The following is a 57,671-nucleotide window of genomic DNA, read 5'->3' as shown; positions in this document are numbered from 1 at the left end:
CCAGGGAGCCCACCACCACCCAGGTCAGCAACGGCGCGTAGCTGTACATCACGGCGATGAACAGCCCGCAGAAGGCCAGGTCCAGTACCAGGGTCAGGGCCGAGCCGGTGAGGAACTGGCGGATCTGCTGCATCTCGCCGACCCGGGCGATGATCTCGCCGGTCTGGCGCCCCTGGAAATACCCCAGGGGCAGCTGGATCAGGTGCTGGTACAGGCGGGCCGACAACTCGGCGTTGATCTTGCTCGCCACGTTGCTGAACAACCAGGAACGCACCAGGCCGAACAGCGGTTCGAACAGGGCCAGGGCCAGCATGGCCATGCCCAGCACCTGCAGGCTCGACAGGCCGCGGCTGACCAGCACCCGGTCGATGATGTTCTCGAACAGCAACGGGGTCACCAGGGCCACCCCTTGCAGCATCAGCGACACCAGCAGCACGCTGCGAAACTGCCGCCCGTGCTTGAGGATCGACGGCAGGAACCAGCCCACCCCGAAGCCCCGGGCCTTGGGCTGCACATGCTGCTCGGCCAGCAACAGCACCTGGCCCCGGGCCGGCCAGCACAAGGCCAGTTCCGCGCGGGTCAGGGTCTGGCATTGGCCCTGCAGCGGCCAGTAGATGCGCAACTGGTCGCCGTCCACCGCGTCCAGCACCACCCAGCCCTGGGTGGTCTCCAGCAGGGCCGGCAACGGCAGGTGCTGCAGGCGCTGCACCTGGCTGCGCACGGCCCGGGCGCGCAGGCCGATCCAGCCGGCGCAGCGGCGCAGGTCCAGGCTGTCGGCCAGGCCCTCGACCCGCCCCAGGCGGTGCGCCAGCTGCGCCACGCTGATGCTCAGGTCAAAGCGCCGGGCGGCCCAGGCCAGGGCGTGCAGGCCGCTGTCGAGCAGGGTTGGCGAGGGTTCGCCGGTCAGGTGGCAGGCTGTGGTCATGCTCAACGCTCCCGCAACGCTTCGGACTGATACTCACGGATCGGGCTCAGCAGGTAATTGATCACCCGCCGCTCGCCGGTGCGGATCTCGCCGGTCACGCTCATGCCGGCCTGCAAGGGCATCCAGCCCTGCCCCGCGGCGATCGCCGCCCGTTCCAGGCGGATGCGGGTGGGGAACACCAGCCCCAACTGCTCATCCTTGATGGCATCCCCGGAGACATGGGCCACCGTGCCGCGCAAGGTGCCGTAGCGGGTATAGGGAAAGGCATCCACCTTGATCTCCACGGGCTGGCCGGCGCGAACGAAGCCCACGTCCTTGTTCAGCACCATGACCTCGGCATCCAGCTCGGCGCCCTCGGGGACGATCACCAGCAACTGCTGCGCCGCCTGCACCGCGCCGCCCAGGGTGTGCACCGCCAGTTGCTGGACCACCCCGTCCACCGGAGCCAGCAGGGTCTGCAGGCGCTGGCGATCGCGGCCGCGAATCAGTTGCTGCTCCAGCACGGCGATGTCCTGCTGGCTGCGGTTGAGCACTTCATGCTGTTCACGCTGGGTGCGGGCCAGAAAGCTGTCGCGCTGCTCGCGGCGGTTGTTGGCCTGGGCCTTGAGCACTTGCAGCTCGGCCTGTTGCTGGGCCAGTGAACGCTCCACCTCCAGTTGCTCCTTTTCCTGCTCAAGCAATTCGACCAGGGGCATCAATTGCTCGGCGGCCATCGCCCGGCGCGCATGCAGCCGTTTGCGCACGTTGCTGGCCAGCTTGCCCAGGGCACTGATCTCGCTGCCCCGGGCACGCTGGCTGGCCTGATTGATGGCGATTTCGGCGTTGAGGCTGTCGAGGTTGGCGCTGATTTCCTTCCAGGTGCTGCGCAGCTGTTCCAGGGCCGCCTCGGCCTGCTCGGCGTCCAGGCCCGGCGGCGCCTGGTAGCTGAGCAGCGGCTGCGGGGTCAGCAGCGCCCGGGCCCGGGCCAGTTCCAGGCGCTTGAAGGCCAACTGCGCCCGCAGCTCGCTCAACTCGGCCTCGATGCCGATCGGGTTCAGCGCCACCAGCACCTCGCCGGCCTTGACCCGCTGGCCGTCGCGCACATGGATCGCCCGCACTTCGCCCGCCTCGTGAGCCTGGATCACCTTGGTGTAGCTGGAGACCATCAGGCGCCCGGCGGCGCTGGCATGGATGTCGAGAAAACCGAGGGTGGCCCAGCCCAGGGCCAGCAGGATGCTGAAGATCAGCAGCAGCGCGGTGGCCCGGGCCCAGGGCGCCGGTGGACGCTCGACAATCTCCAGGTAGCCGGGCTGGAACTCGTATTCGTCGCGATTGCGCTTGAGCCGTGCCGGGGCTTCGCCCAGGCGCTGACGGGCACGACGCAAGGCGGACAGCAATGAACCGAACATCATGCGTCCTCCTTGCGCAGCGCCTGTTGCAAGGCCCACAGCCGCGCGTAGCAACCGCCGTTGGCCAACAGTTGCTGATGGCTGCCCGATTCGCTGATGCGCCCCTGCTCCAGGGCGATGATCCGCTGGCAATGGCACACCGCCGACAGGCGATGGGCAATGATGATCACCGTGCGGCCCAGGGCGATGCGCGCCATGTTGTCCTGGATCAGCGCCTGGGATTCGTCATCCAGGGCGCTGGTGGCTTCGTCGAAGATCAGCAGGCGCGGGTCGCCCATCAGCGCCCGGGCGATGGCGATGCGTTGCCGCTGGCCACCGGACAGCGAGCTGCCGGCTTCGGCCAGTACCGTGTCGTAGCCCAGGGGCAGGCGCAGGATGAAGTCGTGGGCCCCGGCCAGGCGCGCCGCGTCGATCACGCTTTCCAGGGACGCCGTGGGATGGCGCAAGGCGATGTTGTGCCGCACGCTGCGGTTGAACAGGTAGTTTTCCTGCAGCACCACGCCGATCTGGCTGCGCAACCAGGCCGGCGGCAACTGCGCCAGGGGCACGCCGTCGATCAGGATGCGCCCGGCATCCGGGGTGTAGAGCTTCTGCAACAGGCGGGTCAGGGTGCTCTTGCCCGAACCGGACGGCCCGACGATGCCCAGGGTCTGCCCGGCGGCGATGTGCAGGTCCAGGCCGCGCAGCACCAGCGCCAGCTCCGGGCGGTAGCGGAAGGCCAACCGCTCGATGCGCACCTCGCCGCGCAACGGCTGCTGCGGGCGCTGATCGTCCTCGGCCTGTTCCACCGGCAGGTTGAGCATGTCCCCCAGCTTGTCCACCGATACCCGCACCCGCACGAACTGCTGCCAGACCTCGATCAGCTTGGCGATGGGCTGGCTGACGTGGGACAGCATCATGTTGAAGGCGATCAATTGGCCGATGGTCATCTGCAGCTCGATGACACGGCTCGCGCCCCAGCAGATCACCGCCACCGCGGTGACTTTCTGCAGCAGCGTCACGCTCTGGCTGATGGCGCTGCCCAGGGTCTGGCTGGCAAACCCGGCCTCGACCATTTCCGCGGTCTGGGATTCCCAGCGCCGCTGCATGCGTGGCTCCACCGCCAGGCTCTTGATGGTTTCGCTGCTGCTCACGCTTTCATTGAGAAAGGCGGTGTTGCGCGCCGCGCTCTGGAACTGGCGCTCGATGCGCTGCTCCAGCGGCCCGCTGCTGCACCAGGCCAGCAGCCCGTAGAGCGGCAGGGTCAGCAGCACCAGCAGGGTCAGGGGCCAGGAGATCCAGGCCATGACCGCGAAGAACACCAGGGTGAAGGCCACGTCCACGCACAGGGTCAGCAGGGAACCGGTGAGGAACTCGCGGATGCTGTCCAGCTCCTGGACCCTGGTGATGATCGCCCCCACCTGCCGCTGCTTGAAGTACAGCAGCGGCAGGCCCAGCAGATGGCGGAACAGCTTGACCCCCAGGCCAATGTCGATGCGGTTGGCGGTGTGCGCCGAGAGGTATTCGCGCAGGCCCTTGAGCAGGACCTCGAACAGCCCCACCAGCACCAGGGTCATCACCAGCACATCCAGAGTCGACAGCGCCCGGTGGACCATGACCTTGTCCATCACCGCCTGGAAGAACAGCGGTGTCGCCAGGGCCAGCACCTGCAGCAACAGCGAGCACAGCAGCACCTCGCCGAGGATCCGTCGGTGGCGCAGCAGCTCCGGAATGAACCAGGACAGGTCGAAGCGCAGGCCGCCCTGGCGCAGGCGGATCACCTCCCCGCTCCACTGTTCGGCCAACTGCCGGCGATCGAGCATGTCCGGGGTCGGCATTGAGGGGCGCTGCACCAGCGCCTGGGTGTCCGAGAGCCGCGCCAGCAGCCTGAAATCGCCGCACTGGCTGCGCCAGACCAGGGGCAGCATCTTCGGGGTCAGTCGGGCCAAGGCCAGGCGCTCCAGACGCAGATCAACGCCGGCGTTGCGCCCATAGTCCCTGAGGGCCTGGCGCAGGTCCTGCGAGGGGGACGGGTCCCGGGATGGCGGCTGGGCCGTTGGCGCAACGCGCTCCCCGGTCAGTTGCAGCAGCAGATGGCAACAGGCCAAGGCCGAGTGAACGGCCGTACCGGCCGCGGATGAGGTGGCAGACAGCGTCGTCATAGCGGCGCGTCCGCTGAAGACAGGCTGCGGGAGGGTGCAATATTGACTGGCATAAACCGCTCGTTGCTGGCTCCGGGGAGCGTGGAGGCACGAACGCAGTCTGAGTCAGCCAATTGCGAATGATAATCAGCAGTTTGATTAAAGCGTTTTAACTAAAACTTAAGGCTGTCCCGCAAATGCCCCGCAGGCCCGGGCCGCGCGTGCAGCGGGAACGGGGCCCGGGCAGGACAAGCCGGGGGGCGATGGATGGGGCGCTGCCCACAGCTGTGCAACCCGAGTGTCAGCGCCTGCCCGTCGCGGCCCTCACCGCTGGCGTCGGCCCTGAACCGTGATGGCGATCAGCGGTCAAAATAATCCGGCAAATCCGTCCATCTCTGCACATAACCCTCTAATCTTGGCGGCACGTTTTGCAGGTCGTTGCGGGTCGGTCTTTGCAGGTGTCGAATACGCAGCGTTAATCCGAGAGCATGAAATGCCACTGTTTGTTGAGTTACTGCCATGACTCAAGTGAGTCAATCGTTGCGCCAGTGGGGGGCGCTGATCCTGACGACGCTGCTCGCGGCGGTGGTCTGGATGCCCTCGGTGTCTGGCGCAGAGCCCCGTAGCGTCGACCTGTACTTTGCCGAAGCGCCGCCTTTATCGATGCTGGACCAGTCCGGCCTGCATGGCATCGTCGGCGACGTGACACTGAAAGCGGCGACCCGGGCCGGATATGCGCTGAACTTTGTGCAAGTGCCTTGGGCACGCGCCCAGCAAAGCGTGCGCAAGGGCGTCGACAAGCTGATCATTCCCCTGACCCGCACGCCGGAAAGAGAGGCCGATTACACCTGGATCGCGCCCATCATGACCATGGACCGAGCCTTCTTCAGCCTCCACAAGCGCGTGGAAACCCTGCAGCAGGCGCGGGAAACCTATGCCCGGATCGCCGTTGGCCGAGGCAGCGCCCAAGAGCAGAAGCTCCGGGCCGAAGGCTTTAGCGACAACCAGATCTATCCGTTTGAAATTGGCGAGAACCCGGCGCAATTGCTGCTGATGGGACGGGTCGACGCCTGGTTCAACGGCATTCCCGAAACCCAAAGCATCTGGCGCAAGGTGTCAACTCAACCGCTGCAGGTCAGTCCGGCCTTCATGAGCAGCGATCTGTACCTGGCCTGCTCCCGAGACTGCGATGCGGCCTTGGTACGCAAGCTGAGCGCGGCGGTCGAGGCGCTGCGCAAGGACGGCTCGCTGGAGAGAATACGAAAATCCTACTTCGACGCGCCCTGACCCACGGCCGCCCTCTTCTCTCTTGAACCTGGCGCATGCCCGCAGAGCCGATTTCCCGGTCCTGCCCGCTTCTGGCAACCGCCGCAGCGGGCGGTACGCCGGGGGGCAGCAGCGAATGGGCCGGGCCGACCCGGGTCGCCATCGAGGGGGCACTTACGGCGCCCAGGTGGCGCTGAGCGTCAATAGCCGGGCCCTGCGCTTCGGCGCCATCGGCACGCCGGCGGTGGCCTGCGTGCCGCTCAGCGTCCTCTGCTTCATTGCTTGCCGCGCATGCTGTTGCGCCATATGCGGTAGGTCCTGATCCCCGAACGCACCGAACCGAACAGCAACTGGCTGTCCATTTCCCGGGTCATCCCCGAGCGTTCCAGCATCGCCAGGAAAGTGCCGCGAGCACGGGCGATCGCGAAGTAGATGCCTTGGGCGGCCAGGGTCTCGCGGATTTCCCGCAGCACCGCGATGCCGCTGACATCGATATCGGTCACCGCCTCGGCATCGAACAGCACCACCTCGGCTTCGCTCTCGCGCTGCACGGTGTCGAGCAGGCGCATCTTGAAGTAGTCGGCGTTGAAGAACAGGATCGCGTCGTCGAAGCGATACACCACCAGGCCGGGCACCGTGCGCGCTTGCGGGTATTGCCTGATATCCACCTGGCCTTCGATGCCCGGCATCCAGCCCAGCACCGCGTCGGTGGGTTGGTAGATGCTGTACAGCAGGCGCAGGATGGCCAGGGTCACGGCGAACATGATGCCCGGCAGCACGCCCAGCCCCAGCACGCTGACGGTGGTCAGCAGGCACAGCCAGAACTCGAAGCGGCTGAGCCGGTAGATTTGCTTCAGGGACTTGACGTCGAGCAAGCCCCAGCCCGCCATCAATAGCACCGCGCCCAGGGCCGGCTGCGGAATCCACGCCATGGGCGCGGTGAAAAACAGCAGAATCAGCGCGATCGCCAGGGCGGCGATGATGCCCACCAACTGGCTCTTGCCTCCGGCCATGTCGTTGACCGCGGTACGCGAATCCGCGCCGCTGATGGCAAAGCCCTGGGAGGCGCCGGCCGCCAGGTTGCTCAGGCCCAGGGCGATGAACTCATGGTTGGCGTTGATCGCGTAGCCATGGCGCGCGGCGAAGCTGCGGGCAGTGAGCATGGCGCTGCAAAAGCTCACGGTGGCGATGCCCAGCGCGTCGCGCAGCAGGCTCTTGCTTTCCTCCAGGCTGGTCTTGGGCCAGGACAACTCGGGAATCCCGGCCGGCACATGCCCGAGGATCGCCACTCCGAGGCGGTCGAAGCCCAATAGCCCGGCCAGCAAGGTGAACAGCGCCACCGTCAGCAGCGCCGCCGGCAGCCGCGGGTAGCGTCGCGGCAGCCAGATCAGAAGGCCCAGGCTGGCCAGGCCAACGGCCAGGGTCAGGCCGTGGATTTCCCCCAGACGCTGGAGAAAGTCCGCCAGCCCGAGAATGAAGCCGTCGCCTTCGATCTTGAAGCCCACCACCTTGCCCATTTGCCCGGCGATCAGGCTCAGACCGATGCCGTTGAGGTAGCCGATGAGGATCGGCCGCGAGAAAAAGCTGGCGATAAAGCCCGCCCGGGCGATCCCGGCGGCGATCAGCATCAGGCCCACCAGCACGGTGACGATCATCGACAATTCGACGGTTCGCTGCAGATCGCCCATGGCCAAAGGCGCCACGGCCCCGCCGAGCATGGCGCAGGTGGCGGCATCGGGACCGACCATCAGTTGCCGCGAGCTGCCGATCAAGGCATAGACGACCATCGGCAGCACACAGGCGTACAGCCCGTACTGCGGCGGCAGGCCGACAATCTGTGCATAGGCGATGGCGATCGGGATCTGGATTGCCGCCACGGACAACCCGGCCCGCAGGTCGGCGCGGAACCATTCGCGGCGGTAGTGCAACAAGTTGGACAGGCCAGATAGACAGCGCGATAACGACATGCCGAGTCCTTTCGAAGTAGTGCGTTGTATGTTTGGGCTGCGCTCTGGCGCCCCTCTATTGTTTGGCCAGGCGACGCGAGGGCGCGTATTCAAGCGAATCGAGCCGCTGATCGCCATGAGCTGGAGCAGCTTTTGCGTCGATCGAAGGGGTTATGTACTTTCGCCAGTCATTTCACCCCCCCTAGGTAGGCTCCGCTTTTTATTGCCGACCACTGATACCGGGGTGCCAGCCCACGCCTCTGCTGCGCAGGCGCGGGCATGGGGTGCACGAATACCTCGGACGCTCGCCGTTGCGCTGCGACCTGGCGATCAGTGAGGCCAATGGCGAACAGTTCAGCCTCGGCGCGCTGCTGGACAGTGACGCGGCGGCCGCGGCCAATGCGGGTGAGCCTTGGCAGATCCTTGTTCATAACCCTGGCCCAGCGCCCCGCTGGCAGCTCGCGGGCTCTCCAGCCCGTGAAAGCACCGGGTGAGACGCTAGCGCTGGCCAGGGATCCAGGCCGGTGACTCAAAGGCCTCACGCCGCGGAGGGGAGTGGCGCCGGCCCTGCTCTGCCGAGCCTCAACGCGAGAGCATGAAGGTCTCGTACTCCAGGTCATCCAGCGCCGTCGACAACCGCGCCAGTCCCAGCAGCACGCAGACCAGCAGCGACAAGGTGAAGCCATAGCCGAAGTAGCTCGGTCCCAGGTGCAGGCTGAGCAGGGTCAACCCGGCGTTGAGGGCGACGAAGAACAGGCACAGCTCCAGCACGATCGCCCGTTTGTCGAGGTAGAAGAACACGTTGAGGATCGCCATGAACACCACCTGGATGCTCACTCCGATCAGGTCGATGTAGAACAGCGGCAGGTAGTAGCTGGACATCCCCAGCCACTCCAGCAGGCGCGGCCCGAACAGAAACAGCAGGACCACGGTCAGGCCCTGGACCTTGCAGATTTCCAGCAGGCCCTGGCGGATCGAGAAGGTCATCTCGGCTTTCAGCGAACCGATGTGCTGCAGGGTTTCGCCGTCGCGCACGGCGCGAAACAGCCGGTCGTACCACTCGGCGAAGTCGGTTTCGATCCGCACCAGGAACACCGCCATGCCGGGAATGATCGCCAGGTAGGCGAGGAAGATCGGCAGGTCATACAGAATCGACGCCCGCAGCGGCCCGATCACCTGGCTGGAGGTGTCCGGGTTGAACCAGAAGATGAACTTGTCGATCCAGATCCCCAGGTTGTAGCAAAGCCCGGTCAGCAGCAGGCTGACAAACACCTGGCGGCGGTCGAGGAAGTCGAAGGCCACCAGCTTTTCCGCGCGGTACTCGCGCAGGATGTCGTACAGGAACAGGAACAGCAGCGAGCTGTGCCCCAGCAACAACGCCAGCAGCAGCCCTTCCATGCCCATGTGCCGCAGGAAGAACGCGCTGCCCACCATCAGTGCGTAGCCCGCCAGCATCACCAGCAGGATGCGGTTATAGGCCTTCATCCCCGAGAGGAAGATGATCACCAGCCACAGATTGCACAGCACCACGAAGTTGGCCAGGGTCATCAGGCGGTAGATCAGCGGCTGGTCGAACAGGGTGACCAGCAGCAGGATGCCCAGCACGCCGGAGCCCAGGGTCACCAGCAACAGCACACCGATCAGGTTCGGCAGGATCTGCTCGTACTTGCGCTCGAACAGGCGGTCGGAGACGAAACGGGTGAAAAACAGCTGCAAGCCGCCGGTGAGGATCAGCGAGGTGGCCATCAGGTAGGTCACGGTGATCAGAAACTGGCGGATCAGCACCTCCGGCACCACCAGCCCGAGGCTGATCACCCCCACCAGCATCACGCTGAGAATCGACAGCACCCAGGGCCCGGAACTGATCAGGCCGGCGTAGACATAGGCATGCAGGGTCGCGGTGTAGGAGTCGCGGGAGAGAATCTTGCGCAGTTCGAAACCGATGCCGGCCATTTACCCAGCCTCCTTGTGTGTGGCGCCCATGGCGTTGTCATACAGCGTGCGATAGCGCTCGATCATCAGGGTTTCGCTGTAGTAGCGGTGCACCCGTGCCAGGCCGGCGGCCTGGGCCGACTGCCAGCGTTCGGGGCTGCGCAGCAGATCGATGATCGCCTGGGACGTGGCCTGGGGATCGGCGATCGCCACCACCTCCCCGGCCAGTCCCAGATCGCGGTCGGCCGCTGCGCCGCCCTCGATCAGCTCCCGGCAGGAGCCGACGTCGCTGCTGACCACCGGCGTGCCGGCGGCCCAGGCTTCGAGAATCACCAGCGGCTGGGCCTCGCTGATGGAGGTCAGGACCATCAGGCCCAGTTGCGGCAGGATGTCCTGGATTTTCTGGAAGCCGAGGAACAGCACCTTCTGTTCCAGGCCGAGACTGGCCACCAGGCTGCGACACTCGGCGACGTACTCCGGGTCCTCCTCTTCCGGGCCGACGATCCAGCCCTCCACCTGGGGCATGACGCTGACCACGCCGCGCATGGCCCGCAGGAAGGTCTTCACGTCCTTGATCGGCACCACCCGGCCGATCAGCCCGACCACCGGCGCGATGCCGGCGGCACGGGACTCAAGGGCCTGGGTCCAGAGCTGCAGGTTGATGCCGTTGGGAATCACCTGGGTGCGCTCCGGCGGCGCGCCGTCCTTGATCTGCCGTTGGCGATTGCCGTCGTACAGGGCAATGATCTGGTCGGCGCTCTCGTAGACCAGATGACCGATGCGCTCGAAAAAGCGCACCCAGAGCATGCGGATATAGCCCGAACCGCTGTCCATGCTGTCGTTGAGCGCCTGGTTGCTGCTTTCGGCGATCCAGCTGGCCTGGGCCAGGTCGATCTTGCGTTCCTTGGTGTAGATGCCGTGCTCGCTGAGCAGGAACTGGCAGCCCCACAGCTGCTTGAGCAGGCAGCCCACCAGCCCGGCGTAGCCGGTGGAAATCGAGTGCAGGACCCGGGCCCGCGGCATGCGCCGGGCCGCGGCGGCCAGCATCAGCAGCGGCGACTGCATGGTGCGCAGGGTCCAGAAGTAATTGACGAAGGACGGATCGGCGCAATGCTGCTCGTAGCCTTCGGTCAGCGCCTCCCAGCTGGGGCGGCTGTAGAGCACGTCGTCCAGGGTGATCCGCGCCTGGGCCAGGGAATCGAGCACGCGGATACCCAGCTCGGCGGGCGGTTTCTCCGGGTTGTGCAGGTACCGGTAAAGGTTGCTCAGCTCTTCCAGCGAGGCGCTGTGGGCCACGCGCTTGTGCCTGGGGTTGCGCCACGCCTCCTCCAGGTAGACCTCCTCGATGTGCACCACGTTGGCCGGAATCTCATAGCGGCGCTGGCCATAGGCTTCACGCTGGCCCCCGATGAACAGCACGGAAAAGGTCAACTGCGGCAGGCCGAGGATCATCTGGTGGATCCAGCTGGAGACGCCACCGCGCACATAGGGCCAGGTGCCTTCGAGGAGCAGGCAGACATCGGCAATGGGGGTCGGGTCGACGGCGCTTTTCATGTCCAGGTCCTTACCAGCCCGGCAAAGGGCGGACGTTGCTGCATTTGCGGCGGCAGGCTCTTCAACAGCCCGGGAATCTCGGCATAGTTGCCACTTTCAAAGGCGATCTCGGCCTGGAACGGCAAGACCTTGCCCGGGTCCATGCCCGCCTCCTGGGCCTGGTGCATGTGCAGCCGGGCCTTGCCGATATCGCCGCGTTCAAGGGCGATGCGTCCGGCCAGCAACAGCAGTTCGCCGCCCTCGCCCGCCTGCAGCGCCAGTTCGGCATGTTCACCGGCCTGGCCCAGCACGTGCTGCTGCACGCTGCCCTGGGCCAGCCCCAGGTAAGCCAGCTCCCAGTACCAGCGCGCCAGGGTCGCGTGCAAGGCGCCGGCCTTCTTCGGCGCCGCACCGGGCAACTGCGCAAGCGACGCCTGGATCCGCTGGTTGATGTCGGTTTCCTGTTTGTCGAGCATCGAATACGCCAGCAGGCGCACATCGTCGCTGGGGTCGCCCAGGGCCAGCTTGAGAATCGGCACCGCTTCCTTGCCCGGCATCCTGCGGGTGGCGAGCAACGCCGCCAGGCGCTGGTCGGGGTCCGGGGCGTGGCGCAGCACATCCTGCAAGCCGCTGTCGCCGAAGGTCGGCGAATGCAATTGGGTCTGGGCGCGAAACGGCAGGTCGGGAATGCCCACCGCCTGCCACATCTGCACCTCGCGCTTGCGCGGCAGGTACAACGCCGGAAAGATCGCCGCGATCACCCCGACCGAACCCAGCAGCGGAACAAAGAACGCCAGGCTGAAAATGAACAGCGGGCTCCAGGGCAACGGCCGCCGATAACGCGCCGGCAGCAGCAGCCAGACCGCCGCGGTGAGCAGCGCGCAGGCGATGGCGTGACTCATTGCATACAGCAGCGCGACCTGCAGGTCGGGCAACTGCGCCGTCAGGCTGGCCCAGCTCCCGACCTCGAAAAACAGCGCTCCGCTAAACAGCCACTTGCTGATCATTCAGGCCACACTCGTTGTACAGAAAGTTACGCAGTCCATCCCGTTGCCGGGCCGACTCCAGGTCATAAGGCAACACCTTGACCCCCAGGCTCGCCAGTTCCACGCTCATGCCGAAGTGCTCGTGCACCAGCTTGCCCAGGCGCGCCAGATAACCCTGGGCGCCCTCGCTGCTGGTCAGGGGCAGGAGCACCAGCAGCAGCCCGTGCCCGCGGTCGTTGACCAGGCTCAGGTGCAGGTCCAGTCCGCGCTGACTGCGTTCGAACAGCCGCGTCAGTTCGTCGTTGGGCTGGGTCAGCTCGAAGGCATAGAGGCAGCCGGACAGGCCGTGGCGCTCGACATCCACCAGCGAACGCTTGAGCTGGCGCGTGAACTGCTGACTGTCGGCGTCCTGCAGTTGCAACACCTGGGAATCGGCGTGCAGCAAGTCGGCGATGTGCCCGGCCAGCAGGGCCAGCAGGCTGAGGGTGCGTTCCTGGAAGGCGAAGAACGGCATCTGCCGCACCGCGAGTACCGCCAGCACCTGCCCCTGGGTGTCCACCAGCGGGATGCAGGCTTGCAACGATGACACCGAGGCTTGTCCGCCGCTGTCGAGCAGCTCTTCGCGCACGCTCACCAGCTCCTCGCGCTCCAGGCACAGGCGCACCAGCAGGTCCTTGTCGTCCAGGGCGGGCATGGTGCCGATGGAGGCCAGCAGGCTCAGCTGGGGAGCCGCGCTGGCGCCCTGTTGCACCCGGTACAGCCCGGCGACCCGCAACGAACCGTACTGGCCCAGCAGGGTCAGCACCGGCTCGGCCAGCAGGGTCAGGGCATCGTCGCCATTGGGCGCCGCCCGCAGCCGCTCACGCAGCCCCAGCAACGAGCTGCGCAGGCTCTGGTCGCTGCCGGCCAGGCGCTGCTCCAGGCGATCGTGGGACACCCGCAGAATCTGATGGGCCCGGGTGAAGTCGTCGAGCCGGTACTGGCGATACTCGTTGGCCATCTGCAAGCGCAGCAGCCGCCGCTCCCACAGGTCGCGCACCTCGCCCACCAGCATGCCGCAGACCAGCACGCCAACGATGTAGGACGGCGCGATCTGGGCGTAGCCCGGCAGTCCGTTCTGACGCAGGACGAAAAATGCCGCTACCAGCAGGCTGGCGCTGATCAGACCGCGGACAAAGCCGTAGCGCACTCCCAGCAACAGCGGCGCCAGCACCGACCAGGGAAACTCGCCCTGCACCTGCAGCGGGTCCTGGGGCGCCAGCCACAGGCCGACGCCGATGACCAGGGCGGTCACCAGGAAGGTTTCCAGCCATGACGCCGGACCGCTGGCCCGGGGCGCCAGCGCGTAGTCCATGTGTGGAGAGTTCATGGCCGTCACTCGATCCGCAGGCCGCCGACCAGTTTGTCGAGGACCTTCTGCGCCGCACCGGCCAGGCTCTCGCGCGACCAGCCGGCACGGGCGCCGCTGTTGCTCCACAGCACCTTGCCCGTGCCCGCCTCGACGACCCGCAGGCTGATGCCCACTGCCGGTTCGCCGTCCAGGCCGTTCTTGTACTGCCACTCTTCGACACTGCCGGACACCACATAGTCGAGCTTCTGCTCGCGGGCCCAGTCCATGGCCCCGGCCAGACGTTCGCTATCGTCCAGCAGGGCCGGCTCGCCCTGCCCCGGCGCGCCGCTGTAGACCTGGGGTTGCAGGCCACGACTGCTGAGCACGCTGAGCAGGATCTGCTCACTGCGCTCGCCGGCCTGGGGCGTCTGCGAATAGTTGACCAGCGGCAACACGCCCCAGCGGGCATTTTTCGACAGTTCCGGGCTGCTTTGACCGGTAAAGCTGGTGCACCCGGCCATCAGCAAGGCGGCCATCGCCAGACTCACGCAACGAAGGGATTGCATAAGGTTCACTCCTCTTTGAATTCCATGATCAGCGTCCAAAACGCACGCTATAGCTGACACCTGCAGTGCCGCCGGATTTGCCGGTTCCGCCTTGCGGCGCCGACTGGTAACCGAAGGTCACTGCCAATTCGTCATCCCCTATCACCTCGGTGCCGATACCGGTACTGATGGCGTAGTTGATGGTGTTGTCGGTCCACTGCCAGCCGGAGCTGACGTCCACCAGCCAGGTGTACTGCCCGCGCGTGCGGTTCAGCGCACCCGGGAAGCCGCGGCGCCAGGCGCTGCCGAAGAACAGCTGGCCATAGCGTTTTTGCAGCAGGGTCTGGCTGTTGATCTGGTTCGGGTCGTCGAGCTGGATGCCGGCCAGATCGATGCCTCCGCCCAGGGTATTGGCCAGGTTGGGCAGCGCCCGGTTGTTCAGGCTGTTCTGCTGGTAGTCGATGCCGCTGCGCAGTTCCCAGTTCGGACCTTCGAACTGCAGGGTGTGGTCGAACTCGATCTTCAGTGCCTGACCGCTGCCCAGGTCATCGCCGCCGCGGGTCGAGAACCAGCGCTGGGCCAGGTTCCAGGACAGCTGGTCGCGGGCCGAGTAGCGATGCCGGCCACCGACCCAGAGATCGTCCTGCTGGCCGAAGGCACGCATCAGGCCGCTGTCTTCGTTCTTGCGGTGCCAGTCGGCGCCCAGGTCCAGCTCGTTGCCGCTGTCCACCTGCCAGCTGCGACTGATGCCCAGGCCGTTGCGGTCATCGTCCTTGCGCAGGCTGCTGTCGAAGATCAGCTTGTAGTTGCCGTTCTCCACCTGACGCTGCAGGGTCAGCTCGGTATTGGTCTCGTTGCCCAGGCGCGCGGTATCGAGGGTGTCGCCGCTGTAGCGGCCCTGCTCCAGCACCAGCTTGGCGTACCAGTTGTCGTTGAGGTAACGCGCGGCGGTCAGCCGCGGGCCGTTGAACACCAGTCCGCCGTAGTCCTGGCGCTCCCAGGCCAGTTGCACGCCCTGGGGCGTGCGCTCGGTCATCTCGATGGTCTGGCGTCGCAGTTGCTCACGCAGGGATGCCGGCTGGTCGTCACCCAGCGCCGACAGCCCGGTGGCCAACGCTTCGCCGCCGCGCCCGAGGCTGTTCAGGGCCTCGACCTGCTGCGCCGGATCAAGGCTGCCGCCGGCCACCAGACGCTCCAGGGCCTGGCGGTTACTGCCGCGCAAGGCTTCCTGGATCTGTTCGTAGCTGCTGATCTTCAGGCCCCGGCTGCGGGCCCAGGCCAGCCACTCGTCCTTCTGCGCCGACTGATTGAGGTCATCCAGGCGCGCAAGGAACTGATCGAACCACAGCTGCAGCATCGGCTTGGAACCGTCCTGCCATTGCATGGCCTTGTTCTGCGCCTTACGCGACGAATAGCTGCTGGCCAGCAGGCGCAGCCAGGTGGCATAGCCCTGTGGCGTGGCGCGGATCTGCTCCGCGGTCACCTGGCGATCGAGCTTGAGCCGCAGGCGCTGGGCCGAGTCGGCATAACCTGCACTTTCCAGGGCATCGGCATAGGCAGCCTGGACCATCCAGTCCTGCGAGTTGCCCTGCAGGTACAGGCGATACCAGGCCAGGGCCTCGGTATTGCGCCCCACCAGCTGGCTGGCGGCGGCGAATGGCAGCCACAAGGTGCTGTCGCTGCGGGCCAGGGAGCGCCATTGCTGCAACAGCGGCTTGATCTCGGCACTGCGCCCCAGGTCGACATACAGCCACAGCAGGCGTTCGCGGAAGGTGTTGTCATCCGGGAACCGGCTCAAGCCCTGGCGATACAGGCGCAACGCCTCGTCGCTGTTGCCCTGCTGCACCGCCAGGGCGCCGCGGGCGGCCAGCACCTGGGACTGATCGGCGGCGTCCGGGTACTGCTCGGCTTCCTTGAGCAGGTCGACCACCAGCGGCCAGTCCTGAAGCTCCTGGGCCAGTTGCAGGGCGGCCACCAGACGCTGGGGATTGTGCCCCTGGCGCCAGCTGTCGACGGTCAACTGCAGGGCCTTGCGCGGATCGCGGGTGCGATACAGGGCGATCAGCTGACTCTCGTCACCGCTGTTGAGCGAGCCCTTGATCGCCAGCATCCTCTCCAGCGCCAGCTGCAGCTCATCGTCCAGCTCAAGGTCCCAGGCCAGGGAGGCGCGGGACTGCCAGTAGTTGAGGTCGTCGATCTTGTTGCCATCGACCGCGGTGATCACCTTCCACGCCGACTGGCTGTCAAACAGCTTGAGGTAGTTGTTGGCCCAGTCCACCCGTTCGGTGCTGGTCAGCGGATACCGCTTGGCGAAGTTCTTCCAGACCGCCAGGCGCTCCGGGTACTGCTCGGTGTTTTCCAGGTTCTGCAACAGACGCACCCAGGCCAGCCGGTGCTTGGGGTACTTGGCGACGTAGCGGCGCAGCCATGCTTGCGCCTGCTCGGGGGTGCCGCGGGACTCTTCGGCGTACACCAGGGCGTCGAGTTCGACGTTGCTCAGGGCCCGGGCGTCCATGATCCCGGCCAGCAACGGAATGCCACGGTCGAAGTCGTAGGTCTGCATGGCCAGGCGCCAGGTGTGTTCGAACTGCGCCGGGTCGTGACGCAGCTTGCTCAGGCTGATCCAGTAGCCCAGCGCCGAGGCCGAATCGCCCTGCCACTCGGCGAGATGGGCCATCTGCTCCAGCAGTGCCGGATCCTCCGGGCGCAGTTCCAGCAGTTGCACGCCTACCGCATGGGCGCCGTTGAGGTCGCCGAAGGCCAGGCGCTGCTTGAACTCCTTGGCCAGGACCTCCGGGCTGTCGGGCTGCAACTTGCGCCAGGCGCTGAAGAACTGCTCGGCCAGGTCCGCACGGTTGTGGGCAATCGCCACATCGACGCCCTGGTCCAGCAGTCCGGCATCGAATTCAGCCTCGGGCTGGGTCGCCAGTTCCCGGGCCAGCAGCTCGGCGGCCTGATCGCCACGATCCGCCGCCACCAGGGTGGTGAAGGCTTGCTGCAGGAGCTGGCGGCGCACGTCGGGGGCCTGGCTGGCATCGAGCAGTTGCACATAAAGGTCGGCGGCGCGTCCGGGCTGTTCGCTGGCCTGGTACCAGCGCGCCGCCTCGGGCAGCCAGTGCTGACCCTGCTTGGGATCGCGACGCGCCAGCTCGGCGTAGGCATCCGCTGCCAGCCCCGGGGCCTGGGCCGCCAGGGCCAGGGAAGCCAGGCGCTCCAGCTGCGGGCTGGGCAAGGAACGGTAATCGAAGGCCTTGAAGCGCTCGGCCAGGGCCTGCAACGCGGCGCTGTCGGTGCTGTTGTTCAGCGCCAGGGCATCAAGCTGCAAACGGTAGTAGGCCTTGAGCGCCGGGTCGGGTTGCGGCCACTCGGCCAGGTGTTTTTCCGCCTTGGAGTAGTCGCCCAGCTGGATCAGCAGATCCAGCAGCTGGGTGCGCAATTCGCTGTTTTCCGGGTGCGCGGCCAGCAGCACTTCGGCATAGCTGGCGGACACCTCGTCCGGTTGCCCGCCCTTGGGCCGAAAGGCGTCTTCGTTGCGATAGGTCGCCCACAGCAGCACGCCGACGGCAATCGCCACCAGCAGCAAGGCCCAGGGATTGAGCAGCCGCGCCCGCGGGGCCTTGTCAGTTGCAGAAGAGTTGGCCATCACTCACCTGCTTCAAAGGAAGTTGGAAATGCCACAGGCCCTGTTCGGACTTGCCGGCGTAACGTTGCCCCTGGACCTCGACCCGGCAGGCGCTGGCCGACCGCACCGAGAACTCCAGGTTGAACTGGCCGGCAAAGGAGAACGTCACTTGCCGGTCATTCACATAACGCCAGTCGCGCAGGGGAATGTTCGCCAGCTCCAGGGCCGGACGCGGATCACGCTCGGGACGCAGGGCCAGCAACGGATGATCGCTGCTCAAGGCCACATAGCGCCCCTGGGGCAGATCACGGACCCCGGCCACGCCTCGGGAGCGCCCCAGATCCGGCCAGCCGAGCTCAGGGTCCAGGCGCAGGGTGCGCAAGCCATCCAGGCCGCGCACCTGCCAGTCGCCTTCGGCGGTACGGGCCAGGCTGGCCTGGTACAGACCGTGGACCCGGTCCAGGTAGTCGCTCATCCACAAGGACAGCGGCTGCTGGCCACGCATGAACCGGTAGATGTCGGTCATGGCCTTGATCGAGGCCTGCTTGGTGCCCGAATAGAAGTGGTAGTACAGGTGAATGCCGCGCAGGCGCCGCGGGCTGTCGGTCAGCTCGAAGGTGTCGATCACATCGCGGAAACCGTAGTACGGGCCCTTCCAGAGGTTGGTGTACATGTTCTCGTTGATCACCGGCGCGTAGTACTGCAGGCCGCCTTCAGTGGGACGCAGCAAGGGATAGAGGCCGGTCAGCGACGGGTTGGCCTTGGTCAGGATGGTCTGTCCGCCGTTGACGTTTTTCAGCCCGGCGGCGTAGGCCATCTTGATGGTGTCGGCGCTGGGCAGCGCGTCCCCCGGCCAGAAGATCAGCTTCACCGGCTTCTGCGCGGTGGTCAGGCGGCTGTTGATGTAGTCCCGCGAGCCGTAGATCTCGCGCTTGTAGTCCAGGGTCTTGTACCCCGGGATGTTCAGGCGCAGGCCGTATTCGGCGTGGAAGTCCTCGTCCTTCTTGGCCTTGTCCGGCTGCATGTAGAACGGGTGGCTGTAGGTGTGGGTGGCCACCTCGACCTTGGGATCGGCAAAGATCTCCTGGGCAATCGGCTCCAGTTCCCGGGCGAGGAACGGCGACATGCCCTTGGGCCCGATCTCCCCTTCGATGATAGACACCGAGGTCAGGTACGGGTTGGGCCGGATGTAGTCATCCAGCACCTGGCGCCCGGAATACGGGGTGCCGCGCACTTCGGCGTGGGACGGAAAGCCGTCGCCGTCGATGTGCACCGTGGCGATCCGCCGGCCGTTCTCGGTGGTGGTGTCCGGGCGCGGTTGCGCCGGCAGGCGCAGGGCCTTCTGGATAAAGGCGAACGGGTCGAGCATCCAGCGGCTGCGCTCGACATTGGCCTCCACCACATAAGGGGCCAGGGCCATGCCGCCCCAGGTGCCGATGACCACGGGGGCATATTTGCCGCCCTTGTCGTCCCCCAGCAGCAAGGCCGGTTTCGGTCCGTCGGGCAGCAGCGTGACCCGGGTCAGTTCACGGGTCCGCGCCACCACCGGTGCTTCAAAGGCACCGATCAGGCTCTTGTCCTGGCTCAGCACCTGCAGGTTTCCACGGGTTCCCGGCGCCGCCAGGCCCAGTCCCAGGCGCTTGAGCAGTGCACGGTCTTCGATCGGCAGGCCGGCCATGATGGCCAGTGGCACCTGTTCGTCCAGGCGCTGGCCGATCCAGTGGCTGAAGGCGCGGCTGTCTTGGGGCGGGCCGCTGGTCATCCACACCACCACCCCGGCGTACAGCCCGGCGAAGCTGTAGGACGGCAGGCTGTCGTCGGCCGGCAGGTAGTCCACGCGGTAACCCAGGTATTCCAGCAGGCCGCCGAGCATGCGATGCCCGGCGTGATCGTAGAGTTCGCCTTCACGCGGGTCGTAGAGCATGGCGATGCGCCGCGGCTGCACTTCCACGGTGCTCAGGCCGATGGCGTTGAGGTCCGGGGTGGTGACCACCGGGATAAAGCCTTCCTGACTCAGTTGGCGGGCCAGCTTGCGCGCTTCTTCGCGGCGGTTGGGTGGCAAGTAGTCGATGGCCACCAGGGGAATGTTTTTGGCCCGCAGTGGCTTGAGTTCACCTTCGAGCCAGTTGCGATCGGACTCGGAAACCGGCCGATAACGCTTGGCCGCGGCATCCCAGCCGGCATGGATCGATTCGACGGCCACGGCCGCGGCCACGCCGTCCAGCTCCCCCAGCACCTCGAAGCCACGGTTGAAGAACAGCTTGAGGTTGGGCAGACGGCTGTGCAGCTCCCGCAGGAACGAGGCCAGGGCCTGGCGTTGCGCTTCGCGCTGGGCTTCAGGCAGCAGCTGGAAACTGTCCAGGGTATCGAGGAACAGGCCGGCATAGCCCTGGTCCTGCAAGGCCTTGGCGCGCTTGAACAGGTGTTCGCGCCAGGCCGGAGTGGCGATGTCCATCACCTGGCTGTCCCAGGCCTTGTTGCGGATGGCGCTGGCGCCCTGGGTCAGGGCCTGCTTGTCCAGCGCTGCGCGGTCACCGTCGAACTCGCCCACCGACAGGTAGGCGAACGGCTGGCTGCCCAGCTTGCGCAAGGTGGCGACATCCGCAGTGCTCATATGACCGGGCTCGACCACCGCCCACTCGTACTGCGCCAACTCCTCCAGCGGAGGTCGTTCGGCGTACCAGAAGCCGACGCTGGCAGGCGCCGCCGGCGCCGCCTGTACCAGCGAAGGGGTTGCACACAAGGCCAATGCGGTAAACAGGCGCCGAACCATGTTGAAGACACGCCCCCTGCGAAACTCGATGTCCATAACTCACTCTTCAGTAGATCAATCGGCACACCATCAGGCTGTCGAGCTCCGGCTCGCCGGAACGCTCAAGGCCAGGAAGCTAGAGACTGCGGTACAGCTGCGCCAGGCCCTCCCCGAGGCGGGTCGGCGTCCCCAGATCGAAGCGCTCGCGCAAACGTCGGTTGTCGGCCTTCGAATGGCGGATATCACCGGATCGCGTCGCGGCATGATTCACCTTCAGCGGCTGGCCGCTGATCTGTTGCAGGGTCGCGATCAGGTCGTTGAGGCTGGTCACGCCACCCAGGCCGACGTTGGTGGCATCGATCGCGGGCGCAGGTTGCTCCAGGCCCTGGACCAGGATCTTCACCAGGTCGGCGACATAGACGAAATCCCGGGTCTGCCCGCCATCGCCGAACAGGGTGATCGGCTGCTGGCTCCTGGCCCGTTCGCTGAAGATGCTGATCACCCCGGAGTACGGCGAGGAAGGATCCTGGCGCGGCCCGAAGATGTTGAAAAAGCGCAGGATCACCGGCTCCAGGCCATGCTGACGGCGGTAGAAATCCAGGTAGTACTCGCTGGCGAGCTTGTCCGCTGCGTAGGGCGTGAGGGGCGACTTGGGCGTGTCCTCGCCAATCGCGGTGCCCTCGCCGTTGTTGCCGTACACCGCCGCGCTGGAAGCGAACACCACCCGGCGGATACCCGCCGCGACCATGGCCTCGCAGACCCGCAGCGTGCCGATGAAGTTGCTCTGATGGGTGCGTACCGGGTCTTCGACCGAGGCCTGCACCGAAGCCACCGCCGCCAGGTGCACCACCGCGTCGCAGCCGCTCATGGCCGTGGCCAGGAGCGTGGCATCGGCGACATCACCGACCGTGAGTTTCAGGCCGTGATGGGTCAGCGGCAGATTGCTGGTCTTGCCGGTGGACAGATCATCCAGAACATGAACGGCATAGCCTTTGGCCAACAACGCATCGACCAAGTGGGAACCAATGAAACCGGCGCCACCCGTAACCAGTATCCGTTCAGAAGACATAGATCATCCCAAGGAAAATTTCGTCGCTACGCCGATTCAAGCTAGCACACCGGTTGAAAACACCCTGGCTAATAGCTGCCATGGGCGTCATTTTCCGGAGAGCTGTGGTTTGCCGAAGGCTCTAGCGCCTTGGCCCGAGCCGATCTGATGATGTTGGCGTCAAAAAAACATCAATAAAATCAATTGCTCAGCGAGCGCATACTGGGGTGAAAAAGCCATTACGTCAATATTACGTCTAGTCCTGGCCATTTCTAAAAAACAATGAACTTTTAGCCAATATGTTGACGTAGAGCCTCGGCAGCCCTCCCCGACCACTGAGCGCGGAAAACCATGTCTGCGACATTCCGCCGCAGCGCCAATAACCCGGGTCCGCGGGCTGGAACGGTCACCCCTCCTGCGGCGAGCGATGGGAAAACCCTGATCATCCCCACGCAACAGCCAATGGCGCCCTTGGCTGCGGTCACCGATGGCCCAGCGCGCCGCCGAGGCCAGCATCAACTGGTCGTGCAAGGTCGGGAGCACTTGCCGGGCAAAGCGCGATGGCTACAGCCCGACATCCAGCCACAGGTGACAGGTCCCGTTCGGTGACAGCCGCTGCTGCGCCCAGCTCATGAACGGGGGAAAGATCGCCAGCCCGCCCGGGCCCGGGAGCTGTCGAAGGGGGAACTGGCAAGGGGGTGGCTGGCGGCGGGGGACGCCGTGGCCAAGGGTGACGGCGGGCATCGAGATGCTGGCCCGCCCTGTGAAATCTGCAAAAGAGTGCCGGGCTCCTCGCGAAACACCGGCACTCAGTGACGTGATGTAACCCTGCCTGGAGAAAGCATCCCGTCGGCCGGCAATCTAGCACGCAGGCTTTGCCGGCCTGATGTGCGACAACCTGCCACAGATTGCCCGCCGCCGGCCGGTGGATCGCCTAACTCAGCGCTGGCGGCCGGCACCTGCGGCGGGCGGTCGCAGTGGGGGTGTAAAAACCCCCTCCCTACACTGCGTCGATCGCGCCCGTGCGCGACAACCTGATGATAAGAACACGATGAGGACCATCATGAAGACGCTACTGGCTGCCGCCTGTTTACTCGCTTTCACCAGCGCCCACGCCGCCCAGGACCCGGAGGCGGTGTTCAACCGCGCCTGCACCGCCTGCCACAGCGGGCAGTTGCCCATGGCGCCGAAAAAGGGCGATCAGCTGGCCTGGAAACCGCGCCTGGCGCAAGGCACGGACGTATTGGTCAAGCACGTGACCGAAGGCTTCAATGCCATGCCGCCCCGGGGCCTGTGCATGGATTGCAGCGCCGAGGACTACAAGGCGGTGATCGATTGGATGTCGAAGTAAGGCGCCGCGCGCCCTGCCCTGTTCTGCCCTTGCAGTGCAGGCTGGGCAGCCACTGCCGAGTCGCTTGAGCGAGCGCTGCCGAGAAAAATCGGCCAGCGCCGCATCCGTTTGCCGATGGGCCCCGTACATTCAGCACCCTCATCAGGAGGGCCGAATAATCGAGGAGCTGCATCATGCACACGTTTAGCAAGCGCCTGGCCGCTGTCTGCTTTGCCGTATTCTCCGTCACTGCCCCGCTCAGCGGTTTCGCCGCTGATTCGGTGATGGTCGGCGGCGCTGCGATGTACCCGAGCAAAACCATCGTGGAGAACGCGGTCAACTCCAAGGACCACACCACTCTGGTCGCGGCGGTCAAGGCCGCGGGGCTGGTGGACACCCTCAACAGCAAAGGCCCGTTCACCGTGTTTGCCCCCACCAACGAGGCGTTCGCCAAGCTGCCGGCCGGCACCGTCGACACCCTGCTCAAGCTTGAGCACAAGGCCGATCTGAGCAAGGTCCTGACCTACCATGTGGTGCCCGGAACCCACACCGCCGGGCAACTGCTGATCGAGGCCAAGCAACATGGCGGACAGGTGATGCTCAAGACCGTCCAGGGTGAAGCGCTGACGGTCAAACCCTATGAAGGCAAGCTCTGGGTCATCGACGCCAAAGGCGGCAAATCCGCGATCAGCATCGCCGATGTCATGCAGTCCAATGGGGTGATTCACGTGGTGGACAGCGTGCTGCTGCCGCGGTAACCCAAGGTGCCCGGCAGACCCGGGGTCTGCCGGGCATCAGCCCTGGGCGGATAGCCGTCTCAGGGAATCGGCAACCAACGACGAAAGCCCGCGCCGCCCTTGGCGCTCAATGGGCACCAGGCAAAGTCCCAGGGCACCGGCGGGTACTCCTCCGGCCCGCCCTCGGCCTGCGGCACCAGACGCGGCGCCACCTTCCAGTCGAACACCCAGTCCGCAGATTCGCGCCAGGCCAGTACCAGCCCACGGGCCTGACTGTCGTCGGTGTTGATCCAGCGCGCGGCCGCGGCGCTCATGAACGCCTCGATATGCTCCACATTGATCCGCGCTGCGTAGCGCGACCCCAGCAGCCAGCGGCACAGGCTCAGGTAATAGGTCCAGTTCAGCGGCGGATGATTGCGGTAGGCCCAGGTCATGAAGCCACGAAAGATGTTCAAGCCGTCCGGCGGATCGAGCTTGAGCAGCCCCGGGCAGACATCGAACAGGGTGTGCCAGTACGGCAGCAGGCGCGCATCCAGGTGCACGAAGCTGCGAGCGTTGCTCGGGTAATCGGGAAACGGCAGCAGAAAGTCGCCGTGGTTGGGGCCCCGCGTGCTTTTACTCAGCAGACGGCTGACGCCAGAGGGGATCGCTAGTGCGCGCATGCCAGCCTCCGGCGACCCTTGTCCAGATTGGCGGCCACGGGCCGTGGCGGTTGTCGCCGGCCGTGAATGATTCGAGCCATGTGGTGCTCCTTTGCATCTTTGCAATAACCATGAACACGTCCTCGGCCACCGGCCGTGGGGACGCGCGAATGACAACGGTCATGCATCAGCGTGGGGAGAAGCCCGGGGATTGATCGACGGCCAGCGTTGGCGAGGCGTCAGCCTCAGCGGCCGGCCGCTCGGCAGGCGCGGTGCCGGGCCGAGGAAGACCGGCAAGACCGGGGAAGACGCCCCCAGCGGCGCAGCGCCGATCGACTGCGAGCAGCAGCAATGGCCCGAATCGCCCTGCACCGCCGAACTGGCCGGGTCTTTGTCCAGGGCCACGGCAAGCCGCACGCCGCCGGACGAACAGAAACTGCCCGCCAGCAGTTGCTCCAGGCTCAGGGTGCCCATGGCACTGGCCATGGGCAGCGCCGTGATCTTCAGCACAATGGCCAGGAACGCCGCGACCCAGGCGTTCTGCCGGCTGGCATTGCGCAGCCCGCACACGAACATCAGCGGCGCGCGCCCAGGTCAGGGAGCCGGCGTTGAAAAGCGTTCATGCCACGCCCTCCACATCTTGAGAATCGAACGGCCTGCATTCAGCCACGCAGCCACGGCCGCGAACGGCAGCCAGAGGCAGGAGGGAGACAGGCCTACCGGCGGTCAGCGGCGAAGGCGGCTGTCCGCTTGCGAGCTCAGATCAGCGGGGAGGCTCGGGGATTGGCCGAGGGCCAGGAGTAGCGCGGGGGCGCCTTGCAGCGCGGTTCAAGGCTATGGCGCCGGAACTGGCCGATACGCAGCAGCCAGCTCAGGCAGAACAGCAGGACCAGACTCAGGGCCGCTCCCGAACAGACCGGGCAGGAGAAGCTGCCGGCCCAGGTACTGGCGGCGCTCTGGTCGCTGAAGTCGGACTGCTGCAGCGGGGCCTTGCTGCCCAGGGAGGAGCAGAACTGCCCGCCCACCCCGTTGAGGGCCAGGCCCATCATCTGGCCGTGCCCCAAGCCGCAGGCGAACACATTGAACAGGACGCAAAAATACAGGGTCCAGGCAATCAGCGAGCGGTCGGGGCGGGACAATTTCATGGGGCGCGACTTTAACACCGAACAACCCGGCGGATGAAGCGTGACCTGGCTGCTGGCAGCGGGCCCTGCGCCCGGGTCAAGGACCTCGGGCGCAGGGCACTCAGGTGTCGCTGTACGCTGGCCCCCTGAGCTGCCCTTGGGCCAGCGGCGGCGGGCTGTGCCGCTCGCTGAAATCCGCGGTCCAGCTCCAGTTGCGGATTTCCGGCAGGTCTTCGAAATGCTCGCGGATCCACAACTGGTGGCGGCGCAGCTGGCTCTGGAAATGCTCAACCGCCGGCCGCGCCTGCTCCTGCAGGCGCGGCACATGGGTCAAGGCGTCCAGCGCCAGTTGATAGCGGCTCATGTTGTTCAGCACCACCATGTCGAAAGGCGTGGTGGTGCTGCCGCGATCGCTGAAGCCGCGCACATGGAAGCGCGCTTCGTTGGCCCGGCCATGGACCATGGAGTGGATCACCCAGGTCGAACCATGAAAGGCGAACATCACCGGCACATCGCCGGTGAACAGCGCTTCGAACGCCAGATGGTCCATGCCGTGGGGCCGGTCCTGGGGCGCGGCGAGAATGCCCAGGTCCACCACATTGACCAGCCTGACGCGGATGCCCGGGACATGCTTCTGCAGCAGCCAGCTGGCCGCTACCGCTTCCGCCGTGGGCACATCGCCGGCGCAGGCCAGGACCACATCGGGCCGCTGCCCGTGGTCATTGCTGGCGAATGCCCAGATCGAAGCGCCCTGGGAGCAGTGCTGCAGCGCCGTAGCGAAATCCAGCCACTGAAAATCCGGCTGTTTGCCGCAGGTCACCACGTTGATGTAGTCGCGGCTGCGCAGGCAGTGATCAAACACATTCAGCAGGCAATTGGCGTCCGGCGGGTAGTACACCCGTACCACGTCGGATCGGCGCTGCAGCACATTGTCGACAAACCCGGTGGACTGATGGCTGAAGCCGTTGTGGTCGTTGCGCCAGGCATGACTGGTGATCAGGATGTTCAGCGACGCCAAGGGGCGCCGCCAGGCAAACTCCTTGCTCTGCTGCAGCCATTTGGCGTGCTGGGTGACCATTGAATCCACCACCTGGGCGAAGGCCTCGTAGGTCGACCACATGCCGTGGCGACCGGTCAGCAGATAGCCCTCCAGCCAGCCTTCGCACAGGTGCTCGCTGAGCACCTCCATGACCCGGCCGTCCGGCGCCAGCCGATCGTCGATCGACAGGCACGGGCCGCAGGCGGTGCGCCGGTCGGCTTCGAATACCGCATTGAGGCGGTTGGAGTTGGTTTCATCGGGGCCGAACACACGAAAGTTGCGCGGGTTGTTGCGCATCACGTCCCGCAGGTACTCGCCGAGCTTGCGCGGTGCCTCGGCAATCACCTGCCCGGGGCCTGGGACCTGCAGCCCGTAGTGGGCGAAATCCGGCAGCTCCAGGGCGATCAGCCGCCGGCCGCCATTCACATGGGGCACCGCGCCCATGCGCAACTCGGCCGCTGGCGTCAGGGCCTGGAGTTCGGGCAGCAACGCCCCGCTGTCACTGAACAAGGTGGCCGGCGCATAGCTGCGCATCCAGCTCTCCAGCTGCTGCAGGTGCTCGGGATTGTCGCGGACATTGGCCAGGGGCACCTGATGCGCGCGGAAGGTGCCCTCCACCGGCAGGCCGTCCACCACTTTCGGACCGGTCCAGCCCTTGGGGCTGCGCAGGATGATCAGCGGCCAGCGCGCCCGTACCGGCGAGCCGAGGGTCCTGGCCTGCGCCTGGATCGACAGGATCTGGTCGTGACAGTCATTGAGCGCCGCGGCGAAGCGTTGATGCATCCCGGGCAGATCGTCACCGGCGACGATCTGCGGCTGATAACCGCGCCCGCGATACAGCTCCAGCAAGTCTTCATCGGCCAGGCGCGCCTCCACCGTCGGCCCGGAAATCTTGTAGCCGTTGAGGTGCAGGATCGGCAGCACCGCGCCGTCACGCCGCGGGTCCAGAAAGTGCACGCTCTTCCAACTGCCCTCCAGCGGGCAGGTCTCGGCTTCGCCGTCACCGACGACACAGGCCACCAGCAAGTCCGGGTTGTCGAACACCGCACCGAAGGCGTGCAACAGCGAATAGCCCAGCTCGCCGCCTTCGTGCAGTGAATTGGGGGTGTGCGGCCCGCAGTGGCTGGGTATGCCGCCGGGGGTGGAGAAGCTGCGAAACAGCCGCAGCATGCCGGCTTCGTCCTGAGTGACGTCGGCGTGCACCTCGCTGTAGGTGCCCTCCAGCCAGGCGCAGGCGTTGAGCGTGGGGCCGCCATGGCCCGGCCCGGAAATGAAGACGGTCTGCACGCCGCGCTCGCTGATCAGCCGGTTCAGGTGCACGTAGATGAAACTCTGCCCGACCGATGTCCCCCAGTGCCCCAGCAGCCGCGGCTTGATGTGCTCGGGGCGCAAGGGTTCACGCAGCAAGGCGTTGGCCTGCAGGTAGATCTGGCCGACGCACAGGTAGTTGGCCGCGTCCCAGTAGCGCTGCAGGCGTAGCAGCAGTTCGGGCGCCAGCGGCCCGGCTGGCTCGGCAGCGCCGGCCTGGACCGGCAACGGGGTATCGACCAGCTCAGCGCTGGAAAGCCGTGCATTGAAGCGATACATAGCGACTCCACTGAATGCGTTGCCAGCCAGGTGGTGGCTGGCGAAACGGGGCTTGAGGCGCTGGACACCCGCAACAGAATGAGCCGCGCGGCCTCTTCCCTATGCCCTTATGCGCCCGGTATTGACAGATTTGAGTCCGGCGCCCGTCAGTCTGGGCGTCGCTGAGTCGAATGTGCTGATCTGGATCAGAAAGCACCGACCTGGATGGCGGAAAAGACCGTCGCTACCCGGCGGCTCTTTAGGACATTTCTTAAAAAGCCGGTTTCCAGCCGCGCCTGTCCCACTGTTAATCCGTGCTTAACGCTGTGGCGCTGAACTCCGCGCTTCATTGCCGGGGTGAAATACCTGGTGAATCAACGGTTTGAACACGACCCACGCAAAGCACCAAAGCTCCGGCCGGCGACAACGCGACCGCAGCGAACCCCAAGCATTGCCGCTCATGACGCCGATCCGCCGCTCCGGCCCGATCGGTCGGCACCGGGCAATGCGCGCAAATCATGCTTGAGGCAGGCAAGCCAGTGACGGCCGCCCTTGCCCCCTAATCCACCGGGTTGAGGCTTCTCAACCCAATCCGTCGACGCCGCAGGCAGGCAGCGCGTCCGGGAACCCAGACCGAGGAGTGTGCGAATGGTCCAACTGGACTTCTATGGAACCCTGGTGGCCGCGTCATTGGTGCTGTTGCTGGGACGGGGCCTTGTCACCCGGGTCGGTTTCCTGCGGGCCTACAACATCCCCGAACCGGTGGCGGGCGGCCTGGTGGTGGCCGTGCTGCTTCTGGCGCTTCGAGTTTTTGCAGACATTGAGGTCAGCATCGACAAATCACTGCAGGCGCCCTTGATGCTGGCCTTCTTCGCCACCATCGGCCTGAGCGCGGACTTTGCCAGCCTGAAAAAGGGCGGACGCAAACTGGCGATCTTCCTGCTGGTGGTGACCACTTTTCTGTTGGTGCAGAACGCCATGGGCATCGGCCTGGCCAAGGCATTGGGGCTTGATCCGTTGATGGGACTGCTGGCCGGCTCGGTGACCCTGTCCGGCGGTCACGGTACGGGCGGCGCCTGGGGGGCGGTATTCAAGGAGCAGTACGGCCTGGCCTCGGCTCCGGAAATTGCCATGGCCTCGGCCACCTTCGGCCTGGTACTGGGCGGTTTGATCGGCGGACCGGTCGCCCGCCTGCTGGTCAAGCGGGTGCAGACTCCCGGCCTTGCCCAGGCCGAGCCGCGCCTGCCCAGGGGCTATGAGCAGCCGTACAAGGAGCGGCAGATCACCGCGCTGAGCTTCATCGAAACCCTGGCCCTGGTTGCCATCAGCCTGCAGGCCGGGAGCTTTCTCGGTGACTTGATCCAGGGCACGGCGCTGGAGTTGCCGACCTTCGTCTGCGTGCTGTTCGTCGGGGTGGTGTTGCGCAACGGCCTGTCGGCACTGGGCTGGCACCAGGTCGTCGATCAGGAGGTGTCGCTGCTGGGCAATGTCAGCCTGTCGCTGTTCCTGGCGATTGCCTTGATGTCGCTGCGGCTGTGGGACCTGGCCACCCTGGCCCTGCCGATCCTGACGCTGCTGGCCGTGCAGACCCTGGTGATGGCGCTGTTTGCGATCTTCGTCACCTTCCGCGTCATGGGCCGCAACTATGACGCCGCGGTTCTGGCGGCCGGCCATTGCGGCTTCGGCCTCGGCGCGACCCCGACCGCCATCGCCAACATGCAGGCGGTGACCCAGCGCTACGGGCCGTCGCAGATGGCGTTTCTGGTGGTGCCCATGGTCGGCGCCTTCTTCATCGACATCAGCAACGCCATCGTGATCAAGCTGTACCTGGCGCTGCCCTGGCTCGGCGTGGCCGCTTGATCGAGCGCTCCGCCCGCCCCTGACCCGGGCCGGCGGGCAGCTCCTGCCCAGCCCAGCCTCAGGGCAAAGCTGTACAGCAGACTCACAACGTACAACCTAATCCCCCGGGTACGACTCTTCGCCGCCCAGACAGGCACTGGCCCTGTGCCGCTGGCCCGTCCCCCTGGGCTGTCGTCGGCGCAGGCACAGGAACAGCGCCATGACCGCAACCAGGCTCAACAGCAGGTAGATCCCCCACATGGCACTCTCCTGGGTTCGCAGAAGCCGGCAATGGCTTGTGCCGGAAGATTTTTAGCAGGCAATTCTGCAAATAACCTGTACAAAATCAAATTTTATGTACAAATATTACCCATGGATTTTCACGGTGTGAGCAGGGAGTCAGGCTCGCTGCCACGTCAATCGGTGGGTAACACACAATGAGCAATACCTTGAACATGCAGTCCCTGGGCGCGGGCTACCGTGCGCTGGTGATTGGCGCCAGCGGCGCCCTGGGTTCGGCCTTTTGCCAATGGCTCGAAGAGGACCCGCACTGTGCGGGGGTCCGCGCCCTGTCCCGCGGCACGCTTCCCGGGCTCGACCTCGAACGGCCCGAGAGCATTGCCGCGGCCGCCGCCGCATTGGCGGATGAGGCGCCCTACCAACTGATCGTGCATGCCGCCGGCCTGCTGCATCGCGCCGACGTCAAGCCGGAAAAAACCTACGCCGCCCTTGAGGACGAGACACTCAAGGCAGTGTTCCAGGTCAATGCCGTGGGCCCGGCCCTGGTCATGCGTCACTTCCTGCCCCTGCTAGCCCCCCAGGGCGCGATGGCGCTGCTGTCGGCCAAGGTCGGCAGCATCGGCGACAACCGCCTGGGCGGCTGGTACGCCTATCGTGCCTCCAAGGCCGCGCTGAACATGCTGGTCAAGACCGCGGCCATCGAACTGGCGCGAACCCGGCCCGGCGCCCGCCTGCTCAGCCTGCATCCCGGCACCGTGGTTTCGCAGTTGTCGCAGCCGTTCCGCGGCTCCGCGGCGGCGCGTCCGGCCAGCGTGGCGGCCCGGGAGCTGCTGGCGCTGATCGACCGCCTGAGCGCAGCCGACAGCGGCCAGTTCTTTGCCTACGACGGCGAGCGTCTGCCATGGTAAGCGCCGCCACTGGCGGTCGACTGGGGCTGGTGCTGGGCGACCAGCTGTCGTTCGACCTGGAGTTGCTCAAGGTCCTGGACCCGGCCCACGACACGCTGCTGATGGCCGAAGTCGACAGCGAAGCGCGTTATGTCCGGCATCATCCGCAGAAAATCCTGCTGATCTTCAGCGCCATGCGCCACTTTGCCGCGCGCCTGCGCGAGCAAGGCTGGCAGGTGATCTACGTCACCCTGGACGACCCCGCCAACAGCGGCAGCCTGCCCGGTGAGCTGCGGCGCTGGCAGGCGGCCCTCGGCGCGACGCAGCTGCATGTCACCGAGTGCGGAGAATGGCGACTGGAACAGGCGCTGCGCGATGCGGGCCTGCCCCTGACCTTTCATGTGGACCGGCGGTTCCTGTGCTCCCGCGAAGCCTTCGGCCGGTGGGCGGCCGGGCGGACGTCGTTGCGCATGGAATATTTCTACCGCGAGATGCGCAAGCAAAGCGGCCTGCTGCTGGAGCCCGACGGACGCCCCTGCGGCGGCACCTGGAACCTCGATGCCGACAACCGTAAGGCCCTGCCCCGGGGCCTGCGCGGGCCCTTTGCGGCGCGCTTCGGCCACGACGCCATCACCCGCGACGTGATGCAACTGGTGAACCAGCGCTTCAGCGATCACTACGGCGACCTGACAGGCTTCGACTATCCGGTGACCCACGAGCAGGCGCAGCAGCTGTGGCAGCACTTCCTCGACTTTTCCCTGGCCGCCTTCGGCGACTACCAGGACGCCATGGCCGAGGGCGAGCCCTTTCTGTTTCACGCGCGGATCAGTGCCGCGCTGAACATCGGCCTGCTGGATGTGCGCCAGCTCTGCGCCGATGTCGAGCGTGCCTACCGCGAGAACCGGGTGGCACTGAATGCCGCGGAGGGTTTCATCCGCCAACTGATCGGCTGGCGTGAATATGTCCGCGGCATCTACTGGCTGCGCATGCCCGACTACGCCGAGCTTAACGGCCTGGGCAATAGCCGGGCCCTGCCGGAGTTCTACTGGAACGGCGCCACCGACATGCGCTGCATGGCCCAGGCCATCGGCCAGACCCTGGAGCTGGGCTATGCCCACCATATCCAGCGGTTGATGGTCACCGGCAACTTCGCCCTGCTGGCCGGCATCGCCCCCAAGGCCATCTGCGACTGGTACCTGGCGGTCTACCTGGATGCCTTCGACTGGGTCGAGTTGCCCAACACCCTGGGCATGGTGATGCACGCCGACGGCGGCTACCTGGGCTCCAAGCCCTATTGCGCCAGCGGCCGCTATATCCAGCGGATGTCCGACTACTGCGGCGGCTGCCGTTACCGGGTGGACCAGGCCACGGGCAACGATGCCTGCCCGTTCAATGCCCTGTACTGGCATTTCCTGATCCGCCACCAGGAGCAACTGGGCAGCAATCCGCGGCTGGCCCTCACCTATCGCAACCTGCAACGCATGGACGCCCCGCGCCGGGACGCCATCTGGCAACGGGGCGAGGAGTTACTCGCGCGCCTGGACGCCGGAGAAGCCCTGTGAAGAAATCCGAACTGCCGCGCAAGGACTGCGCCGCCTGCGGCCGGCCCTTCACCTGGCGCAAGCGCTGGGCGCGTTGCTGGGATGAGGTGCGCTGGTGCTCCGAACGCTGTCGCCGCAGCGCCCGCGCCAGGCAGCCATGAGCCCTGGGCAGGCTACAGGCAGTCTTGCGCGGCCTTTTCGAAATGGGACGGGGCAAAGCTGGAGGCCAGCAGATGCCGCTCATAGAGGAACACCTTGCCGCCATTGGGGGCCTTGTAGGCTTCCAGTACGTTGTCCGCGGCCACCTTGCTGGTGACCACGATCCGGTAGCCGCGCTGCGACTGCGAAACGGTCGCGGTCTGGTCGCTGCTCTGCAGCTTGGGGATCACGCAATCGGCGTACTGGGCAGGTGTTTTGCGGGTCTGCATGACCAGGCTCGGGTCGTTCGGCGCGGAGGCACAGCCGGCCAGCACGAGAGCGGCAGAAGTCATGGCAAACAGGGGTAAAAGGCGCATCGGACAAATCCTGGAGTCAAGAACGCGGGTACAGGGCGCCACGGGTCGAATCTGGCGGGCGCTATCGAGGGCGGCGATTTTCCACGGTTAGTGCGCCGAGCAAAATAGCTGTTTTTTGATTGTCACTATTACTTGAACCAATAGTTGCCCTCCGGGCAGACTGCCCGGCAGTCCAACTACAACTAAAAGGGATTCTTGCGTGCGAACTTTTGACCTGATCCGTGATGCCGTCCTGCCCGAGTTCCGCGACCGCGTCGCCGACTACCTGATCGAGTACGAAAGCGTGCTCGGCGACCCCAGCGCCGACCCGCAGCTGCTGCTGGCCGTGGCCTACCAGCTGCGCGGCTACCTGCGCGGCCTGAACACCACCCGGGTACTGGGCATGGCCGATTGGGAGGAGCTGGACCGGCGGGTGCTGGCGACCTGGTTGAGCCCTGTCCAGGACGCAGCCGACGCCGATTGAGCGCCGCTACGCCGCCCCGTCCAGCCCTCAGCGCCCCGAGACATCCAGCACAAAGACCTTGATGTACGCCCGCTGCGGCTCGGGGACGCTGGCCTCGAGCAGGCTCAGCATCTGCTCCGCGCTCTGCGGCACCACGCCCCCGGGGCCGGCCCGGACCTTGGCTCGCGGTCCATGCCAGAACACACCGTAGATGCCGTAGCCACGGGCTCCGGGATCGGGGGTATAGAGCGCAATCAACTGATCCTGGATTGCGCTCCAGACGTCCTTGTGTGAACTGCGCTTGAGCTCGATCACCAGCTTGATGGGCCCGCTTTGCACCGCGATATCCACGCGTTTTTCATCGGCCATGTGCGCCTCGGGCTCGGCCGTGATCTGGCGTGCCTCCAGTCGCGGACGCAACAGGCTCAGCAGCACGTCGCGGCAGCTTTCCTCCCATTTGGGAGTGCTGATCCGGCCCTTGAGCTCGTTCCAGAAGAACTTGTGCACGTCGAGGTTGCTGCGCAGCAGGCCGGCAATCCCTTGCAGCTCATCCAGCACCAGCGCCTGCATCTGCTCGATAGTGCCGGGCACGCCGTTATTCAGGACCTGCGCCACCTGCTCCCAGCCATGCCGGGTGTGCCGGGCATCACGCCGCCGGGCGTCGTTGAGCAGCAGCGCGTGGTTCAGGTAGGGGTGCCACGAGGCCAGATGCGGATGACCTTGCAAGCTGAGCAGATGACGCCGGGAGTCGTCGCAGGTCTTGCTCGCCAGATAGCTGATCAGTCCGGCCAGGAACTCATCGGCGTCCTCGGCCCCGGTGTTACTGGGAGCAAACCAATCGAAAGCCTGCGGCGTGGCCGGGTATTGGTCGGCGACCAGGCGGCAGAAACAGAACGCCTGCTCGGCGGACAGGTCCATGGGGCCGTCGAATCCGCGCACCAGCCCGGTCAGGTCGCGCAGGTACCAGACCACCTCATTGCGGGTGGCGGTATCGCTGGCTTGCAGCACAGGAGCGAACGACTCCAGCGACAGCAACAGCCCCAGGGTGATGATGAAGGCCTGATGTTCCAGGCCCTCACCGCTGCTCAGCAGTTGACTGATGCAGGGGCCAAAGCGTGGCAGGTCGAGGTGCCGGCAGAACGGTCGCACCACATCGTACAAGGCCGTCTTGTCCAGCGACGCGGCGCTATTGAGGACCTGGAACACCACATCGAGCTTGTCCGCCAAGGCGATTTGCCGGGTGGCTTTCCACGACAGGCAACTGCGCTGCCTGAAAGGGTCCGGCAGCACCAGAAAGTGCAGGACGATGCAATCGATATAGTCCGCGTACTGCGCTTGTCGAAAGGCTGAGAACCAGGCCTGCCCGGCCAGGATCTCGCGTTCGATACAGTCGAAGATCACGAACCCCAGCAGGAAAGCGTCACAGGTGCGCGGCGCCTTAGCGGCTTGCAGTTGCTGGCGCAACGCTGCAACCGCAGGTTGATATTCCTCGGGGCACGGATAGCCGCTCTCCTGCGGCTCGTCCGCGCTTGGCAGCTCTTGCTCAAGAAACTCGCAGCCCGCCAGCCCAGGATGGCTAGCTGCCCTGTCCAACAGGCCTTGGGCCGTCTCCGGACGTCGCTGCAGCGCCGCGCGCAGCCCATTGAACAGCCACGGATGCGGGTCGACCACGCCGGCATTGATAAACGCCAGCCATTGAAACACTCGGGGCTCGTCCAGCACGGCCACGGTGTTGAGATACCGCACCAGCAAGTACAGGACGAACCTGAGCACCTCGCCCCTGGGGTTGTCCTCAGCGATTTGCGGCCACAACTCGACCATGCCGTCCAGGCAAGCGGTCATCTCGGGCTCGGCCACCACCTCATGCAAGCTCCAGCGCGCCAGCGAAGCGTAGGCGGCACCCTGGGCATCGGCGCCTTGGCGGTAGAGCTCCAGCAGCTGGTCATAGTGGACCTGGCCTGCCAGGCGGTGACTGAGGATGTAGCCACACAGGCTCCTGGCGTGCTTGTCGCCCACCAGGTCTTGGTAGGCCCGGCGCACCACCTGAGTTCCCTCCTCGCCCCAGCGCGCCAAGGCCTGCGCGGCGTAGGCACGCTCGTTCAGGTGAGTGCCCGCAGCGGCCAGCATTTGGGTCAAGGGTTGCAACATTGCCGGCAGTGGCTGGCCGGCGCGCAACAGGTCCAAGAGCAGCAAGCGCAGCTCGTGGGGCAGGCCCGGGTCGGACAACAGGCGTTGAAAACAGGGCTCCAGCCCCGGCTCGGTGAAGCCCGCCAGGTTCAATGCCGGCGGCTCCTGGCCACGGAACCAGGGATCGGCCAACGCCAGCGTGGCCAGTGCCTGCAGCAACTGGATCTTGCTCTGCACGCTCAGCGAGGCAGCGTCGCCATAGACCAGGATTCCATAAGGGTCCGCCTCGATGAACGGGCTGGCCTGCGCCCCGAGAAATACCGCCAGCCAGGCATGCACGCCGCGCAGGTACGAAGCCGGCTTGCCCTCGACACAGAGCAACAGGCGGATTCTGCTCAGCGGCAACCCGGCATGGAACTGCCCGGCAAGGTAGCGCGCCGCCAGGTACTCGGCGCTGGCCTTGTGGCCGTAGTCGAACACCCCGGGCTCGCGGGTCGAGGTAAAGACCCGGCTGGCCAGGGCCGCACGCAGCGCGGCAGTGCCAAATGCATGCAACTTGCGCAGGGGCGGATAGCGCCGGTCGTAGCGCTCGTCCGTGCAGAAACCGTCGATATCGGCCAGCAGGCGCAAGGCGCACAACAGGCCTGCCGCCTCCAGCATCTGCTGTTCCGAGAGTTGCGCATGGGGCTGACGATCATCGCGGTGCGCCGCATTGAGCTCGTCCAGCAACAGCACGCTGGAACGCTCGAACAGCTCCCTGCGGGTCAGGGGCCAGTGATCCTGGGCAACCACCTGGGCCAGCATCAGCAAGGTCAGCGGGTTGCCGAGCATTTCGCCCAGGCCGCGCTGGCGCGCCTGCTGCAGAAAGTCCTTTGGCGTGCCGCCATGCTGCTCCAGCACCTGCTGCTGTTCCTCTTCGCTGAGCGCCAGCAAGTGCAGCTCTTGCACCTGGTCCTTTCCCGGAAAGCAGCTGGACAACAGCTTCAGGTCATTGAGCCCCGCCCAATCGGCACTGCGACAGGCAATGCGCACCCGGCAAGGCGGCAAGCGCCCGAGGTGGCGAATCAGGTCGTCGAAGGCGGGCCGCTCGCCATACTGCGCACGGTGCTCATCCAGGGCATCGATGAACAAGGTGCTGCCCGCGGCGATCAGCGCGGGATCGCGCAACAGGAAGCCGCGCAGCGACATGGCCCGGCCGCCCGCCTGCTCGGCCCAGTGCTCGAACAGATGACTCTTGCCGGCTCCGGGATCACCCAGCAGCACCAGGCAGGTCACGGATTCAAAGGTGGAAAACGCGCTAACGCTGCCATCAGCCGTCAACACCATGCGATCAGTCAAAGCCTGTTCCTTACCTGGATAGATGAAACGTCAAGCGCCGCACTGGCCAGCCTGCGGCGCGGCTGCAAAGAGTAGCGGCAAGTCGCGGGAATGTAACCCGCAGCAGCCCACGGCGTTCAGCGCCGCCGTCGCCACAGGCCACGCATCGGCGCTGACAAGGGCGCAGGGCCGCCCCTATACTCCATGGCTTTTTGAACCCTTGGACACCAGAGCCCCCCATGACCCAGCCAGACCTGATCTTCACCCCCGACCCGGACGCCGATTCCATTTCCTCCGACGTTGCCGCGTTCAACGGCATCCTGGTGTCGACCCAGATCCCCACGCGCGCCGACGGCAGCCTGGAACTGGGGGACATCACCCTGCAGAGCGAATGCACCCTGCAGGCGCTGAAAGTCGCCCTGGAGCGCGCCGGCAGCTCCATGGACCGGGTCATGCACCTGACCATCTACCTCACCGACATGGCCGACCGCGCCGCGTTCAACGAGGTCTACCAGCGTTTCTTCGCCAAGCCCTGGCCGGTGCGCGCCGCGGTTGGGGTGGCCGCCCTGGCGGTGGAAGGCATGCGCGTGGAAGTCACCGCCATGGCCGCCAAGGCCTGACGCAGCGGCTGTAACCGGCGGCTGCGCGCAAGGCGTGGCCGCCACCGGGCAGCACACGGGTGCCGGGCACGCGTTTCGCCGCTACAATGCGCGCCTTGCCCCTGATAAGCCTGACTAAAAAAACATGTCCTTGCCCAAACATCACCTGGAACTGCTCAGCCCTGCCCGCGACGTGGCCATCGCCCGCGAAGCCATCCTGCACGGCGCCGACGCGGTGTACATCGGTGGCCCGAGCTTCGGCGCCCGCCACAACGCCAGCAACGAGGTGGGCGAGATCGCCCAGCTGGTGGAGTTCGCCCGCCGCTATCACGCCCGGGTGTTCACCACCCTCAACACCATCCTCCACGACAACGAACTGGAGCCGGCGCGCCAGCTGATCCACCAGTTGTACGACGCCGGTGTCGATGCGTTGATCGTCCAGGACCTGGGGGTGATGGAGCTGGATATTCCGCCCATCGAGCTGCACGCCAGCACCCAGACCGATATCCGTACCCTGGAGCGGGCCAAGTTCCTCGACCAGGCCGGTTTCTCCCAGCTGGTACTGGCCCGCGAGCTGAACCTCAAGGAAATCAGCGCCATCGCCGCCGAAACCGACGCGGCCATCGAATTCTTCATTCACGGCGCGCTGTGCGTGGCGTTTTCCGGGCAGTGCAACATCTCCCACGCCCAGACCGGGCGCAGTGCCAACCGCGGTGACTGCTCCCAGGCCTGCCGCCTGCCCTACACCCTGAAAGACGAGCACGGCGGGGTGATCGCCTACGAGAAGCACCTGCTGTCGATGAAGGACAACAACCAGAGCGCCAACATCCGCGCCCTGGTGGAAGCCGGCGTGCGCTCGTTCAAGATCGAGGGGCGCTACAAGGACATGGCCTACGTGAAGAACATCACGGCCTACTACCGCCAGCGCCTGGACGCCGTGCTCGAAGACCGTCCGGACCTGGCCCGCGCATCCAGCGGCCGCACCGCGCACTTCTTCGTCCCCGATCCGGACAAGACCTTCCACCGTGGCAGCACCGATTACTTCGTCAGCGAGCGCAAGATCGACATCGGCGCCTTCGATTCGCCGACCTTCACCGGGCTGCCAGTGGGCACCGTGGAAAAGGTCGGCAAGCGCGACCTGCAAGTGGTGACCTTTGAGCCGCTGTCCAATGGCGACGGCCTCAACCTGCTGGTCAAGCGCGAAGTGGTGGGTTTTCGCGCCAACATCGCTGAAGCCCGCGGCGAGTTCGAAGAAGACGGCCAGAAGCGCTACCGCTACCGGGTCGAACCCAACGAGATGCCCGAAGCCCTGAGCCGCCTGCGGCCCAACCATCCGCTGAGCCGCAACCTCGATCACAACTGGCAACAGGCCCTGACCCGTACCTCCGCCGAGCGGCGCATCGGCCTGTCGTGGCTGGCCCGCCTGCGGGAAGAACGCTTGGAACTGACCGCCACCAGCGAAGAAGGCATCAGCGCCAGCGTCGCCCTGGACGGTCCGTTCGGCGTGGCCAACAAGCCGGAACAGGCCCTGGGGCAACTGCAGGACCTGCTCGGGCAACTGGGCACCACCCTCTACCACGCCACTGACATCAAGCTGGATGCGCCCCAGGCCTACTTCATCCCCAACTCCCAGCTCAAGGCGTTGCGCCGGGAAGTCATCGAAGCCCTGGACGCCGCGCGCATCGCCGCCCATCCGCGAGGCGCGCGCAAGGCCGAGAGCAACCCGCCGCCGGTGTACCCGGAGTCGCACCTGTCGTTCCTGGCCAACGTCTACAACCAGAAGGCCCGGGACTTCTACCACCGCCACGGCGTGCAACTGATCGATGCTGCCTTCGAGGCCCACGAAGAGCACGGCGACGTGCCGGTGATGATCACCAAGCACTGCCTGCGCTTCTCCTTCAACCTGTGCCCCAAGCAGGCCAAGGGCGTGACCGGAGTGCGCACCAAGGTGGCGCCGATGCAACTGGTGCACGGTGACGAAGTGCTGACCCTGAAGTTCGATTGCAAGCCCTGCGAGATGCACGTGGTGGGCAAGATCAAGGGCCACATTCTCGACCTGCCGCTGCCCGGCAGCGCCGCCGCCGAAGCCGTCGTCGGCCATATCAGCCCCGAAGACCTGCTCAAGACCATCCCCCGCGCACCGCATTGAGTGCCGGGCCGGCGCAACCCTAAGCGGTTGCGCCGGTTGCAGCAGCCGACAGCCGCTCACCCAGCACCTGCTCCAGCACCGTGAAAAACTGCTTGATGTGCGGCTGCTTCAAGGCTTGCGGCCGGGTCACCAGGTAGACCTCCAGCGGCGCAAATGCCATGGGCGCAAACACCTCCAGCAGATCCCCGGCCAAAATCCGCGGCATCACCGCAACCCCCATCCCCTGACGCACCGCCTCGACCTGCGCACTGAACGAGTTGACCCGGATCTGCTTGCCGTCAAGGCCTGCGGCCTTGGCCGTGCGCATCGGCGGCAAGTTGTCCAGGGGCGGCAACAGGCCGATGGTGGGGGCGGTGGCCGGGGTGATGCCCGGGCAGCGGCGCAGCAGGTCCGCGCTGGCAAACACCCCGTATTCAAGCTTGCCCAGGGCTCGATAGATCAGCGACGGCTCCCCCAGGTGCGCGGTTCGCACGGCGATATCCGTCACACCGCGAGCCAGCTTGTGAAACTCGGCACTGACCTGCAATTCCACCGAGCATCCAGGGTGGGCCGATGTCAGGCGCCGGGCCGCCTCGAGCACACTGGAGGCAAAGCCCTCCCCGGCGCTGACCAGGATGCTGCCCTGCAGTTCGCTCTGTCGCGGCGGGTTGCCCAGGGCCCGCTGTCGCCTGAGCCCGGCCTCCGCCGCCAGGGCCACGTCCACCAGCGCCTGGCCCCGAGGGGTCAACCAGCAGCCTTCGACGCCCCGCTCCAGCAACGGTTCGCCCAGGGCCGCCTCCAGCTGGCTCAAGCGCCGGGACACCGTCGACGGCGCCACCTGCAGCAACTGCCCGGCCTGTAGCAAGCTGCCCCGTCGCCAGACCGCCAGCAACAGGCGCAGATCATCCCAATTGGCTTCCAAAGTGCTACTCCCTGCCGTCAGCTGTGCAAATTCGCAAAGCCATTATGCAGGACTCGCCATTTTTCCGGGGTCTCGTCCAAGGTATATCTAGCGCCCTCGCCTCCCCATGGAACGGATTGAATGAGCAACGCCCCCGAACACCCTGTAACCACGGACACCGATAGCGGCTATGGCCCTGAAATGCACTGCACCTTTGTCACCGGTGCCACCGGCCTGCTGGGCAACAACCTGGTACGCGAGCTGCTGGCCCGAGGCTGCAAGGTCAAGGCCCTGGTGCGCTCCAGGGCCAAGGGCGAACAGCAGTTCGGCCCCCTGCACGGCCTGGAACTGGTGGTCGGCGACCTGGCCGATGTCGACGGGTTCGCCGCCGCGTTGCAGGGCTGCGACACGCTGTTTCATGCCGCTGCGTTCTTTCGCGACAATTACAAGGGCGGCAGCCACTGGCAGCAGTTGCACAAGATCAACGTCCTGGGCACGCAGCACTTGCTGGAGCGGGCCTACGGCGCCGGCATCCGCCGCGTCGTGCAGACCTCGTCGATTGCCGTGCTCAACGGCGCGCCCGGCAGCCTGATCGATGAAACCTGCCTGCGCGACCCGGCAGGCGCGGACCACTACTACCGCAGCAAGATCCTCGCCGATCGCGTCCTGCTGGCCTTTCTCGACAGCCATCCACAGATGCAGGGGTGCATGGTCCTGCCCGGCTGGATGTGGGGCCCCGGCGATATCGGGCCGACCTCCGCCGGGCAATTGCTCATGGACGTGGTGCGCGGCCGCCTGCCGGGACTGGTTCCCGGCAGCTTCTCCCTGGTCGACGCCCGGGATGTGGCCCTGGCGCAGATTGCCGCTGCCCGCTACGGACGCCGCGGCCAACGCTACCTGGCGGCGGGCCGGCACATGACCATGGCCCAGTTGGTGCCCATCATCGGGCGTATCGCCGGGGTCGCCACGCCGACACGCCCGCTGCCGGTGCCCCTGCTCTATACCCTGGCCGCCGTGCAGGAGGTCTATGCGCGCCTGACCGGCAAGCCGGTGTTGCTGAGCCTGGCGACCGTGCGCCTGATGCTCCGGGAAGCGGACCGCAGCCACTTCGACCCCCGCAAGAGCGAACAGGAACTCGAGCTGAATTTTCGCTCCCTGGAACGCACCATTGGCGATACCCTGGCCTGGTACCGGGATCACGGCTGGATCGCCCAGGCTGCCCCCGCCTCCTCAAGCAGCACCAACAAGGACGTAGAAAGCCGTTGAACAACACCATCATTCTCATGCGTCACGGTCAGCCCCAAGGTATCGCCACCCGGAAAGTTTCCGCCCTCGACATGCAGGGCTGGATACAGGACTACGAACGTTCCGACATCGGCGGGCAACCGGCCCCGCCCTCCAGCCTGCAACTGGCCGCCAGCGCCGGGGTGGTTGTCTCCAGCAACGCTCCGCGGGCCCTGGCGTCCGTCCAGGCGCTCAGGAGGGAGCCAACCCTGGTGGACCCGGTGTTCGGCGAGGCGCAACTGCCCTACGCACGCTGGAGACGACCACGCCTGTCGCCCTTTACCTGGGCCGCGATCCTGAGAATCCTCTGGGTGTGTGGTTACTCAAGGCAGGTCGAATCGGCCGCTGCGGCCCGCCAGCGCGCCGCTGTCGCCGCCCGTCGATTGCAGTCCCTGGCCGGACAACAGCCGGTGCTGTTGCTCGGTCATGGCTGGATGAACCGCCTGATCGGCAAGCAGTTGGCTGCGGCCGGCTGGAAACGCCAGCACAGCGACGGCAGTCGCTACTGGAGTGCGACAGTCTATCGACGGCAATAGCCCGCCCGGGGCGGCCCGGGAAATCCGCCATGCCCTGAGTCCTGATGGAATTTAACGGCACCGAACACTGTCTATTGCGCGCCGGTTGTCCGGCAAACGGGTATAGTTGCCGGCTTGCCCGGCGCGCTACAGGCAGCTTGGGCTACAGGACTTGGTCAGGACTTAATGGTTGCCGCGTGTTGGTAAGACTTCTATTGATTGCACTGCTGCTGGCGGTATCGGCCTGCAGCTCCCATTCCACTGATCCTGGCGGCAATGCGCCGCTCAAGGCCGGTGAATATCGGGTCAAGCGGGGTGACACCCTGTACTCGATTGCCAGCCGCAACGGCACCAGCTGGAAGGAAGTGGCGCGGCTCAACGGCCTCAAGGCGCCCTATACCGTGGAAGTCGGCCAGGTGCTGCGGGTAGGCGGTGCGGCCAAGAGCACCCGGGTGGCCAGCAGCTCGCGCAGCAGCGCCAGCAAGAGCAAGGCCAAGGCCGCCCCGCCTGCCCCGCCCATGCCCAAGGTCACCCTGCAGGGCTGGAGCTGGCCGCTGCGCGGGGTGCTGATCGGCCGCTTCTCCCCTACCGGCAAACTCAACCAGGGCATCCGCATCGCCACCACCGAAGGCCAGCCCATCCACGCCACCCTGGGCGGCAAGGTGGCGTTCGCCGGTTACATGCGCGGCTACGGCAACCTGATGATTCTCCAGCACGGCCCTTCCTACACCAGCACCTATGCCTACAACAGCAAGCTGCTGGTCAAGGAAGGCCAGATGGTGATCAAGGGCCAGAAGATCGCCGAAGCCGGCTCCCAGGACACCGACCGCGCCCAGCTGTACTTCGAGATCCGCGCCAATGGCGTACCGGTGGACCCGCTGCGGTTGTTGCCGCCGGGGTGAGTGCACCAAGCCCCCTGCGCCCAGGGCCAAGGCACGTCAACGAAACCCGGGGCAATGGCCTCTCGCGCTATTGAGCGGAGGCCGCGCGGAGTCAAATGCCTCGCAGTTCGTGCTCGATGTCATCGGGTTTGCCACTCCACCAGTCGGGAGTGTCAAGCAACCCCGGGCTTGCCACCTGCTTTTCAAGCTGCGACTTCAACTTCTTCAGATACACCCGGGTCTGGATGGTCGGCTCCAGCTGGCAGAGGGCTTGCCAAGCCAGCTGGATATATTCCAGGTAGCGCGTGGCCTGCTCTGCACTAGTGGAGGCAGACTCCCAGCGAGTAATAAACGCATCCAGATAGGACAGGGCATTCTTCGCCAGTACTTCCCTGCTGACCAGGTCCTGGGGGTTCTCGATCAGTTGCTTCAAGGCAGCACATCCCAGCTCTTTGCATGCCTGCGTATACAGGGGGGAGCGCTCTTCTGTCAGTACCCACTTGAGCCGCGCATCATCCAGGATCAGTGCATTCATGACGCCATTGGGTATGGCGAACAGATGGATGGCACGGCGTATCAAACGAGGCGCGAGTACCTCTTGTAACACCGTCACATAGTGCTCGCGCGCACGAGAGAATTCCCAGGAAGGGACACTCAGGGTGCCATGAAAAGGTTCGGCATCCAGATACAGGCGCTGCGGATCGTCACACTGAGCGGCAATGATCGCCGCCAGTCGCAGCTCGCGCTCACGGAGCGCCCTTTCAGATGCGCTAGCGTCTTTGGCAACGCTTCCATAAAAGCTCCTGATAAAGCCAATGCACACTTCATGGTCGCCGCGCGCCGTGGACACGGCCCCTTCAATCTCGGTCGAGTAACAGAACTCGATCAATCTCAGGAGCTCTGCGGCGCTGCGCATCGCTCGTTCGAACGCCTCCCGTGAGTAGAGGGACGCGGTTCTGCCCAACTGCTCGCCATACTGAAAATTCGCCATATTGAGCATGGCATTGGCCACTGCGACCTCACCTTCATCGCTACGACTGGCCGCCTCACGAATGAAGTCATTGAGGGTCTGGGCACTCGGGTATTCCCCCCAGGATTTCACCAACCGGGAAAACTCGGGAATGGTGAACTCCACCTCGCGGACCGCCAGGCTCATCTCATAGTGAATGTTTGCCAGAGACAGTTTGCTTCTGGCACGGCCCAGCTCTTCGATCAGCTTCCACAAGCGCTTGTTATTGACTTCGTCCTTGGGACATTGCGCGACGTTGAGCGCTGCCTGCTTGTGCTGCTCCTGTTTGGCGTTATTGGCATTGCCGAACATGCTGGCACTGAAGGCCGAGTGGAAACCCAGCAGGTGCTCTTCAACCACCTGGGCCACCTTGGGTTCGGTCTCACGCAAGAGGGTCTGCAGGATGATTCCGCGCCAGTCCAGTTGGCCCTCGGCATGCCGATCAGCCGCCGCGCCAAACACCGACAAACTGCGGCAGATGCGCTTGGCCTGGCGCGGATTGGTGGGAAACCACTCGGCGGTCTGCGCGATGGCCGTGTCCGGCAGGAATGGGCAGCAGTCTTTCAGGTTCCTGGCGACCATTCGCTGCACCTGCTTCGGGCTTGGCTCGGGCAACGTCACCGGCACATCGATGATCTTGTCCAGGAAGTGCTGGGCCGACTCGCCGAAGGCTTCGGAATAGGAGCGGAGTGCCTTGCCCACCACGTCCTTGTCGAAGGCCAGGACAAAGACGAATCCCGGCCAGTCCAGAAGTTCGCGTAGCGTCAACAGGGTCGTCGGGAGCATCCGCGGATCGGCACGGTCGAGATCGTCGACAAAGACAATGATGCGTCTATCGCCCAGTTGCCCGCGCAGGGCATCCAGGTCGCTTTTTTCCAGTTGCAGTATTTCGCTCAGTTTCTCGAAGACCAGCCCTGCCGCACCGGCGGCCAAGGTTACGATTTCGCTGTAGCTGGCCGATTCGGGAAGCTTGAGGTCAGCGGTTTTCCTGGCGGCTTTTTCCAGGATATCGGCGATCTTTTTCGACTGGCGCTTGGTCCAGTGCTTGAAGGGTTCACCAACGCCTGAACGTTGCAATGCTTCTGCCAGCGCCAGATAGAACTGCACGATGAACTCCTGCTCGCCGCTGGTCCGCCACGCCGGAAGCCGCACTATGATGTCGCCCTTCTCCTCGGCTATAAGCTGCAAAAAATTCAACACGCTGGTCTTGCCGCTGCCCCACGGGCCATACAGACCGAGCCGGGTCGACCAGCCCAGGGGCGTCGCGGTGATCATGCGATAGACCAGCTTGGCCACCGGCCAGCGATCCAGAAGGTCGTCGTCGCGCCGGGTCAGCGCCGCATCGTGTCCGCCCGGGGCGGTAAAAGCCTGTGTCACCGACATCTGCTGGGGTCCTTATTGCTGCTGCGGCTTGATCAGGTCGATGGAGATCATCTTGTACATGCCGCTGAGCGGCACCATGCGCTTGATGTCCATCTGGTAGAAACCGGCCACCGGGCTGATCGAAGCCGGCATGGCCGGGGTGCAACCGGTCAGGCTGTAGAGGTTCATGTAGTCGGCATTGGGGTCGCCCACGGTGCCCTGGCGCATGGACAGGCTGCAACGCAGGCTGCCCTTGAGCCCGGGGCCGCCATCCCCCTGGACTTCCAGGCGCAACGGGCAGACACCCATGCGCCGCCCACCCATCCAGGGGTCCTGGGCCTGCGGGCATTCCTGGTCGCCGACGGTGGCCATGACCTGACCCACCAACTGGCGCAGGTCCTTGTTCTGGTCGGGCAAGACTTCGTCGTTGGCGACCATGCGGTCCTTGATGAACAGGCTGTAGCGCACCGGGAAGCCGACCTTGTTGCTGAGCATGAAAGCGCCCTGGGAATAGGCCAGCTTGTCACCGGCCTTGCATCCGGCGCGATCGGTGACGGCGAACTCGGTGGTGTTGAGGTTCTTGATCTCGGTGCCGCCGTTGAGCCTGATCAGGCACTGGGCCTGCCGGCCGTCGCGGCAGCCGTTTTCCACCAGGCGCAGCCCCTGGCTGACCACCGCACTGTCATCGATGACAAAACCGTTGAAGTTGACCATGTCGCTGGGCAGCACGCGGTTGATCCGCAAGTCGACGAGAAAGTCGCCGTTGGGCGCCAGCGAGGGCTCCAGGCTCATCGAAAAGCGTGCATTACATTGCTGCTTCAGAGTCACCTTGAAGTTCTGCGCATCCGGCAGGCCACCGATCATCCCGCCCGCACCGATCGGCAGGCCGAGAACGCTGCCCAGGGTACTCAGAATGCCCGAGATCACGACCTTGGTCTTGGCATAGGCCTCCAGCTCGTCGTTGGTCATGTCGTGCACTTGCGCGTCGCTGAAGTTGTTCGACTGCTTCCAGTTGAAGCTGGTGGTGGAGCTGATGGTCCCGCTGAGCCGGGCTTCGTCACAGGCCCCACGCTCCTGGCAGAACTTGAGGTTGAAACCCCAATCCTTGTGGAAGATATCGAAGATGTTAAACATCGGTTTGCTCAAGGCCATCACCAACATGCCCTGCTGGCGCGCGCCGATCATCACGGGACCGGACTCCAGGCCCTTGGCGGTGGCGTATTTGGGCACGCTTACCGGGTATTTGCGCTCGAAATCCGAAGAATCGACGTGGAACGGCGGCTCGAACGTGACGGGATAGTCGCCTTCGTTCTCGATCACCAGGGTAATGAAATCAGGCTCCGCGGCCTGAGCCTCAAGGCTGAGAACGGCCAACGGCAGGCCCAGTAGGCAACTGGTCAGCAGGGTGGTTTGGCAGCGGGTCCAGAATCCGGTCGGGCGCATCGTCAATCCTTGAACGAGGGTGGGGGACGCTCACTTTAATGACTTTATGGCCCATTGCCATCCCCTTGCTGAAGACTTCCGATCGACATCAAGCAGCACCGATCGCCTCGGTCTACAGTTAATCGTCAGGCTTGCCCTCCTCCCTTGCCGAGTCGGCTCAACCGTCGAGAGCCCCCCCATGCCGCCATTCGAAGCACGCCCGATTCAGGTACAGCACCTCAAGACCGCCTGCTCAAGTTGCAGCGTGCAGGAGTTGTGCCTGCCCATCGGCCTCAGCCACCAGGAAGTGGAGTGCCTGGACACCTTGATCCTGCAACGGTTGAAGGTGAAGAAAGGCCATGCGCTGTATCACGCCGGCGACCCCTTGCATTCGCTGTACGCCGTGCGCCTGGGGTTTTTCAAGACCTGCGTGCTGTCGGTGGATGGCCGCGAGCAGGTCACCGGGTTCCAGATGGCCGGCGAGATTCTCGGGCTGGACGCCATCAGCACCAACCAGCATGCCTGCAGCGCCTTTGCCCTGGAGGACTGCGAGGTCTGCCCGATTCCCTTTGCCCAGCTGGAGCACTTGTCCCAGACCCTGCCTTCGCTGCAGCACAACCTGAACAAGATCCTCAGCCGGGAGATCGTGCGTGATCACGGCATGTTGCTGCTGATGGGCAACATGAACTCCGACGAGCGCCTGGCGGCATTCCTGCTCAATCTGTCCCAGCGCCTGAGCCTGCGGGGCTATTCGTCCCGAGCCTTTATCCTGCGCATGCGCCGCGAGGAAATCGGCTCCTACCTGGGGCTGCGCCTGGAAACCGTTTGTCGGGGCATAGCCCATCTGCGGGACCAGGGCCTGGTGACCATCAACGGCAAGCAGGTGGAGATCCTCGATCTGGAGGGCCTGAAGCAGCGGGTCGCGGGTTGCCAGAACGCGGCCAGGGACTAGGTCGCCGGGCCAGGCTGCAACTCCACGCTGTCCCGGTATTCCGGCACCGACACCGACCAGCCCAGTTCCAGGCTGATGCGCCGGCGCAAGGTGTCGGCGGCGTTGGCCTCGCCGTGGACCACATACGTGTGTTTCGGCGGGCGCTTGAAGCCTCGCAGCCATTGCATGATCTCGTCGGCATCGGCATGGGCCGAGAGGTTCTGCATGGCCGTGACTTCGGCGCGGATCGGCACCTCCCGGCCATGAATGCGCACCGACTCGGCGCCGGCGATGATCTGCGCGCCGCGGGTGCCGCCGGCCTGAAACCCGGGAAACAGCAGGCTGTTGGCCGGATCGGGCGCCAGCACCTTGAGGTGGTAGAGCACCCGGCCACCGGTGGCCATGCCGCTGGCGGCAATGATCACCGCCGGGCTCTTGAGCTGGTCCAGGGCCATGGACTCCTGAGTGCTGCGCACGATGTGCGCCACATGGCACATGCCTTCGCACTCCTCCCGGGACAGTCGATGGTCGCTGCGAAAGCGCTGGTACAGATGGGTGGTGTCGGTGGCCATGGGGCTGTTGAGGTAGATCGGCAGGTCGGGAATCGCCTGGCGCTGGCGCAGGCGATACAGGTGGTACATCAGCAGTTGCGCGCGCCCCACGGCAAAGGACGGCACCAGGGTGATGCCGCCACGCTCGGCGGTGCGGTTGATGACATCGGCCAGTTGCTGCTCGGGGTCGTCCCGGGGATGCAGGCGGTCGCCGTAGGTCGACTCCACCAGCAGATAATCGGCTTGCTCGATGGTTTCGGGGGCGAACATCAGCGGGTCCTGCATGCGGCCCAGGTCACCGGAAAACACCAGGCTCATGCCCGCGGCGTCGACCTGGACCGTGGCGGCGCCGAGAATGTGCCCGGCGCCGCGCAACTGGATGTGCAGCCCCGGCAGCACTTCCACCCGATGGTGCAATTGCAGCGGATGCAGGAGTTTCAGGGCCTGCTCGGCATCGCGCTCGGTGTACAGCGGCAATGCCGGAGAGTGCTTGGAGAAGCCATGGCGGTTGGCATAGGCCGCCTCCTCTTCCTGCAGGCGCGCACTGTCGCGCAGCAGAATCCTGGCCAGCTCGCAGGTGGCCGCCGTGGCATACACCGGCCCGCGATAGCCATTGCGCACCAGCAGCGGCAGGTAGCCGCTGTGATCCAGGTGAGCATGGGTCAGCACGATGGCGTCCAGCTCGCGCAGCGGCAGGCCGAAGGCTTCCCAGTTGTGCTGGCGCAGCTGCTTGTAGCCCTGGAACAGCCCGCAGTCCACCAGCACATGCCGGTCCTCATGCTGCAACAGGTATTTGCTGCCGGTGACGGTGCCGGCGGCACCGAGAAAGCTCAGGCGCATCTCCATCTCCTTCGTGTCGGGCGAGGTTGCGGGGCATGGCCGGGCCTCACTCCTGGGGCTCCACCAGCATCAGGCTGCAGGGCGTGTGATACAGCAGTTGCTCGGCGCTGCCGCCGACAAAGCGTTGCAGGCCCCGGCGATGCGCGCGCCCGAGGATCATCAGGTCGAAGTCGTTGTCGGCGGCAAAGCGCGCGATGACCTGATGCGGCACGCCCTCCAGGCGATGACAGTGCTCCGGGGCTATGGCGTAGCGCTCGGCCAGAGTCTCGAACGCATCCTGCTGCGCGTCGTTCACCGCATCGCGCATGCTGAGGTCGTTGTCGGGACTGTAGATGGGCAGGCCGGTGGCGTTTTCCGTGGCCCAGTCCACCACGCTCAGCAGGTGCACCCGGGCGCCGCAGTATCTGGCCAGGGTCGCGCCCATCTCCAGAATCCGCTGGTTCAGGCCCTGGGTCAGGTATTCCAGGTGGGACAGATCCAGGGCCGCCAGCACCTTCAACGGCAAGGGATGGCGGCTGTCGGTCACCAGGTGCAGCGGCTGGCGCAGGTCGCGCAGCAGCAACCAGTCCAGGGGCTTGTAGAAAATGCGCCGCAGGGCCGGTACTGGCTGGGCGTCCTTGATCACCAGGTCCGGGTGGTAGTCGGTCACATAGTCGAGGATGTCCTGCAGCCGGGCCTTGGCCCACAGCACTTCGGCGGTCACCCGCAGGCCATTGGCCCGTTCGAAGCGAGCCTGTTGCTCCAGCCACTGCCGATGCACCTGCAGGTAGCCTTCCCGGGCCTGGGCCATGGCCTGGTGATCGAACAGCCCGGCGACCTCCAGCACTTCGATGAAATCGAAGGCGACGATGTGCAGGCTGGCGCCCATGGCCCGGGCCAGGGCACTGGCCCGGTCGAAAGCCGGCGTACGAGACAGCGCCGTGGGGGCGATCAACAACACGCGTTGCAGTGTGGACATGGGCACCTCCCGGGCGGCGCACTGGACAACGGCCCGGGAGTCCCGAGCCGATGCGCCGATGATGCGCGCCGCTCGGGCCGCCGATTTGACAAAAGTCACAAAGCCTCGGGTTAAGCCCGCGCCGACAGTCAATATCCGCGGCGGTGGGCCGCATCTGATCCAGATCAGATCCTGCCCCGGGCAACAGGGGTAAAGGATAGTCAGCACGCGGCCGCGGGTCGCGGGCCCACCTTCATCGTCCCCAGAGGATCGCCCCATGTTCAGCATCAAGGAACACAACGATCAGGCCGCCGCTGCCTACGGCACCGTGACCGGCCTGCACTGGATCGAGGCGCTTAATGACGGCCGCCATGTGCTGATACGGCCCTTGGCCGAGAAAGACCGCGAGCGCGAGTACAACTTCATCAAGCGCCTGTCCCCGCAATCGCGACACATGCGCTTTCTGGCGCAGATCAAGGAGCCCGACGCCGCCATGCTCGAGCAGTTGATGGACGTCGACGGCAAGCAGCGTCTGGCCTACATCGCCCTGGTGCATGAACAGGGCCAGTTGATCGAGATCGGTGTCAGCCGCTATGCCGCCACGTCCCACGATGAATGCGAGTGCGCCGTCACCGTGGCCGATCAATGGCAGCATCTGGGTCTGGGGTCATTGCTGATGACCCATCTGATCCGCGCCGCCCGCCAGCATGGGTTTGTGCAGATGTATTCGGTGGACAGCGTGAACAACCAGGCCATGCGCAAGCTGGCCGCGCACCTGGGTTTCACCACCCACACCGACCCGGACGACGCCCATCAGGTGGTGCATCGTTTGCTCCTGTGATCGGCGGTGCCACGCCGGTGCCACGCCGGTGCGGCACCGGCGTGGCCTGGTGCGGTTCATGACAAGGGGTCACGCGGCGGCTTGACCGCCCAGATACTGCAGGGTGCCTGCAACAGCAGATGTTCGGCGGTGCTGCCCAGGCGCTTGTGCAGGCCGCGGTGCTGGGTGGTGCCCATGACGATCACGTCGCTCTGGTGCTCCTCGGCGAAACGGCAGATTTGCTGCAGCGGCATGCCCTCGATGAAGTGGCTGCGTTGCGGGGGCACGCCGTGGCGCTCCGCCACGGCGCGATACACGTCGCGTTGCGCCTCCCCCAGGGCTTCGTACAAGCCGCTGGCCAGGGACAGCGCGCCGACCCCGGCGTCCTTGGCGTAGACCGCCACCCAGTCATACACATGCAACAGGTCCAGCTCGGCGTCGCACTGCTCGGCCAGCTTCACCGCGGCGTCGATGATCTGATCGTTGAACTGCAAGTCCTGCACTTCGCTGCGCAGTACATCGATGATGGCCAGCACCCGGCGTGGCCGTGGGTGCCGGGCCTCGGTCACCAGATGCACCGGCAGCGCGCAATCACGCAGCAACTGCCAGTCCAGCGGGGTATAGAAGATCCGCCGCATCGCCGACTCGGCATGGGCGTCCTTGATGATCAGGGCCAGGGGCATCTCGTTGGCGAACAGCTGGATCTCCTGATACGGCTGGCTGGCCCAGCGCGCTTCGCAGGTCACCGCCAGGCCACGCTCGCGCATGCCTTGCGCCTGCAGCTCCAGCCATTGCCCGTGCTGTTCCAGGTAGGCCGCCTGCAACTGCTCGGCCTCACGGCTCTCGAACAGCCCGGCCAGCGTCAGGGCCTGCAGATGATCCAGGGCGACGATATGCACCGGCAATTGCATGGCCAGGGCCAGTTGCTCCGTGCGTTCGAACGCCGGCGTGCGCTGCATCTGCTGGGGCGCGATCAAGAGTAAACGCGGGGTTTGCGACATGGTTCACCTCGGCACTGGAGCTTGAAGAAACCGCTAGGGGGTCATTCAAGACTGAGCGCAATGGCCAGGCACGAGTTGATCTTTATCAGGCGTCGCGGCTTTTTTTCGACCTGGCAGCCGCTTATTGCAGCCAGACACCGACCCACATAGCCAGGGTCAGCAGTGCCTGCCCGGGCACGACGTACAGCGCAAAGCGCCATCCACCGCTGAGGGCCGCCAGCATGCACTTGCTCAGGGAGTTGCTGCTGACCGCCAGCATCACCGCGCTGCCGATGGCGCTGCCGGGCAGTTGCCCGGACTTGACCAGCGAAGCAATGGACGCCGTGGACGCATGGGCATCGGCAAAGCCGCTGATCAAGGCGCTCAACATCAGGCCCAACTGACCGAAGTAATTGAGCATCAGCGAACAGGCGAAGGTAATGGCGCTCATGGTCAGGGCCACGATCAAGGCCAGCTTGGGATTGAACGCGCCCTTGTCGCTGACCGGTTCGACGCTGCTGGGCTGGCTGCGTGGAAACACCAGGCAAGCGGCATACAGCGCGGTGCAGAGCCCCCCCAGCACCAGGGGCAGCCACATGGTTTGCAGCAGTGCGCTGTCGACCGTTACCAGGATCAGAGCGATCTGGGTCACCGTGGCCAGGTTGGACAGCAGCGCCGCGGCGGCCAGAACCCTGACCTGCCCGGGCGCCTTGGCGACCCGCTGGCCCATGGAGGCGATGGTCAAGGTGCTGGAAACGAATCCCGACGCCACGGCGCTGAGGGCATAACCGTAATGGGCGCCCAGGGTCCGCACCGCGACGTGGCCCAGGGCCCCTACCGCCATCAGCAACACGGTCAGGGTGCCGATGGTGCGCAGGTTGAACGCCTCATAGGGGCCGATGAAACGATCCGGCGCCAGGGGCAGGATCACCAGCGCCGCCACCAGCAGCGTCAGGCCGTCGGCGATTTCCCGGTCGCTCAACTGACTGCGCACAAAGTGATGGAGTGTCTGTCGATAGGCCAGCAAGGCGGTCATGACCACGGCGATGGCCAGCGCCAGCTCGGGGGCCGTGCCACACAAGGCCCCGAGGATCAGCACCGCCAGCAGCGCCACTTCGCTGGTGACCCCCGGGTCCTCTTGCTCGTTGCGCCAATAGGCCACCGTCACCAACCCGGCCACAGCAATGGCCAGCGAGGCCAACAACAGCGGACCGCCGACTCGCTGGCCGATGAACCCCAACAGCGCGGTGATGGCGAAGGTACGCAACCCGGCGCTGCCACGCTGAGGCCCCTGCCCTTTGCGCCGCTCACGCTCCAGGCCCACCAGCATGCCGATCCCCAGGGCCGCGGCGGCGTTGGTCAGGTCGATGGTTTCAAGCATTGCACGCCCCAGGAAGACAGCCCACACCGAGAATAGAGCGCTGCCGGCGCTTTCGCGAATCGGCCGCCCAGCGCCTTGCAGGAGCCGGCTTGCCGACGAAGGCTGAGAGTGATGCGGGGTTTGCGGGCCTCTTCGCTGGCAAACCAGTTTCTGCGGCCAGTGCTGCCGATCAGCTCGGGCGACGTTTCAGGGTCTGGCTGGGCAACTCCTTGAACAGCGCTCGATAGCTGCTGGAGAAGCGTCCCAAGTGCCAGAACGACCAGTGCATCGCCACCTCGGCCACGGTGGTCTCGCTGGGCCCGCGGCTGAGCAGTTCGCGGTGCGCGCTGTTGAGCCGGCGCAAGCGCAGCCACTGGCTCGGCGCCATCCCGGCAAAGGCCTTGAACGCGCTCTGCAACTGACGCAGGGAGACCCCGGCCACCTGGGACAGCTCCAGCAGATTGAGGGTTTCCTCAGGGACGTCGGCCGCCCATTGCGCCACCCGCTGCATGATCACCCGCTCTTCGCTGCGCCGTTGCAGGCCACCCGGATCCAGGCGCACGCAGGCGTTGTCGAGGATGTACAGGCAGTCGTCCAGCAGTTGCTGGGTCAAGGCCTCGCGGCTGGGGGGATCGAGGGTCTGGGACAGGCGGGTCAAGGTGGCGCTCAGCCAGCGGCAAAACAGCGCGTTCTGCTGGCTGCCCAGCGGCGCCATGAACAGGCCGTCGAGGCGCTCCAGCCCCAGGCCCTGGCCCTGGACGAACTCGGGGCCGAACACCACCGCCACTTCCTGGTAGTTCTCCGGGGTGATCCAGATATTGCGGCTCTCGCCATTGAGCAGGTACAGGGCGTTGTCGCTGCGGTCGAAACAGAACGCCAGGGCGCCTTGCGGAGCGCTGAAATTCTGCTCGACCCGGGTGTTCATGCACTCCTCGTAGATCTCTACGCCCTGCAGGTCGAGGTAGCGCACCAGACCGTTGAAATGCCCGGGGGACATCTGCTGGTAATGCTGGACCCAACCCGGGGTGGCACGGATCTGATCGGCGACATCGAAGGTGTTGAACGCTTGAACCTGAAGCGGATTGGACGCTGTCATCGGGGGACCTTGCGCACTCTTTTGGTGCGCTTTGGTGCTGCTTAAAGTGGATAGATGGAACAACAAGGCTCGCCCAAGATAGTCGCCAATGCGCCGCAGGGGAAGCCTTGCCGGGATACTCCCGCTCACCTCGGAGCAGACAAGAACAATCATCGAGGTCTTTATGAACGCCCCTTTCGATCAGCTGTCCTCCTGGCTGAAAGATCACAAGATTACCGAAGTCGAATGCGTGGTCAGCGACCTGACCGGCATTGCCCGCGGCAAGATCGCGCCCACCAACAAGTTCCTGCACGAGCGCGGCATGCGCCTGCCGGAAAGTGTCCTGCTGCAAACGGTAACCGGGGATTTTGTCGACGACGACCTGTACTACGAACTGCTGGACCCGGCGGACATCGACATGGTCTGCCGCCCCGACTCGTCATCGATCTACCTGGTGCCCTGGGCCATCGAACCCACCGCCATCGTCATCCACGACACCTTCGACAAGTTCGGCAACCCCATCGAGCTGTCGCCGCGCAACGTGCTGAAAAAGGTTCTGCAGCTGTACACCGACAAGGGCTGGCAGCCGATCGTCGCCCCGGAAATGGAGTTCTACCTGACCCAGCGCTGCGAAGACCCGGACCTGCCGCTCAAGGCCCCGCTGGGCCGTTCCGGTCGCGCGGAAAGCGGCCGCCAGTCGTTCTCCATCGACGCCGCCAACGAGTTCGATCCGCTGTTCGAAGACGTCTATGACTGGTGCGAAGCCCAGGGCCTGGACCTGGACACGCTGATCCACGAAGACGGCCCGGCGCAGATGGAAATCAACTTCCGCCACGGCGACGCCCTGGACCTGGCGGACCAGATCACCGTGTTCAAGCGCACCCTGCGCGAGGCGGCGCTCAAGCACAACGTCACCGCCACCTTCATGGCCAAGCCGGTGGCCGACGAACCCGGCAGCGCCATGCACCTGCACCAGAGCGTGGTGGACATCGCCACCGGCAAGCCGATCTTCGTCGATGCCGACGGCCAGAAGAGCCAGCTGTTCCTGCACCACATCGGCGGCCTGCAGAAGTACATCCCCAAGGTGCTGCCGATGTTCGCCCCCAACGTCAACTCGTTCCGCCGCTTCCTGCCGGACACCTCGGCCCCGGTGAACGTCGAATGGGGCGAGGAAAACCGCACCGTCGGCCTGCGGGTGCCGACCGCCAGCCCGGAAGCCATGCGCGTGGAAAACCGCCTGCCCGGCGCCGACGCCAACCCCTACCTGGCGATCGCCGCCAGCCTGCTGTGCGGCTACCTGGGCATGGTCGAAGGCATCGAACCCAGTGCCCCGGTGGAAGGCCGGGCCTATGAACGCCGCAACCTGCGCCTGCCGATCACCATCGAGGACGCCCTGGCGCACATGGAGGACTGCCCGACCATCGAGCAGTACCTGGGGCGCAAGTTCGTCCGTGGCTACGTCGCGGTCAAGCGCGCCGAACACGAGAACTTCAAGCGCGTGATCAGCTCCTGGGAACGCGAGTTCCTGCTGCTCAGCGTCTGATTCTCCAGCGTCTGCAACCCATAAAAACAACCCGAAGAGGTGTCGATATGCGTCTTTTGCAAGCAGTGATCCCGGCAGCACTGGCGGCCTTGATGAGCGCCGCCGTCCAGGCACAACCCAGTGTCAGCGTGTACAACTGGACCGACTACATCGGCCAGACCACCCTCGCCGACTTCCAGGGCAAGACCGGGGTCAAGGTGATCTACGACGTCTTCGACTCCAACGAAACCCTGGAGGGCAAGTTGCTGGCCGGGCGCACCGGCTACGACGTGGTGGTGCCCTCCAACCATTTCCTGGCGCGGCAGGTGAAGGCCGGCGCGTTCCTCAAGCTGGACCGCTCGCAGTTGCCCAACTGGCAGAACCTGGACCCCAAGCTGCTAGCCCTGCTGGAGCAGAACGACCCCGGCAACCAGTATTCGGTGCCCTACCTGTGGGGCACCAACGGCATCGGCTACAACGTCGACAAGGTCAAGCAGGTGCTGGGCATCGACCACATCGACTCCTGGGCGGTGCTGCTGGAGCCAGAAAACCTGAAGAAGCTCCAGCAATGCGGAGTGTCGATGATGGACTCGCCGGATGAAGTGTTCCCGGCGGTGCTCAACTACCTGGGCCTGGACCCGCGCAGCGAAAACCCCGAGGACTACCAGAAGGCCGAGGCCAAGCTGCTGACCCTGCGCCCGTACATCACCTACTTCCACTCCTCCAAGTACGTCTCGGACCTGGCCAACGGTGATATCTGCATCGCCTTCGGCTACTCCGGGGACGTGTTCCAGGCCGCCAACCGGGCCAAGGAAGCCAAGAACGGGGTGAACATCGCCTACTCGATTCCCAAGGAAGGCAGCAACCTGTGGTTCGACCTGCTGGCGATTCCCGCCGATGCCGGCAACGTCAAGGAAGCCCACGCCTTCATCAACTACCTGCTGGACCCGCAGGTGATCGCCAAGGTCAGCGCCTACGTCGGCTACGCCAACCCCAACCCGGGTTCACAGCCGTACATGGACGCTGAGCTGGTGAACAACCCCGAGGTGTATCCGCCGCAGGCCGTACTCGACAAGCTGTACATCTCCAGTACCCAGTCGCCGGCCATCATGCGCTTGATGACCCGTTCCTGGAGCAAAGTGAAGTCCAACAAATGAATCAGCCACGACACTCGGGCAGCGCCAGCGAGCATGCCCGCTCCTACTACGCCGCCTCCGCCGGGCCCCTGCCCGGCTACCCGGCCCTCAGTGGCGACCTGCAGGCCGATGTGTGTGTCATCGGCGGTGGTTTCACCGGGGTCAACGCCGCCATCGAACTGGCCCAGCGCGGGCTGTCGGTGATTCTCCTGGAAGCCCGGCGCATCGGCTGGGGCGCCAGCGGGCGCAACGGCGGCCAGCTGATTCGCGGCATTGGCCATGACGTCAGCGGCTTTGCCCGCTACGTCGGCCAGGATGGGGTGAAATACCTTGAGCGCGCCGGGATCGACTCGGTGGAACTGGTGCGCCAGCGCATCGCCACGCACGGCATCGATTGCGACCTGCGCTGGGGTTTCTGCGAACTGGCCAATACCCGGGCCCAGTTCGCGGCGTTCCAGGCTGAACAGGATCACCTGGCGAGCCTGGGCTATCGCCACCCGACCCGCCTGGTGGGGCCCCAGGACATGGCGCAGGTGGTGGCCTCCTCGGTGTATGCCGGGGGCCTGGTGGACCTGGGCTCGGGGCATCTGCATCCCCTCAAGCTGGTGCTGGGGGAAGCGCGGGTTGCGGCGTCGCTGGGGGTACGGGTGTTCGAGCAGAGCCCAGTGCTGGAGTTGACC

46 protein-coding genes (2 of these 46 running past the window's edge) are annotated in these 57,671 nt (G+C 65.4%); 19 read left to right on the top strand and 27 right to left on the bottom strand.

The window, feature by feature from the left end:
* The 3 genes in view from POS17_RS14645 to POS17_RS14635 are tightly spaced (at most 2 nt apart) and all read right to left on the bottom strand, a layout consistent with a single transcriptional unit that may run on beyond the window.
* Positions 1–925 carry the start of a type I secretion system permease/ATPase gene (locus POS17_RS14645; protein WP_231979037.1) on the bottom strand. The gene continues 1,217 nt to the left of window position 1, outside the view, so 925 of the gene's 2,142 nt are visible here — the first part of the coding sequence; its start codon is at positions 923–925; its stop codon lies off the left edge, out of view.
* 2 nt (positions 926–927) lie between these two features.
* The gene (locus POS17_RS14640) at positions 928–2,316 is read right to left on the bottom strand and encodes an HlyD family type I secretion periplasmic adaptor subunit (protein ID WP_060839232.1); all 1,389 of its coding nucleotides are present in this window, start codon (positions 2,314–2,316) and stop codon (positions 928–930) included.
* A complete protein-coding gene (locus tag POS17_RS14635) occupies positions 2,313–4,454 on the bottom strand; it encodes a type I secretion system permease/ATPase (protein ID WP_060839231.1) in 2,142 nt (713 codons plus the stop codon). Before POS17_RS14635 ends, POS17_RS14640 begins: the two co-directional genes overlap by 4 nt.
* A 498-nt stretch (positions 4,455–4,952) precedes the next feature.
* On the opposite strand from POS17_RS14635, the gene POS17_RS14630 reads away from it, so the two are divergent.
* Positions 4,953–5,720 carry a substrate-binding periplasmic protein gene (locus tag POS17_RS14630; protein WP_060839230.1) on the top strand — a complete coding sequence of 256 codons (768 nt, stop codon included), beginning with the start codon at positions 4,953–4,955 and terminating at the stop codon, positions 5,718–5,720.
* A gap of 254 nt (positions 5,721–5,974) precedes the next feature.
* On the opposite strand, the gene POS17_RS14625 is transcribed toward POS17_RS14630, so the two are convergent.
* Positions 5,975–7,666 carry a SulP family inorganic anion transporter gene (locus POS17_RS14625; protein ID WP_060839229.1) on the bottom strand — a complete coding sequence of 564 codons (1,692 nt, stop codon included), beginning with the start codon at positions 7,664–7,666 and terminating at the stop codon, positions 5,975–5,977.
* A gap of 263 nt (positions 7,667–7,929) precedes the next feature.
* Here POS17_RS14625 and POS17_RS14620 point away from each other — a divergent pair, with 263 nt between their 5' ends.
* On the top strand, positions 7,930–8,139 hold the full coding sequence (locus tag POS17_RS14620) for a hypothetical protein (RefSeq protein WP_060839228.1): 210 nt from the start codon (positions 7,930–7,932) through the stop codon (positions 8,137–8,139).
* Between the two features lie 88 nt (positions 8,140–8,227).
* Here POS17_RS14620 and pelG read toward each other — a convergent pair whose 3' ends face one another.
* The 8 genes from pelG to POS17_RS14580 form a co-directional block, all read right to left on the bottom strand.
* On the bottom strand, positions 8,228–9,598 hold the full coding sequence (gene pelG, locus POS17_RS14615; RefSeq protein WP_060839227.1) for an exopolysaccharide Pel transporter PelG: 1,371 nt from the start codon (positions 9,596–9,598) through the stop codon (positions 8,228–8,230).
* Complete coding sequence (gene pelF, locus POS17_RS14610; RefSeq protein ID WP_060839226.1) at positions 9,599–11,131, bottom strand: GT4 family glycosyltransferase PelF; 1,533 nt, start codon at positions 11,129–11,131, stop codon at positions 9,599–9,601.
* On the bottom strand, positions 11,128–12,117 hold the full coding sequence (locus POS17_RS14605) for a HEAT repeat domain-containing protein (protein WP_060839225.1): 990 nt from the start codon (positions 12,115–12,117) through the stop codon (positions 11,128–11,130). Before POS17_RS14605 ends, pelF begins: the two co-directional genes overlap by 4 nt.
* On the bottom strand, positions 12,095–13,465 hold the full coding sequence (locus tag POS17_RS14600) for a PelD GGDEF domain-containing protein (RefSeq protein WP_060839224.1): 1,371 nt from the start codon (positions 13,463–13,465) through the stop codon (positions 12,095–12,097). The genes POS17_RS14605 and POS17_RS14600 overlap by 23 nt, the downstream gene beginning before the upstream one ends.
* Before the next feature lie 5 nt (positions 13,466–13,470).
* On the bottom strand, positions 13,471–13,992 hold the full coding sequence (locus POS17_RS14595; protein WP_060839223.1) for a hypothetical protein: 522 nt from the start codon (positions 13,990–13,992) through the stop codon (positions 13,471–13,473).
* 28 nt (positions 13,993–14,020) lie between these two features.
* Complete coding sequence (locus POS17_RS14590; RefSeq protein ID WP_060839222.1) at positions 14,021–17,614, bottom strand: tetratricopeptide repeat protein; 3,594 nt, start codon at positions 17,612–17,614, stop codon at positions 14,021–14,023.
* On the bottom strand, positions 17,592–20,402 hold the full coding sequence (locus POS17_RS14585; RefSeq protein ID WP_060839221.1) for a bifunctional glycoside hydrolase 114/ polysaccharide deacetylase family protein: 2,811 nt from the start codon (positions 20,400–20,402) through the stop codon (positions 17,592–17,594). The genes POS17_RS14590 and POS17_RS14585 overlap by 23 nt, the downstream gene beginning before the upstream one ends.
* Positions 20,403–20,481: 79 nt before the next feature.
* Positions 20,482–21,414, bottom strand: coding sequence for an NAD-dependent epimerase/dehydratase family protein (locus tag POS17_RS14580; RefSeq protein ID WP_060839220.1), 933 nt, complete (start codon positions 21,412–21,414; stop codon positions 20,482–20,484).
* Positions 21,415–22,456: 1,042 nt separating this feature from the next.
* Here POS17_RS14580 and POS17_RS14575 point away from each other — a divergent pair.
* Both POS17_RS14575 and POS17_RS14570 read left to right on the top strand, forming a co-directional pair.
* Positions 22,457–22,744, top strand: a complete 288-nt coding sequence (locus POS17_RS14575) for a c-type cytochrome (protein WP_082729864.1) — start codon at positions 22,457–22,459, stop codon at positions 22,742–22,744.
* 173 nt (positions 22,745–22,917) lie between these two features.
* On the top strand, positions 22,918–23,481 hold the full coding sequence (locus tag POS17_RS14570; protein ID WP_060839219.1) for a fasciclin domain-containing protein: 564 nt from the start codon (positions 22,918–22,920) through the stop codon (positions 23,479–23,481).
* Positions 23,482–23,540: 59 nt separating this feature from the next.
* Here POS17_RS14570 and POS17_RS14565 read toward each other — a convergent pair whose 3' ends face one another.
* The 4 genes from POS17_RS14565 to POS17_RS14550 form a co-directional block, all read right to left on the bottom strand.
* Positions 23,541–24,122: a putative natural product biosynthesis protein gene (locus POS17_RS14565; protein WP_060839218.1), complete on the bottom strand. Its 582-nt coding sequence runs from the start codon at positions 24,120–24,122 to the stop codon at positions 23,541–23,543.
* 159 nt (positions 24,123–24,281) lie between these two features.
* Positions 24,282–24,677 (bottom strand): DUF2946 family protein, encoded by a 396-nt coding sequence (locus tag POS17_RS14560; protein ID WP_060839217.1) that lies wholly within the window; start codon positions 24,675–24,677, stop codon positions 24,282–24,284.
* Positions 24,678–24,859: 182 nt separating this feature from the next.
* Positions 24,860–25,246, bottom strand: coding sequence for a DUF2946 domain-containing protein (locus POS17_RS14555; RefSeq protein ID WP_060839216.1), 387 nt, complete (start codon positions 25,244–25,246; stop codon positions 24,860–24,862).
* A 100-nt stretch (positions 25,247–25,346) separates the two neighbouring features.
* Positions 25,347–27,851 (bottom strand): phosphoketolase family protein, encoded by a 2,505-nt coding sequence (locus tag POS17_RS14550; protein WP_060839215.1) that lies wholly within the window; start codon positions 27,849–27,851, stop codon positions 25,347–25,349.
* Between the two features lie 627 nt (positions 27,852–28,478).
* Here POS17_RS14550 and gltS point away from each other — a divergent pair.
* Entirely contained in the window at positions 28,479–29,690 is a 1,212-nt protein-coding gene (gltS, locus tag POS17_RS14545; RefSeq protein WP_060839214.1) for a sodium/glutamate symporter, read from the top strand.
* A gap of 96 nt (positions 29,691–29,786) precedes the next feature.
* On the opposite strand, the gene POS17_RS32055 is transcribed toward gltS, so the two are convergent.
* A complete protein-coding gene (locus tag POS17_RS32055; protein ID WP_159426422.1) occupies positions 29,787–29,930 on the bottom strand; it encodes a hypothetical protein in 144 nt (47 codons plus the stop codon).
* A 176-nt stretch (positions 29,931–30,106) separates the two neighbouring features.
* On the opposite strand from POS17_RS32055, the gene POS17_RS14540 reads away from it, so the two are divergent.
* Genes POS17_RS14540 through POS17_RS30970 form a run of 3 tightly spaced genes read left to right on the top strand, consistent with a single transcriptional unit; the run spans position 30,107 to position 32,498 of the window.
* Positions 30,107–30,817 (top strand): SDR family oxidoreductase, encoded by a 711-nt coding sequence (locus tag POS17_RS14540; protein ID WP_060839213.1) that lies wholly within the window; start codon positions 30,107–30,109, stop codon positions 30,815–30,817.
* A complete protein-coding gene (locus POS17_RS14535; protein ID WP_060839212.1) occupies positions 30,811–32,358 on the top strand; it encodes a cryptochrome/photolyase family protein in 1,548 nt (515 codons plus the stop codon). Before POS17_RS14540 ends, POS17_RS14535 begins: the two co-directional genes overlap by 7 nt.
* Positions 32,355–32,498: a DUF2256 domain-containing protein gene (locus POS17_RS30970; RefSeq protein WP_082729243.1), complete on the top strand. Its 144-nt coding sequence runs from the start codon at positions 32,355–32,357 to the stop codon at positions 32,496–32,498. The genes POS17_RS14535 and POS17_RS30970 overlap by 4 nt, the downstream gene beginning before the upstream one ends.
* Before the next feature lie 12 nt (positions 32,499–32,510).
* Here POS17_RS30970 and POS17_RS14530 read toward each other — a convergent pair whose 3' ends face one another.
* Entirely contained in the window at positions 32,511–32,852 is a 342-nt protein-coding gene (locus POS17_RS14530) for a hypothetical protein (protein ID WP_060839211.1), read from the bottom strand.
* Between the two features lie 199 nt (positions 32,853–33,051).
* Between POS17_RS14530 and POS17_RS14525 the strand changes: the two genes are divergently transcribed.
* Positions 33,052–33,315, top strand: coding sequence for a hypothetical protein (locus tag POS17_RS14525; protein ID WP_060839210.1), 264 nt, complete (start codon positions 33,052–33,054; stop codon positions 33,313–33,315).
* 27 nt (positions 33,316–33,342) lie between these two features.
* On the opposite strand, the gene POS17_RS14520 is transcribed toward POS17_RS14525, so the two are convergent.
* A complete protein-coding gene (locus tag POS17_RS14520) occupies positions 33,343–36,759 on the bottom strand; it encodes an NACHT domain-containing protein (RefSeq protein ID WP_148654959.1) in 3,417 nt (1,138 codons plus the stop codon).
* A 218-nt stretch (positions 36,760–36,977) separates the two neighbouring features.
* Between POS17_RS14520 and POS17_RS14515 the strand changes: the two genes are divergently transcribed.
* Both POS17_RS14515 and POS17_RS14510 read left to right on the top strand, forming a co-directional pair.
* Complete coding sequence (locus tag POS17_RS14515; protein WP_060839208.1) at positions 36,978–37,358, top strand: RidA family protein; 381 nt, start codon at positions 36,978–36,980, stop codon at positions 37,356–37,358.
* A 124-nt stretch (positions 37,359–37,482) separates the two neighbouring features.
* The gene (locus tag POS17_RS14510; RefSeq protein WP_060839207.1) at positions 37,483–39,486 is read left to right on the top strand and encodes a peptidase U32 family protein; all 2,004 of its coding nucleotides are present in this window, start codon (positions 37,483–37,485) and stop codon (positions 39,484–39,486) included.
* Between the two features lie 19 nt (positions 39,487–39,505).
* Here POS17_RS14510 and POS17_RS14505 read toward each other — a convergent pair whose 3' ends face one another.
* Positions 39,506–40,387 (bottom strand): LysR family transcriptional regulator, encoded by an 882-nt coding sequence (locus POS17_RS14505; RefSeq protein WP_060839206.1) that lies wholly within the window; start codon positions 40,385–40,387, stop codon positions 39,506–39,508.
* Between the two features lie 180 nt (positions 40,388–40,567).
* Here POS17_RS14505 and POS17_RS14500 point away from each other — a divergent pair, with 180 nt between their 5' ends.
* The 3 genes from POS17_RS14500 (at position 40,568) to POS17_RS14490 (ending at position 43,067) form a co-directional block, all read left to right on the top strand.
* Positions 40,568–41,632 carry an SDR family oxidoreductase gene (locus POS17_RS14500; protein WP_060841941.1) on the top strand — a complete coding sequence of 355 codons (1,065 nt, stop codon included), beginning with the start codon at positions 40,568–40,570 and terminating at the stop codon, positions 41,630–41,632.
* Between the two features lie 17 nt (positions 41,633–41,649).
* Positions 41,650–42,186: a histidine phosphatase family protein gene (locus tag POS17_RS14495; RefSeq protein ID WP_173655943.1), complete on the top strand. Its 537-nt coding sequence runs from the start codon at positions 41,650–41,652 to the stop codon at positions 42,184–42,186.
* Positions 42,187–42,362: 176 nt separating this feature from the next.
* Positions 42,363–43,067: a peptidoglycan DD-metalloendopeptidase family protein gene (locus POS17_RS14490; RefSeq protein WP_231979035.1), complete on the top strand. Its 705-nt coding sequence runs from the start codon at positions 42,363–42,365 to the stop codon at positions 43,065–43,067.
* Positions 43,068–43,158: 91 nt separating this feature from the next.
* Here the strand turns inward: POS17_RS14490 and POS17_RS14485 are convergent, their stop codons facing one another.
* Together POS17_RS14485 and POS17_RS14480 are read right to left on the bottom strand one after the other, a co-directional pair.
* On the bottom strand, positions 43,159–45,438 hold the full coding sequence (locus POS17_RS14485) for a KAP family P-loop NTPase fold protein (protein ID WP_060839204.1): 2,280 nt from the start codon (positions 45,436–45,438) through the stop codon (positions 43,159–43,161).
* A 12-nt stretch (positions 45,439–45,450) separates the two neighbouring features.
* The gene (locus tag POS17_RS14480; RefSeq protein ID WP_060839203.1) at positions 45,451–46,860 is read right to left on the bottom strand and encodes a hypothetical protein; all 1,410 of its coding nucleotides are present in this window, start codon (positions 46,858–46,860) and stop codon (positions 45,451–45,453) included.
* 178 nt (positions 46,861–47,038) lie between these two features.
* Here POS17_RS14480 and fnr point away from each other — a divergent pair, with 178 nt between their 5' ends.
* A complete protein-coding gene (fnr, locus tag POS17_RS14475) occupies positions 47,039–47,791 on the top strand; it encodes a fumarate/nitrate reduction transcriptional regulator Fnr (protein ID WP_060839202.1) in 753 nt (250 codons plus the stop codon).
* Here fnr and POS17_RS14470 read toward each other — a convergent pair.
* Both POS17_RS14470 and POS17_RS14465 read right to left on the bottom strand, forming a co-directional pair.
* Positions 47,788–49,161: an MBL fold metallo-hydrolase RNA specificity domain-containing protein gene (locus POS17_RS14470; RefSeq protein WP_060839201.1), complete on the bottom strand. Its 1,374-nt coding sequence runs from the start codon at positions 49,159–49,161 to the stop codon at positions 47,788–47,790. The two genes, fnr and POS17_RS14470, sit on opposite strands and share 4 nt — an antisense overlap.
* A gap of 46 nt (positions 49,162–49,207) precedes the next feature.
* Positions 49,208–50,119 carry a universal stress protein gene (locus POS17_RS14465; RefSeq protein WP_060839200.1) on the bottom strand — a complete coding sequence of 304 codons (912 nt, stop codon included), beginning with the start codon at positions 50,117–50,119 and terminating at the stop codon, positions 49,208–49,210.
* Positions 50,120–50,375: 256 nt separating this feature from the next.
* On the opposite strand from POS17_RS14465, the gene POS17_RS14460 reads away from it, so the two are divergent.
* Complete coding sequence (locus POS17_RS14460) at positions 50,376–50,939, top strand: GNAT family N-acetyltransferase (RefSeq protein WP_060839199.1); 564 nt, start codon at positions 50,376–50,378, stop codon at positions 50,937–50,939.
* 56 nt (positions 50,940–50,995) lie between these two features.
* Here POS17_RS14460 and POS17_RS14455 read toward each other — a convergent pair whose 3' ends face one another.
* The 3 genes from POS17_RS14455 to POS17_RS14445 all read right to left on the bottom strand — a co-directional run bounded on the left by POS17_RS14455 (position 50,996) and on the right by POS17_RS14445 (position 54,354).
* The gene (locus POS17_RS14455; protein WP_060839198.1) at positions 50,996–51,919 is read right to left on the bottom strand and encodes a universal stress protein; all 924 of its coding nucleotides are present in this window, start codon (positions 51,917–51,919) and stop codon (positions 50,996–50,998) included.
* Between the two features lie 121 nt (positions 51,920–52,040).
* Positions 52,041–53,279: an MgtC/SapB family protein gene (locus tag POS17_RS14450; protein WP_060839197.1), complete on the bottom strand. Its 1,239-nt coding sequence runs from the start codon at positions 53,277–53,279 to the stop codon at positions 52,041–52,043.
* 169 nt (positions 53,280–53,448) lie between these two features.
* A complete protein-coding gene (locus POS17_RS14445) occupies positions 53,449–54,354 on the bottom strand; it encodes a helix-turn-helix domain-containing protein (RefSeq protein ID WP_060839196.1) in 906 nt (301 codons plus the stop codon).
* A gap of 163 nt (positions 54,355–54,517) precedes the next feature.
* On the opposite strand from POS17_RS14445, the gene POS17_RS14440 reads away from it, so the two are divergent.
* The 3 genes in view from POS17_RS14440 to POS17_RS14430 are tightly spaced (at most 47 nt apart) and all read left to right on the top strand, a layout consistent with a single transcriptional unit that may run on beyond the window.
* Complete coding sequence (locus POS17_RS14440; RefSeq protein ID WP_060839195.1) at positions 54,518–55,876, top strand: glutamine synthetase family protein; 1,359 nt, start codon at positions 54,518–54,520, stop codon at positions 55,874–55,876.
* Positions 55,877–55,923: 47 nt separating this feature from the next.
* Positions 55,924–57,012, top strand: a complete 1,089-nt coding sequence (locus POS17_RS14435; RefSeq protein WP_060839194.1) for a polyamine ABC transporter substrate-binding protein — start codon at positions 55,924–55,926, stop codon at positions 57,010–57,012.
* A protein-coding gene (locus POS17_RS14430) for an NAD(P)/FAD-dependent oxidoreductase (protein WP_060839193.1) crosses the window boundary here: on the top strand, positions 57,009–57,671 show its 5' portion. The gene runs 651 nt beyond the window's last position; the window shows 663 of its 1,314 coding nt (coding positions 1–663); it begins with the start codon at positions 57,009–57,011; its stop codon lies beyond the right edge, outside the window. Before POS17_RS14435 ends, POS17_RS14430 begins: the two co-directional genes overlap by 4 nt.

Source organism: Pseudomonas sp. Os17 (assembly GCF_001547895.1).
Classification (GTDB): Bacteria; Pseudomonadota; Gammaproteobacteria; order Pseudomonadales; family Pseudomonadaceae; genus Aquipseudomonas.
The sequence above is the reverse complement of the archived record's forward strand: the minus strand, read 5'-3'. Positions and strand labels throughout refer to the sequence as shown.

Bases quoted from the DNA above. Each gene is read 5' to 3' on its own strand.
- POS17_RS14570 (WP_060839219.1), top strand. From the start codon at position 22,918: ATGCACACGTTTAGCAAGCGCCTGGCCGCTGTCTGCTTTGCCGTATTC.
- POS17_RS14540 (WP_060839213.1), top strand. From the start codon at position 30,107: ATGAGCAATACCTTGAACATGCAGTCCCTGGGCGCGGGCTACCGTGCG.
- POS17_RS14500 (WP_060841941.1), top strand. From the start codon at position 40,568: ATGCACTGCACCTTTGTCACCGGTGCCACCGGCCTGCTGGGCAACAAC.
- POS17_RS14600 (WP_060839224.1), bottom strand. From the start codon at position 13,465: ATGAACTCTCCACACATGGACTACGCGCTGGCGCCCCGGGCCAGCGGT.
- POS17_RS14435 (WP_060839194.1), top strand. From the start codon at position 55,924: ATGCGTCTTTTGCAAGCAGTGATCCCGGCAGCACTGGCGGCCTTGATG.
- POS17_RS14515 (WP_060839208.1), top strand. From the start codon at position 36,978: ATGACCCAGCCAGACCTGATCTTCACCCCCGACCCGGACGCCGATTCC.
- POS17_RS32055 (WP_159426422.1), bottom strand. From the start codon at position 29,930: ATGTGGGGGATCTACCTGCTGTTGAGCCTGGTTGCGGTCATGGCGCTG.
- pelF (WP_060839226.1), bottom strand. From the start codon at position 11,131: ATGAAAAGCGCCGTCGACCCGACCCCCATTGCCGATGTCTGCCTGCTC.
- POS17_RS14640 (WP_060839232.1), bottom strand. From the start codon at position 2,316: ATGATGTTCGGTTCATTGCTGTCCGCCTTGCGTCGTGCCCGTCAGCGC.
- POS17_RS14510 (WP_060839207.1), top strand. From the start codon at position 37,483: ATGTCCTTGCCCAAACATCACCTGGAACTGCTCAGCCCTGCCCGCGAC.
- POS17_RS14465 (WP_060839200.1), bottom strand. From the start codon at position 50,119: ATGTCCACACTGCAACGCGTGTTGTTGATCGCCCCCACGGCGCTGTCT.
- POS17_RS14605 (WP_060839225.1), bottom strand. From the start codon at position 12,117: ATGATCAGCAAGTGGCTGTTTAGCGGAGCGCTGTTTTTCGAGGTCGGG.
- POS17_RS14450 (WP_060839197.1), bottom strand. From the start codon at position 53,279: ATGCTTGAAACCATCGACCTGACCAACGCCGCCGCGGCCCTGGGGATC.
- POS17_RS14480 (WP_060839203.1), bottom strand. From the start codon at position 46,860: ATGCGCCCGACCGGATTCTGGACCCGCTGCCAAACCACCCTGCTGACC.
- POS17_RS14555 (WP_060839216.1), bottom strand. From the start codon at position 25,246: ATGAAATTGTCCCGCCCCGACCGCTCGCTGATTGCCTGGACCCTGTAT.
- POS17_RS14535 (WP_060839212.1), top strand. From the start codon at position 30,811: ATGGTAAGCGCCGCCACTGGCGGTCGACTGGGGCTGGTGCTGGGCGAC.
- POS17_RS14530 (WP_060839211.1), bottom strand. From the start codon at position 32,852: ATGCGCCTTTTACCCCTGTTTGCCATGACTTCTGCCGCTCTCGTGCTG.
- POS17_RS14485 (WP_060839204.1), bottom strand. From the start codon at position 45,438: ATGTCGGTGACACAGGCTTTTACCGCCCCGGGCGGACACGATGCGGCG.
- POS17_RS14440 (WP_060839195.1), top strand. From the start codon at position 54,518: ATGAACGCCCCTTTCGATCAGCTGTCCTCCTGGCTGAAAGATCACAAG.
- POS17_RS14585 (WP_060839221.1), bottom strand. From the start codon at position 20,402: ATGGACATCGAGTTTCGCAGGGGGCGTGTCTTCAACATGGTTCGGCGC.
- pelG (WP_060839227.1), bottom strand. From the start codon at position 9,598: ATGGCCGGCATCGGTTTCGAACTGCGCAAGATTCTCTCCCGCGACTCC.
- POS17_RS14630 (WP_060839230.1), top strand. From the start codon at position 4,953: ATGACTCAAGTGAGTCAATCGTTGCGCCAGTGGGGGGCGCTGATCCTG.
- POS17_RS14625 (WP_060839229.1), bottom strand. From the start codon at position 7,666: ATGTCGTTATCGCGCTGTCTATCTGGCCTGTCCAACTTGTTGCACTAC.
- POS17_RS14590 (WP_060839222.1), bottom strand. From the start codon at position 17,614: ATGGCCAACTCTTCTGCAACTGACAAGGCCCCGCGGGCGCGGCTGCTC.
- POS17_RS14460 (WP_060839199.1), top strand. From the start codon at position 50,376: ATGTTCAGCATCAAGGAACACAACGATCAGGCCGCCGCTGCCTACGGC.
- POS17_RS14560 (WP_060839217.1), bottom strand. From the start codon at position 24,677: ATGTTCGTGTGCGGGCTGCGCAATGCCAGCCGGCAGAACGCCTGGGTC.
- gltS (WP_060839214.1), top strand. From the start codon at position 28,479: ATGGTCCAACTGGACTTCTATGGAACCCTGGTGGCCGCGTCATTGGTG.
- POS17_RS14550 (WP_060839215.1), bottom strand. From the start codon at position 27,851: ATGTATCGCTTCAATGCACGGCTTTCCAGCGCTGAGCTGGTCGATACC.
- POS17_RS14635 (WP_060839231.1), bottom strand. From the start codon at position 4,454: ATGACGACGCTGTCTGCCACCTCATCCGCGGCCGGTACGGCCGTTCAC.
- POS17_RS14580 (WP_060839220.1), bottom strand. From the start codon at position 21,414: ATGTCTTCTGAACGGATACTGGTTACGGGTGGCGCCGGTTTCATTGGT.
- POS17_RS14455 (WP_060839198.1), bottom strand. From the start codon at position 51,919: ATGTCGCAAACCCCGCGTTTACTCTTGATCGCGCCCCAGCAGATGCAG.
- POS17_RS14470 (WP_060839201.1), bottom strand. From the start codon at position 49,161: ATGCGCCTGAGCTTTCTCGGTGCCGCCGGCACCGTCACCGGCAGCAAA.
- POS17_RS14595 (WP_060839223.1), bottom strand. From the start codon at position 13,992: ATGCAATCCCTTCGTTGCGTGAGTCTGGCGATGGCCGCCTTGCTGATG.
- POS17_RS14575 (WP_082729864.1), top strand. From the start codon at position 22,457: ATGAAGACGCTACTGGCTGCCGCCTGTTTACTCGCTTTCACCAGCGCC.
- POS17_RS14445 (WP_060839196.1), bottom strand. From the start codon at position 54,354: ATGACAGCGTCCAATCCGCTTCAGGTTCAAGCGTTCAACACCTTCGAT.
- fnr (WP_060839202.1), top strand. From the start codon at position 47,039: ATGCCGCCATTCGAAGCACGCCCGATTCAGGTACAGCACCTCAAGACC.
- POS17_RS14495 (WP_173655943.1), top strand. From the start codon at position 41,650: ATGCGTCACGGTCAGCCCCAAGGTATCGCCACCCGGAAAGTTTCCGCC.
- POS17_RS14565 (WP_060839218.1), bottom strand. From the start codon at position 24,122: ATGCGCGCACTAGCGATCCCCTCTGGCGTCAGCCGTCTGCTGAGTAAA.